The sequence below is a fragment of the Azohydromonas australica DSM 1124 genome, from assembly GCF_000430725.1.
In the GTDB taxonomy this organism is placed as follows: domain Bacteria; phylum Pseudomonadota; class Gammaproteobacteria; order Burkholderiales; family Burkholderiaceae_C; genus Azohydromonas; species Azohydromonas australica.
The window spans coordinates 60,489-117,456 of sequence record NZ_KE387203.1 but is presented as its reverse complement, the minus strand read 5'-3'; the positions used below and the strand labels follow the sequence as shown (position 1 = coordinate 117,456).

The following is a 56,968-nucleotide window of genomic DNA, read 5'->3' as shown; positions in this document are numbered from 1 at the left end:
GCAAGATGCCCACGCCGGTGCTCACGCGGCTGCTGCTCGAAGCGGTGGAGCACCAGGCGCCCAAGCGCGCCGGCCACTTCCGGCCCAAGCTGCGCTATGCGCACCAGGGCGGCATGAATCCGCCGGTGGTGGTGGTGCACGGCAACTCGCTGGAGCACGTCACGGACAGCTACAAGCGCTTCCTGGAAGGGCGCATCCGCGACCATTTCAAGCTGGTGGGCACGCCGTTGCGCATCGAGATGAAGTCGTCGCACAACCCCTTCGTCGATAAGGAGTGAAGGGCCGGAACGTCTGCAGAAACCGTGCCGGGCGGGCCCCTGCGACCCTGTGTTAACGTGCAGACTTTCTGGACTTTCATCACGGAGAACACGTGAGCAACAAAGGGCAACTCCTACAAGACCCGTTCTTGAACCTGCTGCGCAAAGAGCATGTCCCGGTGTCGATCTACCTCGTCAACGGCATCAAGCTGCAGGGCCACATCGAGTCCTTTGACCAGTACGTGGTGCTGCTGCGCAACACCGTGACGCAAATGGTCTACAAGCACGCGATTTCCACCGTCGTGCCCGGGCGTGCAGTGAACTTCCATGCCCAGGAACAGAACGAAGCTTCCTGATCTGTTGCCATCCCGGCGGCGGCCCTCCAAGCTGAGTTCACCATTACTAACACCTTGAGTTCCGACAACTCCGCCGCCACGTCGTCTGCGCTGCAGCCGGCGCGGGCGGTCCTGGTCGGGGTCGATCTCGGCCCCGCCTCTTCTTTCGATCCCACGCTCGACGAACTTGCCCTGCTGGCCGAATCGGCCGGCGACGAGGTCGTTGCGCGCGTGATTGCCCGCCGCAAGGCGCCCGATGCCGCACTGTTCGTGGGCTCGGGCAAGGCCGACGAGATCAAGCTGCTGGTGGACATGCACCAGGCGCAAGGCGTGATCTTCGACCAGGCGCTGAGTCCGGCCCAGCAGCGCAACCTGGAGCGCCACTTGGGCGTGGCGGTGGCCGACCGCACGGCGCTGATCCTGGAAATTTTCGCCCAGCGCGCCCAGAGCCATGAGGGCAAGCTGCAGGTCGAGCTGGCGCGGCTGCAATACCTCTCGACCCGGCTGGTGCGGCGCTGGAGCCACCTGGAGCGTCAGCGCGGGGGCATCGGCACCCGCGGCGGCCCGGGTGAAGCCCAGATCGAACTGGACCGCCGCATGATCGGCGAGCGCATCAAGGCGCTCAAGGTGCGGCTGGACAAGGTCAAGCGCCAGCGCGGCACGCAACGTCGCGCCCGTGCGCGCAGCGGCACCTTCCGCGTCTCGCTGGTGGGCTACACCAACGCCGGCAAGTCCACGCTGTTCAATGCGCTGGTCAAGGCGCGCGCCTACGCCGCCAACCAGCTCTTCGCGACGCTGGACACGACCACGCGCTCGATGTTCCTGGAGCAGGCTGGGCGCGCGGTGTCGCTCTCCGACACCGTGGGCTTCATCCGCGACCTGCCGCACAAGCTGGTGGAAGCCTTCGAGGCCACGTTGCAGGAAGCGGCGGACGCCGATCTGCTGCTGCATGTGGTCGATGCCGCCAGCCCCGTGCTGCAGGAGCAGATGGAAGAGGTGGACCGCGTGCTGGCGGAGATCGGCGCCGCGGACATTCCGCAGCTGCTGGTCTACAACAAGGTCGATGCGCTGCCGGAGTCGCAGCAGCCGCGCCAGGCCGTGGACGCGCTGGAGCGGGTACCCGGCATCCGCACGCCGCGCGTGTTCGTCAGCGCGCTGCAGGGACAAGGGCTCGATGCGCTGCGCGAGCTGATCGCGCAGGCCGCCACGGGCGCCGACACGGCCGCAGGCCATGATATGCACGACGCAGGCGCCGATGACGACGCCTCGCTGCCGTCGCCGTCCGGTTCCGATGACCGTGACGACGAATACCCTCCTCGATCGATGCAAGCATGAGCATCCACCCTGAACTTTCCCTGCCGTCGCCACTGCGTTCCGTGGCCGGCGCCGCGCAGGCCCTGCTGGGGCGTCTGGCGAGGCCGCTTCTGATGAGCAACGGCCGCAACGACGGGCCGCCGGATCTCGACGAGCTCTGGCGCGACTTCAACCGCAAGCTCTCCAACCTGTTCGGTGGCAAGTCGGGCCGGCCGGGACCGGGCAATAACGGCGGCGACGGCGGCGGTGGTCCGTCCTTCCAGCCTGACATGAAAAGCGCGGGCATCGGCGCTGGCCTGATTGCCGGCGTGGTGCTGCTGATCTGGCTGGGCAGCGGCGTGTTCATCGTGCAGGAAGGCCAGCAGGCGGTGGTGACCTCTTTCGGTCGCTATGCGTACACGGCCGATGCGGGCATCCAGTGGCGCTTCCCGTACCCGTTCCAGGCGCACGAGACGGTGCCGGTGACGCAGCTGCGCTCGGTGGAAGTGGGCCGCAACACCGTGGTGCAGGCCACGGGGCTGCGCGACTCCTCGATGCTCACCCAGGACGAGAACATCGTGGACATCCGCTTCACGGTGCAGTACCGGCTCAAGGATGCGCGCGCCTACCTGTTCGAGAACCGCAACCCTGACGAGGCGGTGGTGCAGGCCGCAGAGTCGGCCGTGCGCGAGATCGTGGGCCGCAGCAAGGTGGATTCCGTGCTGTACGAGCAGCGCGACGCGGTGGCCCAGGATCTGGTGAAGTCGATCCAGAGCCAGCTCGACCGGCTCAACGCGGGCATCGTGGTCGCCAACGTCAACATGGGCAGCGTCCAGGTGCCCGAGCAGGTGCAGGCGGCCTTCAATGACGCCGTGAAGGCTGGTGCGGACCGCGACCGCTTCAAGAACGAAGGGCAGGCCTACGCCAGCGACGTCATTCCGAAGGCACAGGGCACTGCCGCACGGCTGCGCCAGGAGTCCGAGGCGTACCGCGCGCGGGTCGTGGCGCAAGCCGAGGGTGATTCGCAGCGCTTCCGCTCGGTGCTGGCCGAGTACCAGAAGGCGCCCGGCGTGACCCGTGACCGGCTCTACACCGACACCATGCAGCAGGTGCTGTCCAACGTGAGCAAGGTGCTGGTGGACAGCCGCAACGGCTCCAACCTGCTGTACCTGCCGCTGGACAAGCTGATGCAGCAGACCGGTGCGCCGACGGCCATGGCACCGCCGCCCGCGGCGTCCAACGTGCCTACGCCGGAGGCCAGCGGCAACAACAGCACGGCCGCTGGCAACGTGGCCGATGTGCGCTCACGCGACAACGCCCGCGGTCGCGAGCGCGAAAGCCGCTAAGCGGCACGAAAGAGACAACAACACAATGAACCGCATCGGACTCATCGTGGCCAGCGCGCTGATCGCGCTGATGCTGGCGGCCTCGACCTTGTTCATCGTGGACCAGCGCCAGGTGGCGGTGGTGTATGCGCTTGGTGAGATCAAGGAGGTCATCACCACGCCGGGCCTCAAGGTCAAGCTGCCGCCGCCGTTCCAGAACGTGGTGTTCCTGGATCGCCGCATCCAGACGCTGGACAGCCCGGAATCGCGGCCCATCTTTACGGCCGAGAAGAAAAGCCTGGTGATCGACTGGCTCGTGAAGTGGCGCATCGCAGAGCCGCGCCAGTTCATCCGCAACAACGGCACCGACATGCGCAACCTGGAGAACCGCCTCTCACCCGTGGTGCAGGCGGCTTTCAACGAAGAGGTGACCAGACGCAGCGTCAGCGGCGTGCTGGCCACTGAGCGCGAGCGCGTGATGAACGACGTGCGCCAGCGTCTCACCGACGAGGCCAAGGCTTTCGGCATCGAGATCGTGGATGTGCGCGTCAAGCGCGTGGACTTCGTTGCCGACATCACCGACGCGGTCTACCGGCGCATGGAATCCGAGCGCAAGCAGGTGGCCAACGAGCTGCGCTCCACTGGCGCGGCCGAGGCCGAGCGCATCCGCGCCGACGCTGACCGGCAGCGCGAGGTGATCGTGGCCGAGGCCTACCGCGACGCGCAGAAGATCAAGGGTGAGGGCGATGCGCAGGCTTCGGCGCTGTACGCGGACGCATTTGGACGCGACCCGCAGTTCGCCCAGTTCTATCGCAGCCTGGAGGCCTACCGCGCGAGCTTCCGCCAGAAGACCGACGTGATGGTGCTGGACCCGTCTTCCGACTTCTTCCGCGCCCTGCGCAGCCCTTCGAGCGGTGGTGCCTCTGCGGCGGCACCCGCCGCACCTCGTCGCTGAGCCGCCGGCCTCAGCGCTGTCGGCGGCCCTGACGGAACGGTGCTGACTGGGCCGAAGTGCCCGGTCAGCGGCTGCCCGCACGGCCGCTGGGTACAATCTCGTTTTTAATCCCCCGCCTGTTTTCCATGTCCTCTGCCTGGCTGCTGCCTGAGCACATCGCTGATGTGCTGCCTTCCGAGGCGCGGCGTATCGAGGAGCTGCGTCGGGGTCTGCTGGACATGGCGCGCAGCTACGGCTTCGAGCTGGTGATGCCGCCGCTGCTGGAGTACCTGGAGTCGCTGCTCTCGGGCACCGGCCATGCGCTGGACCTGCAGACCTTCAAACTCATCGACCAGCTCAGCGGCCGCACGCTGGGCGTGCGCGCCGACACCACGCCGCAAGTGGCGCGCATCGACGCCCACTTGCTCAACCGTGCCGGCGTCACGCGCCTGTGCTACTGCGGCCCGGTGCTGCATACCCGTCCCGCAGGCCCGCGCGCCACGCGCGAGCCCTTGCAGTTTGGCGCCGAGATCTACGGCCACGCCGGCCTGGAGGCCGACCTGGAAGTGGTGGAGCTGGCCCTGGACGGCCTGCGCGCTGCCGGCGTCGAAACCCCTGTGCTGGACCTGGGCGACGCCCGCATCCTGCGCGCCCTGCTGCAGGGCATGGAGCAAGGGCGCCAGGAAGAGCTGGCCGCCGCGCTGGCGCGCAAGGACACGGCAACCCTGGGCGCGTTGACCGCCGGTTTGCCTGAGGCTGCGGCCAAGGCCCTGCAAGCGCTGACGCGGCTGTACGGTGGTGCCGAGGTGCTGCAGGCGGCGCGCGAGCTGCTGCCCGAACTGCCTGCGGTGCGCGCGGCGCTCGATGACTTGGCTTGGCTGATGCACCACGTGCAGCGCACGCATGCGCAGGTACGGCTGGGCTTCGATCTGGGCGACACGGGGGCGCACGCCTACTACAGCGGTCCGCGTTTCGCGATCTACAGCGCTGGCGCCAGCGATGCGCTGGTGCGCGGCGGTCGCTACGACGAGGTCGGTGCGGTGTTCGGCCGCAACCGTCCCGCCGTGGGTTTCAGCCTGGACCTCAAGGCGCTGGCCGAGCGTATTGCGCCGGCACCGGCGCGCCTGGCCGTGCGGGCGCCCTGGGGCGAGGCCCAGGCGCTGCGCGAGGCAGTGCGTCACCTGCGCCAGCAGGGGGAAACCGTGCTGTGTGTGCTGCCCGGACACGAACACGAAGGGCAGGAATTCGAATGCGACCGCGAGCTGGTCGAGGTCGATGGTCAATGGGTGCTGCGCGCTCTTTGAGAGCGGCAAGCACCGTTCAACGCTAGTCAAGATGACACAAGTGAATCCTTCCGCCGTGCGCGGGCGCAACGTGGTCGTGGTCGGCACCCAGTGGGGCGACGAAGGCAAGGGCAAGGTCGTGGACTGGCTCACCGATCACGCCCAAGGCGTGGTGCGCTTCCAGGGCGGCCACAACGCCGGCCACACGCTGGTGATCAAGGGCGTGAAGACGGCGCTGCAGCTCATTCCGTCGGGGATCATGCGTGACGGCGTGGCCTGTTACATCGGCAACGGTGTGGTGGTCGATCCGGCTCACCTGCTGTCGGAGATCGAGCGTCTGGAAAAGGCCGGGCTGGATGTGCGCTCGCGCCTGTTCATCAGCGAGTCGTGCCCGCTGATCCTGCCATTCCACGTCGAGGTGGACCGTGCCCGCGAGGCGCTGCGCGAGAGCAGTGGCAGCGGCAAGATCGGCACCACCGGCAAGGGCATCGGCCCGGCTTACGAAGACAAGGTTGCTCGCCGCGCGCTGCGCGTGCAGGACCTGAAGCACCCGCAGCGTTTCGAGAAGAAGCTGCGCGAGCTGCTGACGCTGCACAACGAGGCGCTGGCCGGTCACCTCAATGGCCAGCCGCTGGAGTTCCAGCCCATCTTCGATCAGGCCATGAAGCTGGCCGAGGTGCTCAAGCCGATGATGGCCGACGTGGGCTACCGCGTGCACGAAGCCAACGCCGCGGGCGCCAACATCTTGTTCGAAGGGGCGCAGGGCACGCTGCTGGACATCGACCACGGCACCTATCCTTACGTGACCTCCAGCAACTGCGTGGCGGGCAACGCGGCGGCTGGTGCCGGCGTGGGTCCGGACCAGCTGCACTACATCCTGGGCATCACCAAGGCCTACACCACGCGCGTGGGCTCGGGCCCGTTCCCGACCGAGCTGCCCATCGACGAGGAGGGCGGCGTGGGCCACCACCTCTCCACCGTGGGCCAGGAGCGCGGCACCGTCACGGGCCGCGCGCGGCGCTGCGGCTGGCTCGATGCCGCCGCGCTCAAGCGCTCGGTGATCATCAACGGCATCTCGGGCCTGTGCATCACCAAGCTCGACGTGCTGGACGGGCTCAAGGAGATCAAGGTCTGCACGGGCTACGAGCTGGCTGGCCGGCGCATCGACATCCTGCCGCTGGACGCCGATGACATCGCCGACTGCGTGCCGGTGTATGACACCTTCCCCGGCTGGAGCGAGTCCACCTTCGGCGTGACGGAGTGGGACAAGCTGCCGGAGAACGCGCGCGCGTATCTCCAGCGCGTGGAGGCGCTCATCGGCGCACCCATCGACATGGTTTCCACCGGCCCGGACCGCGAGCACACCATCGTGCTGCGCCACCCCTACCAGCGCTGAACAGCAAGCAAGGACAACCATGCTCACCGACGACGGCAAGCATCTCTACGTTTCCTGGGACGAGTACCACCTGCTCACCGAGCGTCTGGCGCTCAAGGTGGCCGCATCGGGCTGGGAGTTCGACCAGATCCTGTGCCTGGCCCGTGGCGGCCTGCGCCCGGGCGACGTGCTCTCGCGCGTGTTCGACAAGCCGCTGGCCATCATGTCCACCAGCTCCTACCGTGACGAAGGCGGCACGCTGCAGGGCCGCCTGGACATGGCCAAGTACATCACCATGCCCAAGGGCGAGCTCGCCGGACGGGTGCTGCTGGTGGACGACCTGGCGGACTCTGGTGTCACGCTGCAAGCGGTCGTGGAGCGGCTGCGCGGTATCCCGGCCATCAAGGAGCTGCGCTCGGCCGTGATTTGGACCAAGGGCGTCTCCTGCTACACGCCGGACTACTACGTCGAGCTGCTGCCCACGAGCCCGTGGATCCACCAGCCCTTCGAGGAGTACGACAACCTGCGCCCCGACGGACTGGCGCGCAAGTTCGCGGTCTGAGGTCCGCGACGTTGAAGAGGAAAGGCCTGCAGTTGCAGGCCTTTTTTACTGGTTTCGCGCGAAAGTGGTATTCGGCGCAAAGGCACGCAGCGAGGCATGCCGTTTGCTTATGTTGCGTTGGCAACTGCAAGCTGGATAGCGTTTGCAGAAGTGGTGTGCAAGAGGGTCGTGGAGATCGCCAGTGTTTGAAGCTCAAAAAAGCCCAAACGAAAAAGGCCGGCGCATCGCGCCGGCCTTTATGATTTGGTGGTGCCCAGGAGAGGACTCGAACCTCCACGGAGTTACCCGCTAGTACCTGAAACTAGTGCGTCTACCAATTCCGCCACCTGGGCTTTGTTTCCGTCATCTCGAAAACAGCTGAGATTCTATCATCAAAACAAAACAGAACGCAAATACCGCCATCGGCGCAGCGCTCATGAGCGAAGTCGAAGGCGTGGTGCAGGGCCATCGCGACGGTCACGGCTTCGTGCTGCGCGACGGTGAAGGCGACGTGTACCTCTCGCCGCAGGAAATGCGCTCCGTGTTGCACCGAGACCGGGTGCGCGTGCGCATCGTGCGCTACGACCGCAAGGGTCGGCCCGAAGGGCGGGTGCTGGAGATCCTGGAGCGTCGGCGCACACCCATCATCGGGCGGTTGTTGCACGAAAACGGCGTCTGGCTGGTGGCGCCGGAGGACAAGCGCTACGGCCAGGACATCTTGATTCCCAAGAACGCGACCGGCAGCGCCACGGCCGGGCAGGTGGTGGCCATCGAGCTCACCGAGGAGCCCTCGATGTACTCGCAGCCCGTGGGCCGCGTCACCGAGGTGCTGGGCGAGATCGATGACCCGGGCATGGAGATCGAGATCGCGGTGCGCAAGTACGAGGTGCCGCACCGCTTCTCGCCCGAGACGCTGGCGCAGGCGGCGGGCCTGCCCGACAAGCTGCGCCCGGCCGATCGTCGCCACCGCATCGATCTCAGCGACGTGCCGCTGGTGACCATCGACGGCGAGGACGCGCGCGACTTCGACGACGCCGTGTATTGCGAGCCCCATGCCAGCGGTCGGGGCAAGAGCGCCTTCAAGGGCTGGCGCCTGGTGGTGGCGATCGCCGACGTGAGCCATTACGTCAAGCCTGGCGACGCGCTGGACGAGGACGCCTACGAGCGCGCCACCTCCGTGTACTTTCCGCGCCGCGTCATTCCCATGTTGCCGGAGAAGCTCTCCAACGGGCTGTGTTCGCTCAATCCGCTGCAGGAGCGGCTGTCCATGGTGTGCGACATGCTCGTGCGCGAGGACGGCGAGATCCATGCGTACCAGTTCTTCCCGGCCGTGATCTGCTCGCATGCGCGGCTTACCTACACCGAGGTGGCGGCGATCCTGGGCAACACGCGCGGCCCCGAAGCGGCGCGGCGCGCGGAGCTGGTGCCGCACCTGCTGCACCTGCACGAGGTCTATCGCGTGCTGCTCAAGCACCGCGGCAACCGTGGCGCGGTGGACTTCGAGACCACCGAAACGCAGATCGTGTGCGATGCCAATGGCCGCATCGACAAGATCGTGCCGCGCGTGCGCACCGAGGCGCACCGGCTCATCGAGGAGGCGATGCTCGCGGCCAACGTGTGTGCGGCCGACTTCATCGAACAGCACAAGCACCCGGCCTTGTTCCGGGTGCACGAGGGCCCCACGCCCGAGAAGCGCGTGACGCTGCAGAACTACCTGCGCGCGCTGGGCTTGGGATTGAGCGTCAGCGATGAGCCCACGCCGGGCGAGTTTGCCGCCATCGCCGCGGCCACCAAGGACCGTCCCGACGCCCAGCAGATCCACACCATGCTGCTGCGCTCGATGCAGCAGGCCATCTACACCGCGTCCAACTCCGGCCACTTCGGGTTGGCCTACGAGGCCTACACCCACTTCACCAGTCCCATCCGCCGCTATCCCGACCTGCTGGTGCACCGCGTCATCAAGGCGCTGCTGGCGGGCAAGCGTTACCGGCTGGCCAGCGGCGCGCTGGAAGAGGCACCCAGGACGCGCTCCGCTGGCAAGGCGGCCAAGGCTCATCCCCAGGAAATGGAGCTGTGGGAAGGCGCGGGCGCGCACTGCAGCGCCAACGAGCGCCGCGCCGACGAGGCCTCGCGCGACGTCGAGGCCTGGCTCAAGTGCCGCTACATGCGCGACCGGCTGGGCGAGGAGTTCAGCGGCACGGTGACTGCCGTCACCAGCTTCGGCCTGTTCGTGACGCTGGATGCGCTCTACGTCGAGGGTCTGGTGCACATCACCGAGCTTGGAGGCGAGTACTTCCGCTACGACGAGACGCGCCAGGAGCTGCGGGGCGAGCGTACTGGCGTGCGCTACGTCGTGGGTTCGCGCGTGCGCGTGCAGGTGAGCCGCGTGGACCTGGACGGCCGGCGCATCGATTTCCGGCTGGTGCAGGAAGGTGCCGAGATGCGTGTGCTCGGCCGCCGCGGGGTCCAGGGCAAGGCTGTGGACAGTGAACCGCGCGCGCGCGGGCGCCGTGGTCGCAAGGGCGGCGAGCCGATCCGGGAATCGGCCAGTGCGGGCGTCACAGCCGACATGCCCTCCGCCGACACGCCGCCGGTGGACCGACCGCATGCTGGCGTGCCCGCAGGTGCAGATGAGAGGTCCCTGCGGGACACCGCGGACGCCTCAGCCTCTGCCGACCAGCCCGCCACGGCCGTGGAACAGTTGCAGGCACTGAAGGAAGAGAGCCGCGCGCACAAGGCTGCGGCGCGTACCGCGCGCAAGACCGGTGCACGCAAGAGCGCAGCCCGCAAGACGGCGGCTGCCAAGTCGGCCGCCAAGGCCGCGGCTCGCAAGACCAAGCAGCGCGACTGAGCCCGCGTCCTCAACATCCAGCGGGCCGGCGTGCGACGTGCATGCCGGCCCGCTGCGTCGTTGTGGTGTGCGTGTCTGTACGCGACGCCGTCGTGGGTGGCGTTTGTAATGGGCGCCCCCCGGAAGCGGTCTGTCGCGGGGCGGCAGCCTGAAGGCTTCAGGCCAGGCGGCGCATGGCGTCAATCAGCTCCAGGGCCAGCAGCGGACCGTTCAGCGCATGGGTGTCGGCCGCGGCGCCGTGCAGTTGCACACCGGCAGCCACCAGCCCCTGCAGCGAGGCCATACCCGTGGCGAGCGCGCTCCACTGCCCGGTGAGCCAGCCTGCCAGCACGTCGCCCGTGCCGGGGCTGGCCAGTGCCGCATTGCCGGTGGCATTGACGATCGGCAGTGTCCCGGGGGCGGCCACCACGCTGCCGGATCCCTTGAGCACCACCACGGCGCCCAGGTCCTCGGCCAGCCGCTGTGCGGCGGTGAGCCGGTCGGCCTGGATCTCGGCCGCGCTGCAGCCCAGCAGTCGGGCCGCCTCCAGCGGGTGAGGCGTCAGCACCGTTGCCTGGCCGCGGCCAGTGCGATCGCGCAGCGATCGCGCCAGGGCCATGTCGGCAGCGACGGCATTGAGACCATCGGCATCGAGTACCAGGCGCGCGGCATGTTCCAGCAGGTTGGGCAGCGCCGCGGCCACTGCCTGTCCGCCGCCGCAGCCGCACAGGACGGTCGCACTGCCCAGGCGCTCGGGCGTCGAACGCCACAGCGCCTCGCGCTGCATCAGCTCCGGGCGGGTCGGGTCCAGGGCCAGCGTGCCTTCGAGCAGGCTCAGGTAGACGCGGCCGGCCCCGGCGGACAGGGCGGCACGCGCGGCCAGCAGCGCGGCGCCATGCATGCCCTGTGCGCCGGCGATGACCAGCGCGTCGCCGTAGCTGCCCTTGTGCTGCGCGTGGCCGCGCGCAGGGCGTGCCGTCTCCCGCTGTGCGAGGCCGCCCAGCCAGGCCTGCGGCGCTTCGTCGTCCACCACGTCCAGCGTGTCGAGCCACAGGCGGCCGCAGTGCTCGCGCCCGGCGCCGGTGAACAGCCCGGTCTTGAGATTGAGCATGGTCAGCGTGTCGGTGGCGCGTGCGACGGCATCGCCGACGGTGCGGCCGGTGCCGGCATCCAGGCCGGAGGGCACGTCCACCGCCAGCCGCGTGCCGCGCATGGCGTTGAAGCCCAACACCGCCTGGGCCATGGCGCCTTCGATGGCGCGGGCGCTGCCGATGCCCAGCAGCCCGTCCAGGGAAAGCAGGCAATCCGCCGGCGGCGTGGGGTCGTTCAGCACGATGGTGGCGCCGGCCTCGCGCGCGCTCTGCAGCGACTGCGCGGCGGCCGACACAAGGGCGTGGACGTCGGCGGCAAAGACGCTGGCCGTTACTGTGCGGCCGGCGCGCGCCAGGTGAGAGGCCGCCTCCAGCGCGTCGGCACCGTTGTGGCCTGGGCCGGCCAGCACCCAGCAGTGCCGCGCGTGCGGCGCCAGGGCCAGCGCCAGGCGTGCCGTGGCCAGGCCGGCGCGCGCCACCAGCGTGCCCGGCGGCACGGCGGCCAGCGCGCGCTGCTCCAGGCGCCGCGTGGCGGGCAGGTCGTGCAGAGGTAAATCGTGAGCGGGAAGGGTGATGGGCTGCATGGCGCGGCGCAGGCTAGCCCAAGCGGTGCAGGGGGGCAACGTCGGGGCGCGTTTTGCGCAGGTGCTACAATCTTCGGGTTTTTCCCCAGCCTGGCATGGTGCTTGGCGCGCGGCGAAAAACGTGACTCGCGATGCCGGCGATTCCCAAGGTGTCCCTCCTGCGCTCTTCCCGGGTGCAAACGCAGGGATTCACGCCGGCCTCAAGACCTAACCTTTTGGAGCTTTTCCATGTCCGTCAGCATGCGTGAAATGCTGGAAGCCGGTGTCCACTTCGGTCACCAAACGCGCTTCTGGAACCCCAAGATGGCCCCGTACATCTACGGCCATCGCAACAAGATTCACATCATCAACCTCGAAAAGACGCAGCCGCTGTTCGAGGAAGCGATGAAGTTCGTGCGCCAGCTGGCTTCCAAGCGCGGCTCCATCCTGATGGTGGGCACCAAGCGCCAGGCCCGTGACCTGGTCGCCATGGAAGCCCAGCGTTGCGGCATGCCCTACGTCGACCAGCGCTGGCTCGGCGGCATGCTGACCAACTTCAAGACCGTCAAGGGCTCGCTGAAGAAGCTCAAGGAGATGCAGGCCCAGGTCGAGGCCGGCACTCAGCCCTCGATCAAGAAGGAAGCGCTGATGTTCCAGCGCGAGATCGCCAAGCTGGAAAAGGACATCGGCGGCATCGGCGACCTGACCGCGCTGCCTGACGCCCTGTTCGTGATCGACGTGGGCTACCACAAGATCGCCGTGGCCGAAGCCAAGAAGCTGGGCATTCCGGTGGTGGGCGTGGTGGACACCAACCACTCTCCCGAAGACATCGACTACGTGATCCCGGGCAACGACGACTCCGCCAAGGCCGTGGCGCTGTACGCGCGCGCTGTCGCTGACGCCGTGCTGGAAGGCAAGGCCAACGCCACCAACGACCTGGTGCAGGCCGTGTCCGGCGGCGGCGACGAATTCGTCGAGGTCCAGGCCGAGGCCTGATCCGTCACGCGCCGGAAGCGACCGGCCTGACGAAGGGGGCTGCTTACAGCCCCCTTTTCACAATCAACGGAGATTCATATGCCCGCAATTACCGCAAGCATGGTCGCCTCGCTGCGCGCCAAGACCGACGCGCCGATGATGGAGTGCAAGAAGGCGCTGACGGAGGCCGACGGCGACATGGACCGCGCCGAGGAGATCCTGCGCGTCAAGCTTGGCAACAAGGCCGGCAAGGCCGCCTCGCGCATCACCGCCGAGGGCGTCGTGGCCGCTGCCGTCAACGGCACGACCGGCGCACTGGTCGAAGTCAACTGCGAAACCGACTTCGTCACCAAGAACGACTCGTTCCTGGCCCTGGCCAAGAGCATTGCCGGCCTGATCGCCCAGCACAACCCGGCCGACGTGGAAGCCATCGGCGCGCTGCCGCTGGAGCAGGACGGCTTCGGCCCGACGGTGGAAGACGTGCGCAAGGGCCTGATCGGCAAGATCGGCGAGAACATGTCCATCCGCCGCTTCAAGCGCTATGAGGGTGGCGGCAAGCTGGCCTCGTACCTGCACGGCACGCGCATCGGCGTGATCGTGGAGTTCGAGGGCGACGACGTGGCGGCCAAGGACGTGGCCATGCACGTGGCGGCCATGAAGCCCGCGGCGCTGTCCGGCGCCGAGGTGTCCGCCGAGGTGGTGGAGAAGGAGCGCAAGATCGCCGCCGAGAAGGCTGCCGAGAGCGGCAAGCCGGCCGAGATCGTGGCCAAGATGGTCGAGGGCTCGGTGCAGAAGTTCCTCAAGGAGGTCTCGCTGCTGGACCAGGTCTTCGTCAAGGCCGCCGACGGCAAGCAGACCGTGGCCGCGATGCTCAAGGAAAAGCAGACCACGGTGAAGGGCTTCACGCTGTACGTGGTCGGCGAAGGCATCGAGAAGAAGACCGACGACTTCGCCGCCGAAGTGGCCGCGCAGGTCGCCGCCGCCAAGGGCCAGTAAGCCTGGCACGCCCTGCGTGCGTTGACGCAGGGCACGGGGCCGCCGTGGGCGGCCCTTTAGACTTACCCACTCTCACTTCTTCAGGGAGAACCGCCGCATGCCGGCCTACAAGCGCATCCTGCTGAAACTTTCGGGCGAGGCCCTGATGGGCGACGATGCCTATGGCATCAACCGCGCCACCATCGTGCGCATGGTGCGCGAGATCCAGGAGGTGACGCAGCTGGGCTGCGAAGTAGCCGTGGTCATCGGTGGCGGCAACATCTTCCGTGGCGTGGCCGGCGGCTCCGTGGGCATGGACCGTGCCACGGCCGACTACATGGGCATGCTTGCCACCGTCATGAACTCGCTGGCCCTGGCCGACACGATGCGCCAGGAGGGCATGACCGCCCGCGTGATGTCGGCCATCAACATCGAGCAGGTGGTGGAGCCCTACGTGCGGCCCAAGGCGCTGCAGTACCTGGAAGAAGGCAAGGTCGTGGTGTTCGCCGCGGGCACCGGCAATCCCTTCTTCACCACCGACACCGCCGCCGCGCTGCGCGGCGCCGAGATCGGCGCCGAGGTGATGCTCAAGGCGACCAAGGTCGATGGCGTCTACAGCGCCGACCCGAAGAAGGACCCCGACGCGACGCGCTACGCGCGCATCAGCTTCGACGAGGCCATCGCGCGCAACCTGCAGGTGCTCGACGCCACCGCCTTTGCGCTGTGCCGCGACCAGAAGCTGCCGATCAAGGTGTTCTCGATCTTCAAGCCCGGCGCGCTCAAGCGCGTGGTCATGGGCGAGGACGAGGGCACGCTGGTGCATGTGTAAGAGGAGCTATCGATGAGCATTGCCGACATCCGCAAGACGGCCGAACAGAAGATGGCCAGGACCATCGAGGCCTTCAAGCAGGAACTGCAGAAGGTGCGCACCGGCCGCGCCCACCCCGGGCTGCTGGACCAAGTGCACGTGGAGTACTACGGCTCGATGGTGCCGCTGAGCCAGGTGGCCAACGTCAGCCTGCTCGATGCGCGCACCATCAGCGTGCAGCCGTGGGAAAAGGGCATGGGCCCCAAGATCGAGAAGGCCATCCGCGAGTCCGACCTGGGCCTGAACCCCGCTGCGCAGGGTGACCTGCTGCGCGTGCCGATGCCCGCGCTGACCGAGGAGCGCCGCAAGGAGCTGACCAAGGTCGTGCGCCACGCCGGCGAGGACGCCAAGGTGGCCGTACGCAACCTGCGCCGCGACGCCAACGAGCACGCCAAGAAGCTGCTCAAGGACAAGGCCATCACCGAGGACGAGGAGCGCCGCAGCCTCGACGAGATGCAGAAGCTCACCGACCGCACCGTGGCCGAGATCGACAAGCTGGTCGCGGCCAAGGAAGCCGAGATCCTCGCGGTCTGACCGCGGCACGGCGTGTTTTTCTGATGCAGCACCCGTCCGTGGAGCAAGGCCAGCGCATTCCGCGCCACGTGGCCATCGTGATGGATGGCAACGGCCGCTGGGCCAAGCGGCGTTTCATGCCGCGCATCTTCGGCCACAAGCACGGCGTGGACGCGCTGGTGCGCACGGTGCAGGCCTGCGCCGACCGTGGCATCGAATACCTCACGGTCTTCGCCTTTTCCTCCGAGAACTGGAAGCGGCCCACCGACGAGGTCTCCGGGCTCATGAGCCTGGTGCTGGTGGCGGTGTCCAAGTACCTCACCAAGCTGGAGAAGGAGGGCGTGCGCATCCGCATCATCGGCGACCGCGCCGCCGTCTCCGAGCGCGTGCGCGCGGCCTGGCAGCAGGCCGAGAACGCCACTGCGCACAACACCCGCATCACGCTGTCGGTGGCCTTCAACTACGGCGGCCGCTGGGACATCCTGCAGGCCTGCCAGCGCGCCCTGGCGCTGGGGCTGCGCCCCGAGGAGCTGGACGAGGTGCGGCTGAGCCAGCTCATGGCCATGGGCCATGCGCCCGATCCCGACCTGTTCATCCGCACCGGCGGCGAGGTGCGCATCAGCAACTTCCTGCTGTGGCAGGTGGCGTATTCCGAGCTGGTGTTCAGCGACTGCCTCTGGCCCGAGTTCGGCGAGGCGCAGCTCGATGCCGCGCTGCGCGACTACGCCTCACGCGAGCGCCGCTTCGGCGGCGTGCCCGACGCCCAACCGCAGGCGCTGCGCGCCTGAGGAGCCTTCCATGCTCAAGCAGCGCGTGATCACGGCGCTGGTCCTGCTGGGCCTGCTGATCCCGGCGCTGCTGGCGCCCGACACGCGCTGGTTCGCGCTGCTGACGCTGGCCTTCATCGGCGCGGCCGGCTGGGAGTGGATGCGCCTCAACGGCGCGGCTTCCGGCGTCGCTGTCGCCCTGGGCGTCGTGCTGGCCGCAGCCTGTGCCGGCGCGCTGGCCGCGGGCTGGACGCAGCAGCCGCCCACGCCGGCCTGGGGCCTGGCGGCCGCGGCCTGGGTGCTCGGCGGCATGCTGACGCTGCGCGCCGGCGTGGCGGGCTGGCCCCGGCTGCCGCGCGGGCTGCGCATGGCGCTGGGCCTGCTGCTGCTGTGGCTGGGCTGGCTGGCCCTGGCGCAGGCGCGCGCGCTGGGCCTGAACTTCATTCTTTCCGTCTTCTGCCTGGTGTGGATGGCCGACATCGCGGCCTACTTCGGCGGACGGCGCTTCGGGCGGCGCAAGCTGGCACTGACCATCAGCCCCGGCAAAAGCTGGGAAGGCGCCATCAGCGGCCTGGTGGGCGTGCTGGTGCTGGCGCTGCTGTGGCTGACGCTGGATGGGGACCGCTCCAGCCTCTACGGCCGCCTCATGGCGGCGCACGGACCGGCACTGCTGGTCGTGGGCGTGCTGCTGCTGGTGGGCATGAGCGTGGTGGGCGACCTGTTCGAGTCCCTGGTCAAGCGCGCGGCCGGCGCCAAGGACAGCAGCACGCTGCTGCCGGGCCACGGTGGCGTGCTCGACCGCATCGACGCGCTGCTGCCCGTGTTCCCCATCGCGCTGGCGCTGTCCGCGCTCTGACACCTCGCCCGCGGCCGCACTCCTTCGCGCGCGGGCCTCTTCGAGATCCATCGTCATGACTTGCAGCAAGCAGCGGCTCACGATCCTGGGCGCCACCGGCTCCATCGGCACCAGCACGCTGGACGTGGTGGCGCGCCACCCCGAGCGCTACGAGGTGTTCGCGCTCAGCGCGCACCAGCGCATCGAGGAGCTGGCGGCGCAGTGCCTGCAGTGGCGGCCGCGTTTCGCCGTGGTGGCCGACGAGGTCGGCGCGCAACGCCTGCGCGCGCTGCTGCGCGACGGCGGCTGCGCCACCGAGGTGCTCAGCGGCCCCGAGGCGCTGTGCGAGCTGGCGGCGCATCCGGAGGTGGATACGGTGATGGCCGCCATCGTCGGCGCCGCCGGCCTGGCGCCGTGCCTGGCCGCGGCGCGCGCGGGCAAGCGGCTGCTGCTGGCCAACAAGGAAGCGCTGGTGGTGGGCGGACAGCTGTTCATGGACGCGGTGCACGCCGGCGGCGCCACGCTGCTGCCCATCGACAGCGAGCACTCGGCCATCTTCCAGTGCCTGCCCGACGACCGCGGCGCCTGGGCCGCGCGCATCGACCACATCATCCTCACGGCCTCGGGCGGCCCCTTCCGGCAGCGCGACCCGGCCTCGCTCACGGCCGTGACGCCGCAGGAGGCCTGCGCGCATCCGAACTGGGTCATGGGGCGCAAGATCTCGGTGGACTCGGCCACCATGATGAACAAGGCGCTGGAGGTGATCGAGGCGCGCTGGCTGTTCGATCTGCAGCCCGAGCAGATCCGCGTCGTCATCCATCCGCAGAGCATCATCCACTCGATGGTCGTGTGCCGCGACCGTTCGGTGCTGGCGCAGCTGGGCACGCCCGACATGCGCGTGCCCATCGCGGTGGGGCTGGCGCATCCGCAGCGCATCGAGTCTGGCGCCGAGCTGCTGGACTTCACCCGGCTGTCGGCGCTGACCTTCGAGCCGCCGGATCCCGAGCGCTTCCCGGGGCTGCAGCTGGCCTTCGACGCGCTGTGCGGGCCCGAGGGCAGCACGGCCGTGCTCAACGCCGCCAACGAGGAGGCCGTGGCCGCGTTCCTGGACGGCCGCATCGGCTTCACCGACATCCACCGCGTCAACGCCGCCACGATCGAGCGGGTGCAGCCGCAACTGCCCGTGCAGGCCGCGCTGCAGGACCTGCTGGCGCTGGACGAGCGAGCGCGCGCCCAGGCCCGGCAGTTCGTCGAGGGGCTGACGAGATGAGCACGCTGCTGGCGTTCCTGCTGACGCTGGGCGTGCTGGTGGTGGTGCACGAGTACGGGCACTACCGCGTGGCGCGCGCCTGCGGCGTCAAGGTCCTGCGCTTCTCGGTGGGCTTCGGCAAGGTGCTGTGGCGGCGCCAGAAGGGCGACACCGAATTCGTCGTCTCGCTGCTGCCGCTGGGCGGCTACGTGCGCATGCTCGACGAGCGCGAGACGCCGGTGGCGCCGCACGAGCGCGATCAGGCCTTCAACAACAAGCCGCTGTGGCAGCGCGCGGCCGTGGTCGCGGCCGGCCCGGCGGCCAACCTGCTGCTGGCGGTGCTGCTGTACGCGGCGGCCAGCTGGCTGGGCACGCAGGAGCTGCGGCCCGTGCTGGGCGCGCCGGCGGCGGGCAGCCTGTCCGAGCGCGCCGGCATGCGCGCGGGCGACTGGGTGCGTGCCGTCTCGCGCGACGGCACCGAGTGGCAGGACGTGGAATCCATCGCCGACCTGCGCTGGCACGTCACGCAGGCGGCGCTGGGTGGCGAGCGGCTGCAGCTCATGGTGAGCAGCGCGCAGGGGCAGGGCACGCACAACCTCGTGCTGGACCTGCAGAGCGTGGCGGGCCAGGAGGTCGAGCCCGCGCTGATGCAGCGCATCGGCCTGGGCGCGCCCTACAGCGAGCCGGTGCTGGGCGAGATCAAGCGCGACGGCCCGGCCGAGCGCGCCGGGCTGCGTGCCGGGGACCGGGTGCTGCGCGTGGACAACGTGCCGGTGATGGATGCCGGCAGCCTGCGCGAGCGCATCGCCGCCAGCGTGCGCAACGGCGAGCCGCAGCCCATGCAGTGGCAGGTCGAGCGCCGCGGCCAGACGCTGGAGCTCACGGTGCAGCCGCGGCTGCACGGCGAGGGCCCGCGCGCCATCGGCCGCATCGACGCCTATGTCGGCCGTCCGGCCGAGACGGTGCTGGTGCGCCGCGGCCCCGTGGACGGGCTGGTGCAGGGCGCGCAGCGCACCTGGGAGGTGTCGGCGCTGACGCTGCAGATGATGGGCCGCATGCTCGTGGGCGAGGCCTCGCTCAAGAACCTCTCCGGCCCGCTGACCATTGCCGACTACGCGGGGCAGTCCGTGCACCAGGGCCTGTCGTACTACCTGGGCTTCCTGGCGCTGGTGAGCGTGAGCCTGGGCGTGCTGAACCTGCTGCCGCTGCCGATGCTCGATGGCGGACACCTCATGTATTATCTTTTTGAGGGTTTGACCGGACGCCCGGTCTCGGAGCTCTGGCTCAAGTGGCTGCAGCGCGGTGGCGCGCTGATTCTCCTGCTGCTGATGACCCTCGCCCTGTCCAACGATCTGGCCCGCTTTCTGGGTCAGCACTGACGCGCGCTTTCGATGCTGTTTCCCTGTTCTGTGAGCCCGCTGCGCCCTGTGGCGGCCAGCGTGGCGGTGGTAGCCGCTGCCTGCGCCTTGCCCGCGACGGCGGCCGAGCCCTTCGTGCTGAAGGACATCCGCATTGAAGGTCTGCAGCGCACCGATCCCGGTACCGTGTTCGCGGCGCTGCCCTTTCGCATCGGCGACACCTATACCGACGAGAAGGGCTCCGCGGCACTGCGCGCGCTCTTCGCCACGGGCCTGTTCCGCGACGTGCGGCTGGAGGTCGAGGGCGAGGTGGTGGTGGTGGTGGTCGATGAGCGCTCCATCATCGCCAACGTCAACTTCGTGGGCCTCAAGGAGTTCGACCAGGACACGCTGCTGAAGTCGCTGAAGTCCGCGGGCATCGGCGAGGGGCTGCCCTTCGACCGTGCCACGGTGGACCGCGCCGAGCAGGAGATCAAGCGCCAGTACCTCTCGCGCAGCCTCTACGGTGCCGAGGTCGTCACGACCATCACGCCGCAGGAGCGCAACCGCGTCAACGTCACCTTCACCATCGTCGAAGGCGAGACGGCGCGCATCAAGGACATCCGCATCGTCGGCACCACGGCCTTCTCCGAGCGCACACTGCTGGGCTTGCTGGAGCAGACCACCGGCGGCTGGCTGACCTGGTACACCAAGACCGACCGCTACTCGCGCGCCAAGCTCAACGCCGACCTGGAGACGCTGCGCGCCTACTACACCAACCGCGGCTACCTGGAATTCAACGTCGAGTCCACGCAGGTCACGATCTCGCCGGACAAGCAGGAGATCTCGATCACGATCTCCGTCCGCGAAGGCCAGCCCTACACCGTCACCGGCGTGAAGCTGGAGGGCGACCTGCTGGGCAAGGAAGACGAGTTCCGCTCCCTGGTCAAGGTCAAGCCCGGCGAGCCCTACCGCAGCGAGGACGTGGCCGAGACGGTGCGCCTGTTCACCGAGCGCTTCGGCTTCTACGGCTACGCTTTCGCGCGCGTGGAGTCGCGTCCCGAGATCGACCGTGCCAACGGCCAGGTGTCGCTGGTGCTGGCGGCCGATCCGCAGCGCCGCGTGTACGTGCGCCGCATCAACGTCGCGGGCAACACGCGCACGCGCGACGAGGTGATCCGGCGCGAGTTCCGCCAGTTCGAGTCGTCCTGGTACGACGGCCAGCGCATCAAGCTCTCGCGCGACCGCGTGGACCGCCTGGGCTACTTCAAGGACGTGGCGGTGGACACCGAGGAGGTGCCCGGCGCGCTGGACCAGGTGGACCTGACCGTCAACGTGACGGAGAAGCCCACCGGCAACCTGATGCTGGGCGCGGGCTTCTCCAGCGCCGAGAAGCTCACGCTCTCCGGCTCGATCCGCCAGGAGAACGTGTTCGGCAGCGGCAATTACCTGGGCGTGGAGGTCAACACCAGCCGCTACAACCGGCAGCTGGTGCTCTCCACCGTCGATCCGTACTTCACCATCGACGGCATCTCGCGCGCGGTGGACCTGTACTACCGCACCAGCCGCCCCATCAACAGCCAGGGCGAGGACTACAAGCTCATCACGCCCGGCGCCGCGATCCGCTTCGGGGTGCCTTTCTCCGAGTACGACACGGTGTTCTTCGGCGTCGGCGTCGAGCGCACGACGATCGAGGGCAGCGCGCTGCCCGTCAAGTACCTGGAGTACCGCAAGAGCTTCGGCGACACCGCCCTGTCGCTGCCGCTGACGCTGGGCTGGGCGCGTGACCAGCGCGACAGCGCCCTGGTGCCCACGCGCGGGCGCTACCAGCGCGTCAACGCCGAGCTCTCCGCTGGAGGCGATGCGCGCTACCTGCGCACCAACTTCCAGGTGCAGCAGTACATCGCGCTGGGGCCGCGCTTCACGCTGGGGCTCAATGCCGAACTGGGCTACGGCAAGGGGCTGGGCGGCCGGCCGTACCCGGTGTTCAAGCACTTCTACGGCGGCGGCCTGGGCTCGGTGCGCGGCTTCGACCAGGGCTCGCTGGGCCTGGTGGACCCGACCGGCGCCTACCTCGGCGGCAACCGCAAGCTCAACCTCAACGCCGAGCTCTACGTGCCCATGCCGGGCTCGGGCAACGACAAGACGCTGCGCCTGTTCGGCTTCATGGACGCCGGCAACGTCTGGTACGAGTCTGAAAAGATGCAGCTCGACGACCTGCGCGTGTCCGCCGGCATTGGCCTGAGCTGGATCTCGCCGGTGGGTCCGCTCAAGCTCAGCGTGGGCACGCCGGTGCGCAAGCAGCCGGCAGATAGAATTCAACGTTTCCAATTCCAGATCGGGACTGCGTTTTGATGAACATGGGTGGATGGAAGTCGCTGGTCTTCGCCGCGGCGCTGGCGGCTGCCGGTGCTGGCGCGCAGGCCCAGGAACTGAAGATCGGCTACGTCAACAGCGAGCGCGTGCTGCGCGAAGCCACGCCGGCCAAGGCCGCACAAAGCAAGCTGGAAGCGGAGTTCGGCAAGCGCGAGAAGGATCTCGCCGACATGGCGGCACGCCTGAAGGCCGCCTCGGACAAGCTGGAGAAGGATGCGCCGACGCTGGCCGAGGCCGAGCGCACGCGCCGCCAGCGCGACCTGGTCGAGCAGGACCGCGACTTCCAGCGTCGCCGTCGCGAGTTCCAGGAAGACCTCAACCAGCGCAAGAACGAGGAGCTGGCTTCGGTGGTCGAGCGCGCCAACAAGGTGATCAAGCAGATCTTCGACCAGGAGAAGTACGACCTGATCCTGCAGGAGGTCGTGTTTGCCGGTCCGCGCGTGGACATCACCAAGAAGGTGATCGACGCGCTCAACGCCGGCAAGTGATGCCGTCGCGGCCGCCCTGGCGGGCGTGCCGCATTCGCTGCCTCGCGGCCGCCCACGGGCGGCCGCAGCCTTTGTTCCCATGAGTGAGCCTGCAACGATGAGCGTCACGCTTTCGGACATCGTGGCCGCCCTTGGCGGCGAGCTGGTGGGCGACGCATCGGTGCGCATCGCCGCCATCGCGCCGCTGGAGTCTGCCGGCCCCTCGGACATCAGCTTCCTCGCCAACCCGCGCTACCGCAGCCAGCTCGGCAGCACGCAGGCCGGCTGCGTGATCGTGGCGCCCACGCTGCGTGACGAGGCCGTCGCGCGCGGCGCCGCGCTGGTCACGCCCGATCCGTACCTCTACTTCGCGCGGCTGACGCAGTGGTGGGCCGCCCACGCGCGTCCGCAGCTGCCCGCCGGGGTGCATCCGTCCGCAGTGGTGGAGGAGGGTGCCCAGATCGACCCCACGGCCCGCGTCGAGGCCCTGGCCTTCGTCGGTGCCGGTGCGGTGGTGGAGGCCGGTGCCGTGGTGGGCCCGCAGAGCTGCGTGGGCCGCGGCGCGCGCGTGGGCGCGCATTCGCGCCTGGCCGCACGCGTGGTGCTGGGCGAGCGCTGCACGCTGGGGCAGCGCTGCATCGTGCACAGCGGCGCAGTCATCGGGGCCGACGGCTTCGGCTTTGCGCCGAACCAGGGTCGCTGGGAAAAGATCGAGCAGCTTGGCGCCGTGCGCATTGGCGACGACGTGGACATCGGCGCCAACACCTGCATCGACCGCGGCGCCCTGGGCGATACCGTCATCGAAGAGGGCGTGAAGCTCGACAACCTGATCCAGGTCGCCCACAACGTGCACATCGGTGCGCACACTGCCATCGCGGGCTGTGCAGGCATTGCAGGCAGCACGCGCATCGGGCGGCACTGCACCATCGGCGGTTCGGCCAACATCATTGGCCACATCGAGATCGTGGACCACGTGCATGTCTCGGCCTGCACGTTCGTGAGCCGCTCGATACGCCAGCCCGGCCACTACAGCGGCTCCTTCCCCTTCGACGACAATGCGAGCTGGGAAAAGAACGCAGCCACGCTGCGCCAGCTGCATGCGTTGCGCGAGCGCCTGAGGGCACTCGAAAAAAAGATCACATGATGGACATCCACCAGATTCTCAAGAAGTTGCCCCACCGCTACCCGATCCTGCTCGTGGACCGGGTGCTGGAGGTGCAAGAGGGCGAGCGCATCGTGGCGCTCAAGAACGTCACCATCAACGAGCCCTATTTCGTCGGCCATTTCCCGCACCGGCCGGTGATGCCGGGCGTGCTGATCCTCGAAGCGCTGGCGCAGGCCTCGGCCCTGCTGGCCTTCACCACCGACAAAACCGAGCCCGACGAGAACACGGTGTACTACTTCGTCGGCATCGACGGCGCGCGCTTCAAGCGCCCGGTGGAGCCGGGCGACCAGCTGCACCTGGACGTGAAGCTGGAGCGCATGAAGGCCGGCATCGCCAAGTTCAGCGCACGCGCGCTGGTGGACGGAGAGCTGGCCGCCGAGGCGCAGCTCATGTGCACCATCCGCAAGATCGCCTGACGACGCCCGCATGGCCCTGATCCATTCCACCGCGCTCGTGGACCCGGCGGCCGAGCTGGCCGAGGACGTCAGTGTCGGCGCCTACACGGTCATCGGCCCCGAGGTCGTGGTCGGTGCGGGCACCCGCATCGGGCCGCACTGCGTGATCGAGGGCCGCACCCGCATCGGCCGCGACAACCAGATCTTCCAGTTCAGCTCGCTGGGTGCGGCGCCGCAGGACAAGAAGTACGCCGGCGAGCCCACCGAGCTGCACATCGGCGACCGCAACACCATCCGCGAGTTCTGCACCTTCAACCGCGGCACGGCGCAGGACGCCGGCGTCACGCGCGTGGGCGACGACAACTGGATCATGGCCTACGTGCATATCGCGCACGACGTGCAGCTGGGCCACAAGACGATCCTGGCCAACAACGCGACGCTCGCCGGCCACGTGCACGTGGGCGACTGGGTGATCGTGGGTGGCCTCACCGGCGTGCACCAGTTCGTGCAGATCGGTGCGCACGCGATGGTCGGCTTCGCCACGGCGCTGTCGCAGGACGTGCCGCCGTTCATGATGATCGACGGCAACCCCGCGCAGGCGCGCGGCTTCAACGTCGAAGGGCTGCGCCGGCGCGGCTTCAGCCGGGTCCGCATCGCGCAGGTCAAGCAGATGCACAAGCTGCTCTACCGCGAGGGGCTCACGCTGGAGAACGCCAGGGCGCAGATCGAGGCGCTGCGCGGCGGCACGGACGCCGACGGCGATGCCGACCTGGCGCTGATGCTCGAATTCCTGGAGCGCGCCAAGCGCGGCATCGTGCGCTGACCGCCATGGCACCCATCGCAGGCGATCCTCGCTTCTCGATGGTCGCCGGCGAAGCGTCCGGTGACCTCCTGGCTTCGTTGCTCCTGGGCGGCCTGAAGGCGCGCTGGCCGGGGCTGTCGTCCACTGGCATCGGCGGCCCGAAGCTGGCCGCGCAGGGCTTCACGGCCTGGTGGCCGAGCGAGAAGCTGGCCGTGCACGGCTATGCCGAGGCACTGCGCCACTACCGCGAGATTTCCGGCATCCGCGACGCGCTGGCCGAGCGGCTGCTGCAGGAGAAGCCGGACCTGTTCATCGGCGTTGATGCGCCCGACTTCAACCTCGGCCTGGAAGCGCGGCTGAAGGCGGCGGGCCTGCGCACCGTGCACTTCGTCTGCCCGTCGATCTGGGCCTGGCGCGGCGGCCGGGCCAAGCGCCTGGCACGCAGCACCGACCACGTGCTGTGCCTCTTCCCCTTCGAGCCCGAGCTGCTGCGCGGCCACGGCATCCAGGCCACTTATGTCGGCCACCCGCTGGCCGACGCGATCCCGCTGCAGGTGCCGCGCGCCGCGGCGCGCGCGGCGCTGGGCCTGCGCGACGACGAGTCCGTGCTGGCCGTGCTGCCGGGCAGCCGCCGCGGCGAGATCACGAACCTGCTGCCGACCTTCCTGGGCGCGGTGCGGCTGCTGCACGCGGCGCGGCCGCAGCTGCGCTTCGTGCTGCCGGTGGCGCCGGGCCTGCGCGGCCTGGTCGACGACCAGATCGCCGCGCATGGCGCGGGGCTGCCGCTGGTGCTGCTCGACGGCCGCTCGCACGAGGCGCTGGCCGCCTGCGACGCCACGCTCATCGCCAGCGGCACCGCCACGCTGGAGGCGGCGCTGTTCAAGCGGCCTATGGTCATCGCCTACCGCATGGCGGCGCTGAGCTGGCACATCATGAAGCGCATGCGCTACCAGCCCTGGGTCGGGCTGCCCAATATCCTGTGCCGCGACTTCGTGGTGCCCGAGCTGCTGCAGCACGATGCCACGCCCCGCGCGCTGGCCGACGCGGTGCTGCAGTGGCTCGATGCCCCGCAGCGCGCGGCCGCGCTGGAACAACGATTCATGGACCTACATCACCTGCTGCGGCGCGACACGGCCCGCACCGCCACCGATGCAATCGCACGACTGTTGGATGGAGCCTGAGCAGATGGCTCTGTGCTTCGACGTGCCCGGGCTCATGGCCGGCGTGGACGAGGCCGGGCGCGGCCCGCTGGCCGGCCCGGTGGTGGCGGCGGCCGTGATCCTGGACGACGACGACCCGATCGAGGGCCTGGCCGACTCGAAGGCGCTGACCGCGCGCCGGCGCGAGCTGCTGTTCGACCAGGTGCGCGCCCGCGCGCTGAGCTTCTGCATCGCCGAGGCCAGCGTGGAGGAGATCGACCGGCTCAACATCCTGCACGCCACCATGCTGGCGATGAAGCGCGCCGTGGAGGGCCTGCGCCTGAAGCCGGCCAAGGCGCTGGTGGACGGCAACCGGCTGCCGCCGCTGCGCATTCCGGCCGAGGCCATCGTGCGCGGCGACGCGCTGGTGCCCGCCATCTCGGCCGCTTCCATCCTGGCCAAGGTGCACCGCGACCAGTTGTGCCAGCAACTGCATGCCACGTATCCACACTACGGCTTCGACGTGCACAAGGGCTATCCGACGCCCGCGCACCTGGCGGCGCTGCGCGAGCATGGCGCCAGCGAGGCGCACCGGCGCAGTTTCAGGCCTGTGCGCGAGGCGCTGCTGGCCCGCACCGGAGCGCCGGCATGAGCGAGCCGCTGCACGTCACCTCGCGCGACAACCCGCTGCTGGTGAAGCTGCGCAAGCTGACGCAGGACCCGGCGGCCTACCGCAAGCTGGGCCTGGTGTGGCTGGAGGGCGACCACCTGTGCCGGGCGCTGCTGGCGCGCGGCCAGCAGCCGGCGCAGGCGGTGGTGAGCGAATCCGGCTGGCTGCAGCCGGCGCTGCGCGAGCTTGCCGCCGCGGCGCCCAAGGCGGTGGTCCTGCCGGATGCACTGTTCGCCGGCGTCAGCGCGCTGGAGTCGCCCGCACGCATCGGTTTCACATGGGTGCCGCCGGTACAGAACGAGGTCGCCGCGGGACAGGCGGCCGTGGTGCTGGACCGGGTGCAGGACGCCGGCAATCTCGGCAGCATCCTGCGCAGCGCCTCGGCGCTGGGCTTCGCGCAGGTGATCGCGCTCAAGGGCAGCGCGGCGCTGTGGTCGCCCAAGGTGGTGCGCGCGGGCATGGGCGCGCATTTCAACCTGCGGCTGGTCGAGGGCGTGGAGATCGAGGCGCTGCAGGCGCTGGGGCTGCCGCTGGTGGCCACCAGCTCGCACGCGGCGCTGGCGGTGCACGAGGCGGCGCTGCCCTGGCCCTGCGCCTGGGTGATGGGCCACGAAGGGCAGGGCGTGCGCGAGGAACTGCTGCAGCGCTGCGGGCTCACGGTGCGCATTGCGCAGCCCGGGGGCGAGGAGTCGCTCAACGTCGCCGCCGCGGCGGCGATCTGCCTGCACGAATCGGCGCGGCGGCGGGTGACGGCGCCCTGAAAAACCGGCGCGCAGCCCCACCGCCTTGAAGCCCCGGTGCCAGGCGCCGGGGCGCTCCTGCGCTCAGTAGATCAGCCGGTCCGGGCGGATGTCGCGCAGGATGGTGGTGGCGATCTCCTCGATGGACTTGTGCGTGGAGCTGAGCCAGCCGATGCCTTCGCGGCGCATCATGGCCTCGGCTTGGCGAACTTCCCAGCGGCAGTTTTCCAGCGCGGCGTACTTGCTGTCCGGGCGGCGTTCATTGCGGATTTGGCAGAGCCGTTCCGGGTCGATGCTCAGTCCAAAGCATTTGCGCTTGTGCGGCGCGAGCGAGGAGGGCAGCTGGCCGCGCTCGAAGTCCTCGGGGATGAGCGGGTAGTTGGCGGCCTTGATGCCGTGCTGCATGGCCAGGTAGAGCGAGGTGGGCGTCTTGCCGCTGCGGCTCACGCCCACCAGGATCACGTCGGCGCTTTCCAGGTTGCGCGCGGATTGCCCGTCGTCGTGCGCCAGCGAGAAGTTGATGGCCTCGATGCGGTCGTTGTACTCCTCGCTCTTGGCCACGTCCGAGAAGCGGCCGACGCGGTGGTTGGACTTCACGCCGAACTCCGCTTCCAGCGGTTCGACGAAGGTGTTGAACATGTCCAGCACCAGTCCTTGCGTGGACTCCTTGACGATGCGGCGCACGTCCTCGTTGACCAGCGTGATGAAGACGATGGGGCGCTTGCCCTCGCGCTGCGCGGTGGCCGCGATCTCGTCGGCCACCTGCTGTGCCTTCTCGACGCAGTCGATGAAGGGCCGCCGCACGTGCCGGTGCTTGGCCGGGAACTGGGCCAGGATCGAGTTGCCGAAGGTCTCGGCGGTGATGCCGGTGCCATCGGAGACAAAGAACACGGTGCGGTTGGGCATGACGTACGGCAAGAACGAGTGTTGTGACGATCATAGGTGCCGCCTGCGTAGAATCACGCCCAATTCGCCTTGCGGCCCCGACGGCATGACTGCCCGGGCATCCCAGAACCAAGAACATCAAGAACAAATTCACATCGGGCACGGTCTCGTGTCGGCGGCTGCGCAGGGCTCCAGTTTTTCCACCATCAGGAGCTTTTCCATGTCCAACCCCCAAGCTGCGACCGCCCTGGTCCTGCCTTTCGAGCAGCTGCGCATGACCGACGTCGAGTCGGTCGGCGGCAAGAACGCCTCGCTGGGCGAAATGATCAGCCAGCTCGCCGCCTCCGGCGTGCGCGTGCCCGGCGGCTTCGCCACCACGGCACACGCGTTCCGCGAGTTCCTCAAGTTCAACAACCTCACCGAGAAGATCAACGCGCGCCTGTCGGCGCTGGACGTGGACGACGTGCGTGCCCTCACCGAGGCGGGCGCCGAGATTCGCGGCTGGGTCACGGACGCGCCGTTCCCGCCGGCCTTCGAGGCCGCGGTGCGCGAGGACTTCGCGCGGCTGACCGCGGACCATCCGGGTGCCAGCTTCGCCGTGCGCTCCTCCGCCACGGCGGAGGACCTGCCCGATGCCTCCTTCGCCGGCCAGCAGGAGACCTTCCTGAACGTCAGCGGCATCGAGGACGTGCTGCACAAGATGAAGGAGGTCTTTGCTTCCCTCTACAACGACCGCGCCATCAGCTACCGCGTGCACAAGGGCTTCGCGCACAGCGACGTGGCGCTGTCCGCGGGCGTGCAGCGCATGGTGCGCTCGGACCTGGGCGCTGCCGGCGTGATGTTCACCATCGACACCGAGAGCGGCTTCAAGGACGTGGTGTTCATCACCGCCAGCTACGGTCTGGGCGAGACGGTGGTGCAGGGCGCCGTCAACCCTGACGAGTTCTACGTGCACAAGCCGGCGCTGCAGGCGGGCAAGTTCTCCGTCATCCGCCGCAACCTCGGCTCCAAGCTCATCCGCATGGAGTTCGCCAGCCCCGAGGAAAAGGCCGCCACCGGCCGCCTGGTGCGCACGGTGGACACGCCGCCCGAGCAGCGCAACCGCTACGCGCTGAACGATGCGGACGTGATCGAGCTGGCCAAGTTCGCGCTGATCATCGAGCAGCACTACGGCCGCCCGATGGACATCGAGTGGGGGAAGGACGGCCAGGACGGCCAGCTCTACATCCTGCAGGCCCGTCCCGAGACGGTGAAGAGCCAGGCCGAGGGCAAGGTCGAGCACCGCTACAAGCTCAAGGGCAAGGGCACCGTGCTGGCCGAAGGCCGCGCCATCGGCCAGAAGATCGGCACCGGCCCCGTGCGCCTGGTGCGCAGCATCGCCGAGATGGAGCGCGTGCAGCCCGGCGACGTGCTGGTGGCCGACATGACCGACCCCAACTGGGAGCCGGTGATGAAGCGTGCCTCGGCCATCGTGACCAACCGCGGCGGCCGTACCTGCCACGCGGCCATCATCGCGCGCGAGCTGGGCATCCCGGCCGTGGTGGGTTGCGGCGACGCCACCGAGACGCTGGCCGACGGCGCCCTGGTGACCGTCTCCTGCGCCGAGGGCGACACGGGCTTCATCTACGACGGCCTGCTGGAGACCGAGGTCAGCGAGGTGCAGCGCGGCGAGATGCCGTACTGCCCCATCAAGATCATGATGAACGTGGGCAACCCGCAGCTCGCCTTCGACTTCGCCCAGATGCCCAACGCGGGCGTGGGCCTGGCGCGGCTGGAGTTCATCATCAACAACAACATCGGCGTTCACCCCAAGGCCATCCTCGACTATCCCAACATCGACGATGACCTGAAGAAGGCGGTGGAGTCGGTGGCCCGCGGCCATGCCTCGCCGCGCGCGTTCTACGTGGACAAGCTTGCCGAAGGCGTGGCCACCATCGCGGCGGCCTTCTGGCCCAAGCCCGTGATCGTGCGCCTGTCGGACTTCAAGTCCAACGAGTACCGCAAGCTCATCGGCGGCACGCGCTACGAGCCCGATGAAGAGAACCCGATGCTGGGCTTCCGTGGCGCCTCGCGCTACATCAGCGGCGACTTCAGCGACGCCTTCGGCATGGAGTGCGAGGCGCTCAAGCGCGTGCGCAACGACATGGGCCTGACCAACGTCGAGATCATGGTGCCCTTCGTGCGCACCGTGTCCCAGGCGCAGCGCGTGGGCGAGATGCTCGCCGCGCGTGGTCTCAAGCGCGGCCAGGACGGCCTGAAGCTCATCATGATGTGCGAGGTGCCCAGCAACGCCATCCTGGCCGAGCAGTTCCTGGAGCACTTCGACGGCATGTCCATCGGCTCCAACGACCTGACGCAGCTCACGCTGGGCCTGGACCGCGACTCCGGCCTGGAGCTGCTGGCCAACGACTTCGACGAGCGCGATCCGGCCGTGAAGGCGCTGATCTCGCGTGCCATCGCCGCCTGCCGCGCCACCGGCAAGTACGTGGGCATCTGCGGCCAGGGCCCCAGCGACCACGCCGACTTCGCCGACTGGCTGGCCTCGGAAGGCATCGTGTCGATCTCGCTCAACCCCGACTCCGTGGTCGAGACCTGGCAGCGCCTGGCCAAGCGCTGAGCTGCGAGCGGTGACCGTGCCCGTGCACGGTCGCCAAGCCCTTCAAAAGCCCGAGCGTGCTCGGGCTTTTTCACGGGCCTCAAGCCTTGAGCCCACGAATCAGGAGCGTCGTTCGGCGCAACTTGCTATAATCGCGGGCTTGCCTTGCCGTCCCTCCTGTTTGGCGCAGAGGGGCGGCTTCCGCTTTTTGGAATCCACAAGGAGCATTCATGCGTCATTACGAAATCGTGCTGCTGATCCACCCGGATCAGAGCGAACAGGTTCCGGCCATGCTGGAGCGCTACAAGAACCTGGTCACCAACGCTGGTGGCAAGGTGCACCGCGTCGAGGACTGGGGCCGCCGTCAACTGGCCTACCTGATCCAGAAGCTGGCCAAGGCGCACTACCTGTGCCTGAACATCGAGTGCAGCAAGGAAACGCTGACCGAGCTGGAAACCGGCTTCCGCTTCAACGACGCCGTGCTGCGCCACCTGACCGTGGCCAAGGACAAGGCCGAGACGACCCCGTCGGTGATGATGAAGGCCGTCGAGAAGGAAGAAGCCCGCAAGGCCGCGCAGGAAAGCGCCGCCTGATGAGCGCGGGCGCGTCAGCGCCGCTCGCGCAGGTCGTTGCCGGCGTCAACCGGCTGGTGCTCAGTGCCCAGCTCGTCGAACGCGGCGCCCTGCGCTACACCCCCGCCGGAGTGCCGGCCTTCGACCTGGGACTCAAGCACGAGTCGCAAGTCCTGGAGGACGGCCTGCCGCGCCGGGTCTCGCTGGAGATCCGGGCCGTGGCGATCGGCGAGGTCACGCGGCGCGTCGGTGCGCTGGAGCTGGGAAACAGCGGCGAATTCGCCGGTTTCCTGAGCGCCGGACGCAGCGGACGCGGCCTGCTCTTCCATGTCACGGCGCTCGACTGAAACGGTCGTTCCCGCCGCACTGTTCGCAATCAAGTATCTGGATTCAAGGAGTCAAACATGGCCCCGCCTCGTGGAAAAGGTCGCTTCTCGAAGGACCGCAAGCCCAAGCGCAACCAGCAGTCGCTGCTGTTCCGCCGCAAGCGCTTCTGCCGCTTCACCGTCGCTGGCGTCGAGCAGATCGACTACAAGGACATCGACACGCTGCGCGATTTCGTCGGCGAGAACGGCAAGATCACGCCCGCCCGCCTGACCGGCACGCGCGCGTTCTACCAGCGTCAGCTCACCAACGCCATCAAGCGCGCGCGCTTCCTGGCGATGCTGCCGTACAGCGACCAGCACAAGCTCTGATAGGGAAGCAGCACCATGCAAGTGATCCTGCTCGAAAAGGTCGCCAACCTGGGCAACCTGGGTGACGTCGTCAAGGTCAAGGACGGCTACGCCCGCAACTTCCTGATCCCGACCAAGCAGGCGCGCCGCGCCACCGAGGCCGCGCTCAAGGAATTCGAAACCCGCCGCGTCGAACTGGAAAAGGCCGCTGCTGAAAAGCTGTCCGCCGCCCAGACGCTGGGTGGCCAGCTGGACGGCCTGACCGTCCAGATCGCGCAGAAGGCCGGCGTGGACGGCCGCCTGTTCGGTTCGGTGACCAACGCCGACATCGCCGAGGCTCTCAAGGCCAAGGGCTTCGACATCGTCAAGTCGCAGGTGCGCCTGCCCAACGGCCCGCTCAAGACCGTGGGCGAGTTCCCGGTGGCCGTGGCGGCCCACACCGACGTGGTGGTGGAGCTGACCATCAAGGTCGTTCCCGAAGCGGAATAAGCGCGGGCTTGCTCGCGTAAAGCCGCCGCAGCGTTCGCGTTGCGGCAGCACAAAGGGCCGGCCTTGCCGGCCCTTTTTGTTTGTCCGCCTGACTGCTGTCCTGTCGTCCCGGGAGCGGATAAGTCCCTGTCGCAGCAGCGGTTTTTCGCGGGTTGGCGCGCTTCCAACGGCGCCGACCCTGTCTGTCCAGCGGTCCTGACCGCGCCGTATCATCCTTCGATGCCTGCAGTATTCCCCCCCCGTGACGCCAGTTCCGCGCCGCGTGACGACGAGGTCGCCCGCCTGCGCGTGCCCCCTCACTCCATCGAAGCCGAACAGAGCGTTCTCGGCGGTCTGCTGCTGGACAACGGCGCCTGGGACCGCGCCGGCGACACGCTCGCCGAGGGCGACTTCTACCGCTACGAGCACCGGCTGATCTACGGCGCCATCGGCGGGCTCATCAGCGCCAGCAAGCCGGCCGACGTCATCACCGTCTTCGAGCAGCTGCAAAGCCTGGGCAAGGCCGAGGAGTGCGGCGGGCTGGCCTACCTCAACGCCCTGGCGCAGAGCGTGCCCAGCGCGGCCAACCTGCGCCGCTACGCCGAGATCGTTCGCGAGCGCGCCATCCTGCGCAAGCTGATCGAGGCCAGCGACGAGATCGCCACCAACGCCTTCAACCCGCAGGGTCGCGCCGTGTCGCAGATCCTGGACGAGGCCGAGGGCAAGATCTTCAAGATCGGCGAGGAGGGCTCGCGCCAGAAGCAGGGTTTCCAGGGCATGGACCACCTGGTGATGCAGCTCATCGACCGCGTCACCGAGCTGGCCGAGAACGGCGCCGAGGAGGTCACCGGCGTGCGCACCGGCTTCTACGACATGGACCGCATGACGGCGGGCCTGCAGCCGGGCGACCTGATCGTCCTGGCTGCGCGGCCTTCCATGGGCAAGACGGCCTTCGCGCTGAACATCGCCGAGCACGTGGCGGTGCACGAGGGCCTGCCGGTGGTGGTGTTCTCCATGGAAATGGGCGCGGCGCAGCTGGCGCTGCGCATGGTGGGCTCGCTCGGCCGCATCGACCAGCAGCACCTGCGCACCGGCGCGCTGCGTGACGACGAGTGGAGCCGCCTCACCGAGACCGTGGACCGGCTGAGCAAGGCCAGCGTCTTCATCGACGAGACGCCGGCCCTGAACCCCGCCGAGCTGCGCGCGCGCGCCCGGCGCCAGGCGCGCCAGTGCGGACGCCTGGGGCTCATCGTCATCGACTACCTGCAGCTCATGAGCGGCTCCGCCGGCTCGGAGGAGAACCGCGCCACCGTCATCGGCGAGATCTCGCGTGGCCTCAAGGCGCTGGCCAAGGAGCTGCACTGCCCGGTGATCGCGCTGTCGCAGCTCAACCGCTCGGTGGAAACGCGGCCGGACAAGCGGCCGATGATGAGCGACCTGCGGGAGTCGGGCGCCATCGAGCAGGACGCGGACGTGATCATGTTCATCTACCGCGACGAGTACTACAACAAGGAGTCCAAGGAGCCCGGCGTGGCCGAGGTCATCATCGGCAAGCAGCGTAACGGCCCCGTGGGCACCGTGAAGCTGACCTTCCTGAAGCCGCTGACCAAGTTCGACAACCTCGCTCCTGGCAGCGCCGTCGATTACTGAGGCACCCCCTCAAGGCCATGGCGCAAAGACCATGGCCCGCGAAGCGCCCTGTGCAGGCCGGTACGACTACTGTATAAACATACAGTATGGGTACCGCCACTCCTCCCACCGCCGCGCACCTCGCCCCGCTGCAGTTCATGCCCTTCAAGGGCCGCGGAGCGTCAAGCAACATCGCGTCCCGCTTCCAGGGCGTTGCCCGCGAAGGCTGTGACGACGGCTGGGGCACGCTGGCCCAGGCGGCGCTGCAGGAGCGCGCGGCGCCACGCACGCAGATCATCGAGCAGCCCGCGCGAAGCATCCTGTCGGGCAACGACTCGCCCGACATCCCTTTTGACCTTTCCATCAACCCCTACCGGGGCTGCGAGCACGGCTGCATCTACTGCTTCGCGCGGCCCACGCACAGCTACCTGGACCTCTCGCCCGGGCTGGACTTCGAGACACGCATCGTCGCCAAGACCAACGCCGCTCAGAAGCTGCGCGAGGCCTTCGCCAGTCCTGGCTACGAGCCGGCGCTGCTGAGCCTGGGCTCCGCCACCGACGCCTACCAGCCCGCGGAGCGGCAGCTGCGCATCACGCGCAGCCTCATCGAGGTGCTGTCCGAGTACCGCCACGCCTTCAGCATCGTCACCAAGTCCGCCGGCATCGAACGCGACCTGGACCTCATCGCACCCATGGCGGCGCAGAGGCTGGCGGCGGTGTACGTCTCCATCACCACGCTGGACGTGAAGCTCTCTCGGCTGATGGAACCGCGCGCGGCGGCGCCGGCACGGCGCCTGCGCACCATCGAGACGCTGGCGCGCGCCGGGGTGCCGGTGGGCGTGAGCGTCTCGCCGCTGATCCCGCTGATCAACGAGCCGGAGCTGGAGCGCATCCTCGAAGCCGCCCGCGATGCCGGCGCCAGCCGCGCCTTCAGCGTGGCGCTGCGCCTGCCCTGGGAGGTGAATCCGCTGTTCCAGCAATGGCTGCAGCAGCACTTTCCGCAGCGCGCCGCGCATGTGATGGCCCGCATGCGCGAGCTGCGCGGCGGGTGCGAGAACGACGCGCGCTTCGGCCACCGCATGCGCGGGCAGGGCGTGTGGGGCGAGCTGCTGTCTCAGCGCCTGCACAAGGCCTGTGCCCGGCTGGGGCTCAACCGCCAGCCGCTGGAGCTGGATCTGACGCAGTTCCGCCGCCCTGCAGCGGCGCCGTCGCCGGTGCGCCGGGCCGCGCCAGCGGCGGCTGCAGCGGACGGAATGCCGACGGCGCCGGCACTTCAGGGCGAGCTGTTCTGAGCCGGGGCGTGTCCGGGCTCAGGGCGAGCCCGGCTCGGGCGGCTTGCGGCAGGGGGCGAAGAGGTCTTGCTCGGGCTGGTACGCCGCCGTGCGCACCTGCAGCCAGCCCAGCACGCTGTGCGCGAGGTGGTCGTGTGACAGCGGCTGCTGGCGCCGCGCGCGCAGGCACTCGAGGTTCATGCCCGTGGCCCTCGCGGTCGCGGTGGGCCACCAAGTGATCAGCGGCACATGCTTCTGCGCCTTCGGCGCCACGCTGTACGGCATGCCATGCAGGTACAGGTTGTTCTCGCCCAGCGACTCGCCGTGGTCCGACACGTAGAGCAGTCCTGGCGACCAGGCCGGCGCCTTGTGCTGCAGCCAGCCCACCAACGACGTGAGCAACTCGTCGGTGTAGGCGATGGAGTTGTCGTAGGCGTTCACCAGCGCCTGCGCGTCGCAGTGCTGCAGCGCCGTGCTGGTGCACTCCGGCTGGAACGGCTTGAGATTGGCCGGCGAGCGCAGGTGGTAAGCCGGGCCGTGGCTGCCCATCTGGTGCAGCACCAGCACCACGCCGCGTGCGCGTTGTTCCGCGGGCAACTGCGCCAGGCGCTGGTCCAGCCCGTGCAGCAGCGCCATGTCGAAGCACTCGCCATTGGGTTGGCACAGGCCCGGCGGCATGGGTGGTGCGCCGGGCGCGGGGTCGCTGGCCATCGCATGGTGCACGCGGTCGCACAGGCCCTTGCAACCGGACTGGTTGTCCAGCCACAGCACGGCCAGTCCGGCGTGCTGCAGCACGTCCAGCAGGTTCTCCTGGGGTTGCTTTTGCGCCTCGAAACGATCGCGTCCGAGCAGCGAGAACATGCACGGCAGCGAGGCGGCGGTGCTGGTGCCGCAGGACGTGACGTCGCTGAAGCTCACCACCGGGAGCTTCGACAGCCCGGGGTTGGTCGGGCGGCCATAGCCATTGAGCGCGAAATGGTCGGCCCGGGCCGTCTCGCCCACCACCAGCACCAGCAGCGGCGGCACGTCGGGATGGCGCGCGGCGAGGGTGGCGTCGCGGCCCACCGGGGCCGGCGGCGTGCTGGGCTGCGCCTGGTTCGAGCGCGTCGTGGCCCGCGCCAATGAGTACCAGCCGTTGATGGGGCTGATCATGTAGCGCATGGCCGTGTGGTTGCGCATGAGTGAGGAGAGGTCGGCAAAGGTGGCATAGATCAACCCTGCCGCCAGTGCCAGCCCACCCAGCATCAGCCCCACATTGCTTGCCAGCCCGCGCCAGGCGCCCGGGCGGTGCAGCGGGCGCAGCCACAGCCACGCCATGGGCAGCAGCGCCAGGCTGGCCAGGCTGCCCAGCAGCGGCAAGCCCAGCAGGTCGCGAACTTCGCGGCCATCCGTCTGCAGCGCGTTGACCATCATGGTGGGGTCCAGCACCACGCCATAGCTGCCGATGAAATGCGCCGATGCGGCCGTGCACAGCAGCACGAAGCTCAGCAGCGGCTTGACCAGCCGAGGCCAGGCCAGCGGTGCCAGCAGCGCCGCCGTCACGCCGGCAATGCCCAGCCCCATGGACAGCAGCAACACCGGCAAACGTGAGCCCGTGACTTCGGGCAAGGTCATCAGATGCCGCCACAGCGGCCAGTTGCCGGGGCCCGCGCACCACAGTGCACACAACACCACGAGCGCCTGGGGGCTCCACGCGCTGCGCGGCGTGGCGTTCACGGAAAAGAGCATGCGCGACTTCATCGGGGCGCGATTGTCCCGGAGCGGTTCACACGCAACCCTGGGCAAGGTCAATGTCGCTGGCGCAGTGTGTCTCTTAATACCGCCTTCAGTCCTCGCCATTAGGGTCGCGCCCTTTAGAAACAAGGCTCATGGCCGTTCTTGCGTCGTGTCTCGCGTAGCCCTCTGACCCGAAGTTCCCTCATGTCGTTTGCCTCCCAGGTTGCCGGCGCGTGCCGGCAAATTCCTCGTCGCCTGCAATTGCTGCTTCCGCCGCTGCTGGTTTTCCTCCTCTTCAACGCGCTGGTGCGACTGGGGTTGCTGTTCTTCAACGGCCAGTGGTCCTTGCTGCTGCCCTGGCGGCTGCTCCCCATCCTGGGCATCGGCCTGCTGTTCGACCTGGGCGTTGCCACCTTTTTCCTGCCACTGCTGGGCTGGTTGCTGCTGGCTTGGCCGGCGCGTCGCGCCACGGGGCTGCGCTGGGCGCTGTTGGCGCTGCTGCTGCCGCTGTGCGGCGTGATGGTGTTCGTCGGTACCGCGGAATTCACCTTCTGGAACGAGTTCGCCTCGCGCTTCAACTTCATCGCGGTGGACTACCTCGTCTACACCAACGAGGTTCTGGGAAACATACGAGAGTCGTACAACCTGCCTTTGCTGCTCGGTGGCGTGGTGCTCCTCGCACTGGCGGCCTGGGCGTTGCTCGTGTGCCGACTGAACCGCCTGTCGCGGGCCTGGGATGGCAGCGGCACCTCCTGGCGCCAGCGCCTGGCCGCGGCGCTGGTACTGGCCCTTGCGCCGGCACTGGCCTACGTCGTCCTGGACGAGCGCTACAAGGAATTCAGCGCCGATGCGCAGGCCAACGAGCTGGCAGGCAACGGCTACTTCGACTTCTGGCATGCCTTCTGGCACAACGAGATCGACTACGCGCGCTTCTACAGCATGCTGCCGGCGGGCGATGCGGCGTCCGAGCTGGCGCTGGAGCTGGGCAGCCCGGAGGCGGCGCATCCCTTTGATCGGGAAGTGGTCCACGAAGGGCCGGAGAAGCGCCTCAACGTGGTGCTGGTGTCGGTGGAAAGCCTCTCGGCCAGCTTCCTGGGCAGCTTCGGCAACCAGGAAGGCCTCACGCCCAACCTCGACCGCCTGGCCCGCGAAGGGCTGCTGTTCACGCGGCTCTACGCCACCGGCACGCGCACCGTGCGCGGGCTGGAGGCACTGTCGCTGAGCGTGCCGCCCACGCCCGGCCACTCCATCGTCAAGCGGCCGGACAACGCCAACCTCTTCACCGTGGGCGAGGTGTTCAAGACCAAGGGCTACGAGCCGCTCTACATCTATGGCGGCTACGGCTACTTCGACAACATGAACGCCTTCTTCGGCGGCAACGGCTACACCGTGGTCGACCGCACCGCGCTCAAGGCCGCGGACATCCACTTCGAGAACATCTGGGGCGTGGCCGACGAGGACCTCTTCACCCTCGCGCTGCGCGAGCTCGACCAGCGCGCGGCGGCGAAGCAGCCCTTCTTCGCGCACGTGATGACGACCTCGAACCACCGTCCCTTCACGTACCCGGAGGGGCGCATCGACATCCCGTCCAAGACCGGGCGCGAAGGCGGCGTGAAGTACACCGACTGGGCCATCGGCGACTTCATCGATCGGGCGAAGAAGAAGCCCTGGTTCGATGACACGGTGTTCGTGATCGTGGCGGACCACACCCACAACGGCCGCGGGCGCCAGGAGCTGCCGCCGGAGAACTACCACATCCCCATGGTGATCTATGCGCCCAAGCACGTTGCGCCGGGCCGCGTGGAGAGCATCGCCTCGCAGATCGACGTCGCGCCCACGCTGCTGGGGCTGCTGAACTTCAGCTACCACAGCCGCTTTTTCGGCCAGGACATCCTGCGCGAGGGGCGCACGCACCAGCGCGCGCTGCTGGCCAACTACCAGACCGTGGGCTACTACGAGCAGGGCCGCGTGGTGGAGCTCAAGCCCGGTGGGCGCTCACGCGTGGTCGATGCCGACACCGGCCGCGAGTTGGCCGACGACGCGCTGGGCCACCGCCTGCGCGACGAGGCCATCGCCTACTACCAGGTCGCGTCCGACGCCTACAAGAAGGGCCTGCTGCGCATCGCGGCGGCGCCGCTTCACTGAGCGCCGGGCATTTCCGACGGGCCGGTGCACGGCCCCATCCATGCAAAAAAGCCCCGCGGCCGTGACAGCCGCGGGGCTTTTCGCTTCTGGTGAGCGTCACCCGGCAATCCGGGCCCGCTGTGCTTCATCGAGCCCGGAATGCCCGGGCGGCCTACTTGAACAGGTCCTTGATGCGGTCGGTGAAGCTCTTCGCGTTGGGCGAATGCCGGTCGCCGGACTTGCGGAAGGACTCGTCGAGCTCCTTGAGCAGCTTGCGCTGGTGCTCGGTGAGCTTCACGGGCGTCTCCACCGCGACGTGGCAGTAGAGGTCGCCGGGGTAGCTCGACCGCAGCCCCTTGATGCCCTTGCCGCGCAGGCGGAACGTCTTGCCGTGCTGCGTGCCCTCGGGCAGCTCGATCTCGGCCTTGCCGCCCAGGGTGGGCACTTCCACCGCGCCGCCCAGGGCGGCGTGGGTCATGCTCACCGGGATGGTGCAATGCAGGTCGTCGCCGTCGCGCTCGAAGATCTCGTGCTGCTTGATGCGGATCTCGATGTACAGGTCCCCCGGCGGGCCGCCGTTGGTGCCGGGCTCGCCGTTGCCGGCGGAGCGGATGCGCATGCCCTCGTTGATGCCGGCGGGGATCTTCACCTCCAGCGTCTTCTGCTTGCGCAGCTTGCCCGCGCCGGAGCAGGTGGGGCAGGGCTCGGGAATGATGCGTCCGCTGCCGTGGCAGTGCGGGCAGGTCTGCTGGATGCTGAAGAAGCCCTGGCGCAGGTGCACCGTGCCCGAGCCACCGCAGGACGGGCAGGCCTTGGGGCTGGTGCCGGGCTTGGCGCCGCTTCCGTGGCAGGTCTCGCAGCTCTCCCAGCTCGGGATGCGGATCTGCGTTTCCTTGCCGTTGGCCGCTTCCTCCAGCGTGATCTCCATCGTGTAGCTGAGATCGCCGCCACGGTAGACCTGCTGTCCGCCGGGGCCGCGGCGTCCGCCGGCACCACCGCCCTGGCCGAAGAGGTCGCCGAAGATGTCGCCGAAAGCCTCCGCGAAGCCGCCGAAGCCCTCAGGGCCCGGGCCGCGGCCCGCACCCATGTTCGGGTCCACGCCCGCATGGCCGTACTGGTCGTAGGCGGCCCGCTTCTGCGGCTCGGAGAGCATCTCGTAGGCCTCCTTGGCCTCCTTGAACTTCTCCTCGGCCTTCTTGGCATCGTCACCCTGATTGCGGTCAGGGTGGTATTTCATGGCCAGCTTGCGGTAGGCCTTCTTGATGTCCTCCTCGCTGGCATTTTTCGCCAGTCCGAGGACCTCGTAGTAATCACGCTTTGCCATGGCAATTGCTGCGTCGATGCAAAAAGCCCCCGTGTGCGCTCGGAGCCCACACGGGGGTGTTTTTCTGGAAGTTAGAAGTCAGCGGCGGGGCTCAGAGGCGCGTCACTTCTTGTCCTTGACTTCCTTGAACTCGGCGTCCACGACGTTGTCGTCGGCAGGACGCGAGCCCGAGGCGGCGGAAGCCTGTTGCTGCTGCGGTGCCTCGCCGCCCGGGGCGGCACCACCGGCGGCACCGGCGGCACCGGCCGCGGCCTGGGCATCGGCGTAGACCTTCTCGCCGAGCTTCTGGCTGGCAGCCATCAGGGCCTCGGTCTTGGCCTCGATGGCGTCCTTGTCGTCGCCCTTGAGCGCTTCCTCGGTGTCCTTCAGCGCGGCCTCGATCTTCTCCTTCTCGCCGGCATCGAGCTTGTCGCCATGCTCGCCCAGGCTCTTGCGCACCGAGTGCACCAGGGCGTCGGCCTGGTTGCGGGCCTGCACCAGCTCCAGCTTGCGCTTGTCGTCGGCCGCGTTCATCTCGGCGTCCTTCACCATCTTCTCGATCTCGGCCTCGGACAGGCCCGAGTTCGCCTTGATGGTGATCTTGTTCTCCTTGCCCGTGCCCTTGTCCTTGGCCGAGACGTGCAGGATGCCGTTGGCGTCGATGTCGAAGGTCACCTCGATCTGCGGCACGCCGCGCGGCGCCGGCGGGATGCCTTCGAGGTTGAACTCGCCCAGGCTCTTGTTGCCCGTGGCCATCTCGCGCTCGCCCTGGTAGACCTTGATCGTCACGGCCGGCTGGTGGTCGTCGGCGGTGGAGAAGGTCTGCGCGAACTTGGTCGGGATGGTCGTGTTCTTCTTGATCATCTTCGTCATCACGCCGCCCAGGGTCTCGATGCCCAGGCTCAGCGGGGTAACGTCCAGCAGCAGCACGTCCTTGCGCTCGCCGCCCAGCACCTGGCCCTGGATGGCGGCGCCGACGGCCACGGCCTCGTCAGGGTTGACGTCCTTGCGCGGGTCCTTGCCGAAGAACTCCTTGACCTTCTCCTGCACCTTGGGCATGCGGCTCATGCCGCCGACCAGGATCACGTCGTCGATGTCGCTGACCTTGACGCCCGCGTCCTTGATGGCGACGCGGCAGGGCTCGATGGTGCGCTCGATCAGCTCCTCGACCAGCGCTTCGAGCTTGGCCCGCGTGAGCTTGATGTTCAGGTGCTTCGGACCCGAGGCATCGGCCGTGATGTAGGGCAGGTTGATGTCGGTCTGCGTGCTGTTGGACAGCTCGATCTTGGCCTTCTCGGCGGCTTCCTTCAGGCGCTGCAGCGCCAGCACGTCCTTGGTCAGATCGACGCCTTGCTCCTTGCGGAACTCGGTGACGATGTAGTCGATGATGCGCTGGTCGAAGTCCTCGCCGCCCAGGAAGGTGTCGCCGTTGGTGGAGAGCACCTCGAACTGCTTCTCGCCGTCCACGTCGGCGATCTCGATGATCGAGATGTCGAAGGTGCCGCCGCCGAGGTCGAACACGGCGATCTTGCGGTCACCCTTGCCGTGCTTGTCCAGGCCGAAGGCCAGGGCGGCGGCGGTGGGCTCGTTGATGATGCGCTTGACGTCCAGGCCCGCGATGCGGCCGGCGTCCTTGGTGGCCTGGCGCTGGCTGTCGTTGAAGTAGGCGGGCACCGTGATCACGGCTTCCGTCACTTCCTCGCCGAGGTAGTCCTCGGCCGTCTTCTTCATCTTGCGCAGCACTTCGGCGCTGACCTGGGGCGGCGCGAGCTTCTTGCCGCGCTCTTCCACCCAGGCGTCGCCGTTGTCGGCGGCCACGATCTTGAAGGGCATCAGGTCGATGTCCTTCTGCACTTCCTTCTCGGTGAACTTGCGGCCGATCAGGCGCTTGACGGCGTAGAAGGTGTGCTTGGGGTTGGTGACGGCCTGGCGCTTGGCGGAAGCGCCGACCAGGATCTCGCCGTCTTCCTGGTACGCAACGATGGAGGGCGTGGTGCGCGCGCCTTCGCTGTTCTCGATGACGCGGGTGGTGTTGCCTTCCATCACGGCCACGCACGAGTTCGTGGTGCCGAGGTCGATGCCGATAATCTTGCCCATGTTTTGCTCCTGGTATCTCAGGGATGTCTGGTTGTTCTGGGAAGTGCGGCCGGGCGGGGTACTTTCAAGACCGCGCAACCGCCTTGGTCTTTACTTGGGAGCGGCCACCGTGACCAGCGCCGGACGCAGCACGCGCTCGGCGATCAGGTAGCCCTTCTGCAGCACGCTGACGACCGTGTTGGCTTCCTGGTCGGCCGGCACCATGCTGATGGCCTGGTGCTGGTGCGGGTCGAAGCGCGTGCCCGCGGGCGGGGCCACTTCCACCACCTTGTTGCGCTCCAGTGCCTGGCTGAGCTGGCGCAGCGTGGCCTGCACGCCTTCGAGCACCTGAGCGGTGTTGGCGCCGGGGGTGGCGATGGCCGCTTCCAGGCTGTCCTTGACGGGCAGCAGGCTCTCGGCAAAGGCCTCGACGGCGAACTTGCGCGCCTTGGACACTTCTTCCTCGCCACGGCGGCGCACGTTCTCGACCTCGGCCTTGGCGCGCAGATAGGCGTCGGACACCTCGGCGTGGCGCGCTTCCAGCTCGCTCAGGCGCTGCTCCAGCGAGGCCGGTGCGGCGTCGGCCGTGCCGTTGGCGGCCGGCGTGGCATTGGCGGCGTAGGCGGCAGTGGCCTCGGCGGCTGCGGCGGCACTGGGCGTATCGGCGGCCGGCGGCACGGCGGCCGCCTCGGGGGACGTGGTGTTGTCGGTGTGGTTCATGGGTGTGGTGAACTCCATCGCCTCGCCAACTGGGGTTGATCCCCAGGGCTTCAAGAGGGTCAATCCAAAAAAAGTTCGGCCGGCCTGGAGGAGGCCAGCCACCGCATGCGTCGCGGGCCACCGTGGGCGGAGTGACATGGCCTCAGTCGCCGAGCTTGGCGCTCCAGCGGTCCCATTCGACACGGGTGTGCTGCTCGCGTTCGAGATCACGCCGGTCGCGCTTGGTAGGCCGCCCGCCGGCAATGGTCTGGGCGGGCTCGATGCCCTGGTGCCGCTGCTCGGCCGCGACGCGGCGTGCTTCCAGGCTCTCGGGGGTTTCGATGTACAGCGCTTGCGCCAGCGGCGCCGGGCCGCGCACTTCGCTCAGGGCCCGCACCTCGATCTCGCGCAGCACGCCCTGCTGGCGCCACGAGACGCGGTCGCCGGCCTTGAGCTCGCGCGAGGCCTTGGCCACCTGGCCGTTGACGCTGATGCGGTTCTTGCCGATTTCCTCGGCGGCCAGCCCGCGGGTCTTGAAGAAGCGGGCCGCCCACAGCCACTTGTCCAGCCGTACGCGTTCTTGGAGGGGCAGTTCGATCATGGGGCGGGATTGTCGGCCAGCGCCAGGCGCACCACGGCGTCCAGGCCTTCGACGCGGTCAGCCGCGCCGCGGTCCAGCAGCTCGATGTGGCCGCCCAGCGACATGACGATTTCGTGGCAAATCGCAAGCCCGAGCCCGGTGCCGCCGGCGCTGGTGGAGGCGGAAAAAGCTTCGAACAGATGCGCGCGCTGTGCCGGTGCGATGCCGGGACCGTCGTCGCGGATGGTGAGCACCGCCTGCCCGTCCGCGTGCTCCAGCCGCACCAGCAGCAGCGTGCGCGTGTGGCGGATGGCGTTGTGCAGCAGGTTGCGCGTGAGCTCGCGCAGCGCCCACTCGTGCGCGCGCACTGGCACCGGCGCGGCGGCCTCGCCCAGGTCCAGCTCGAAGTCCAGCCCGCGCTGCGCGATCAGCGCCGACAGCTCCAGCGCCAGCGCATGCACGATGGCGGCCCAGTTGCTGACCGGCGCGTCGCGCTGCTGGCGCAGCTGTTCCACCTTGGCCAGCGCCAGCATCTGGTTGGCCAGCTGCGTGGCGCGCTCCACCGTGGCGGCGATCTCCTGCAGCGCCTCCCGCGGCGGCACGTCGCCGCGCAGCGCGGACTGCACCTGCACCTTGAGCACCGCCAGCGGCGTGCGCAGCTGGTGCGAGGCGTCGCGCACGAAGCGCTTCTGCTGTGCCGCCGCGTGCTCCAGGCGCGCCATCACGGCGTTGGTGGCGGCGATGAGCGGCTGCAGCTCGCGCGGTGCATCGGGCGCGTGGATGGGCGCGAGCGTGGCCTCGTCGCGCGCCTCCACCTCCTCGCTGAGCCGGCGCACCGGCGCGGTGGCGCGCTGCACCACCCACAGCACCACCAGCACGATCACCGCCACCAGCAGCGCCTGGTGCCACAGCGCCTCCAGCAGGAGCTGGCGCGCCAGCGTGCGGCGCAGCTCCAGCGTCTCGGCCACCTGGATCGTGGCCATGCCCTGGCCGATCTCGGAAGCCACGGGCTGCAGCAGCACCGCCATGCGCACCGGCACGCCCTGGTACTGGCCGTCGTAGAAGTCCACCAGCGCGGCGTAGGGCGGCCGGTCGGGAATGCGGCCCTGCCAGCGCGGCAGGTCCGAGAAGCCCGAGAGCAGCTCGCCGTCGAAGCCCGTGACGCGGTAGTAGAGGCGGCTGCGGTTGTCGACCTCGAAGGCCTCCAGCGCCGCGTAGGGCACGGTGGCGTGCAGCCGCACCCGCTCGCCCTCGCGGACGAGGTAGAGCATCTCGCCGATGGACTTGGCCGAGGCCAGCAGCGTGCGGTCGTACGCCTGGTCGGCCGCCTGCAGCGCCTGGCGGTACAGGCTCCAGCCGTTGAAGCTCACCAGCGCCAGCACCGGCACCAGGATGCCCAGCAGCAGCCGCGCGCGCAGCGACAGCCGCGCCGCGTGCACGTCCGGGCCCGTGTCCGCGCCGCCGCGGCTCACGCCGGCGCCTGCAGCAAATAGCCCAGCCCGCGCAGCGTCACCAGCTGCACGCCGGTGGGCGCGAGCTTCTTGCGCAGCCGGTACGCCACCACCTCGACGGCCTCGATCTGCACCGAGTCGTCGCCCGCGAACACGATCTCGAACAACCGCTCCTTGGCCACTGCGTGCCCGGGCCGGCCCAGCAGCGCGCGCAGCAGCGCGGCCTCGCGCGGGGCCAGCTCCAGCGGCTTGTCGAGGTGGTAGACGGCGCCGCTGGAGGCGTCCACGCGCAGCCCGCACCAGCTCGTGGTATCGGCCGGACCGTTGCCGCCGCGCCGGCGCACGAGGGCACGCAGCCGCGCCTCCAACTCGTCCAGGTCGAAGGGCTTCGGCAAGTAGTCGTCCGCGCCCGTGTTCAGGCCCAGGATGCGGTCGCCCACCGTGCCGCGGGCGGTGAGGATGATCACCGGCGCATCCAGTCCCTCGGCGCGCGCCTGCGCCAGCACCTGCAGCCCGTCCAGCCCGGGCAGGCTCAGGTCCAGCACCACCGCGTCGGGCACGGCCGCGCGCCAGCGGTCCAGCGCCCGCGCGCCGTCGCCGCAGGTGCTGACCTGGAACCCCCGGCGCTCCAGCGCCCGCTGCATGGCGGCCTGCATGGCCGCGTCGTCTTCCACCAGCAGCAACTTCATGCGCTACAGCTCCGTAAATACCCTGACCTGTTTGACAGCCGATCGACAGCGCCGGCTCGAAAAATGCCCCCGACCCCGAGCCAAGACCACGAGGAGACATCCATGCGTCGAGACACCTTCCTGCGTTCGCTGGCCGCACTGGCCGCCGTCGGTGCGCTGCCGCTGTCGGCCCGCGCCGCCACCAACCTCAAGATGATGATCCCCGCCAACCCCGGTGGCGGCTGGGACACCACCGGCCGCGCCCTGGGCAAGGCCTTGATGGAGGCGGGCGTGGCCTCCTCGGTCAACTATGACAACAAGGGTGGCGCCGCCGGCGCCATCGGCCTGGCGCAGTTCGTCAACGCCAGCAAGAACGATCCGAACGCGCTGATGGTGATGGGCGCCGTCATGCTGGGCGGCATCATCACCGGCAAGCCGCCGGTCAACGTGACGCAGGCCACGCCGCTGGCGCGGCTGCTCAGCGAGTCGCAGGTGTTCGTGCTGCCCGCGAATTCTCCCTTCAAGTCCATGAAGGACGTCGTGGAGCAGATGAAGAAGGACCCGGGCAGCGTCAAGTGGGGCGGCGGCTCGCGCGGCTCCACCGAGCACATCGCCGTGGCGATGCTGGCGCGCGAGGCCGGCGTCGATCCGACCAAGATCAACTACGTCGCCTTCCGTGGGGGCGGCGAGGCGGTGGCCGCCATCCTGGGCGGCAACGTCACGGTGGGCGCCAGCGCGCTGACCGAGTTCGGCGAGTACATCAAGGGCGGCAAGATGAAGCCCATCGCCACCACCTCCGAGGCGCGCCTCAAGGGCCTGGACGCCCCGACGCTCAAGGAGCAGGGCTGGAACGTCGTGATCAGCAACTGGCGCGGCGTGTACGGCGCGCCCGGCATCACGGCCGAGCAGCGCAAGGCGCTGATCGACATGGTCACCAAGGCCACCCAGGCGCCGGCCTGGACCCAGGCGGTGCAGCAGAACGGCTGGACGCCGGCGCTGCTCACGGGCGACGCCTTCGGCAAGTTCGTGGACGACGAGTTCGCGAGCCTGCGCGCGATCATGGCCAAGTCCGGGATGGTGTGATGAGCAGCTCCCGATCGGCGCAGATGCTGGTCGGCGCGGCGGCCCTGGGGGCCGCGGCGCTGCTGGCCTGGGGCGCATCCAACATTCCCTCGGAAGCCGGCTACGCCGGCGTGGGGCCCAACTTCCTGCCCTGGCTGGTGACGCTGGCACTGCTGGCGTGCGGCGGCTGGCTGATCTACGAGGCCGCCACGGGCGGCTTCCGCGAGCTTGAAGCGCCCGAGGAGGGCGAGCGCGGCTTCTGGCCGGGCTTCGTGTGGGTGTCGGCCGGGCTGCTGTTGAACGCTGCGCTGATCGAACGGCTGGGCTTCACCCTGAGCTGCGCGCTGTGCTTCATGCTGGCCGTGCGCGGCTTCAAGGCTGCCGAGGGGCGGCGCGACCGCTCGCTGCGGTCCTTCGTCACGGACCTGCTCGTCGGCCTGGCCATCGCCGCGCCGGTGTACTGGATGTTCACGAAAGGCCTGGCGATCAACCTGCCGGGCCTCACCGGCACGGGGTGGCTGTAATGGAAATCTTGAATGCCCTGCTGCAGGGCTTTGCCACGGCCGGCACGCCGGTGAACCTGCTGTGGGCCCTGGTGGGCTGCACCATCGGCACGGCCGTGGGCGTGCTTCCGGGCATCGGCCCGGCCACGGCGGTGGCGATGCTGCTGCCCATCACGCTCCAGGTGGACCCGACGGCGTCGATGATCTTCTTCGCCGGCATCTACTACGGCGCGATGTACGGCGGCTCCACCACGTCCATCCTGCTCAACACGCCGGGCGAGGCGGGCTCCATGGTCACGGCCATGGAAGGCAACAAGATGGCGCGCAACGGCCGCGCCGGTGCGGCGCTGGCCACGGCGGCCATCGGCTCCTTCGTGGCCGGCACCATCGCCACGGTGCTGGTGACCTTCTGCGCCCCGCTGGTGGCCAAGTACGCCGTGCTGCTGGGCCCGCCCGAGTACTTCATGCTGATGGTGCTGGCCTTCTGCACCGTGACCGCGGTGCTGGGCAAGAGCACGGTGCGCGGGCTGACCGCGCTGTTCATCGGCCTGGCCATGGGGCTGGTGGGCATTGACCAGATCACGGGCCAGGCGCGCTACACCGCGGGCATGCCCGAGATGATGGACGGGCTGGAGGTGGTGCTCATCGCCGTGGGCCTGTTCGCCGTGGCCGAGTGCCTGTACGCGGTGCTGTTCGAAGGCAAGACCGACGAGACGCAGAACAAGCTCACCCGGGTGCACATGACCAAGGCCGAGTGGCGCCGCTCGTGGCCCGCCTGGCTGCGCGCGACCTTCATCGGCTTCCCCTTCGGCACCATCCCGGCCGGCGGCAGCGAGATCCCGACCTTCCTGAGCTACGCCGCGGAGAAGAAGCTCTCCAAACACAAGGAGGAGTTCGGCACCACGGGCGCCATCGAGGGCGTCGCGGGGCCCGAGGCGGCCAACAACGCCGCCATCACCGCCACGCTGATCCCGCTGCTGACGCTGGGCATCCCCACCTCCAACACCGCGGCGATCCTGCTGGGCGCGTTCCAGAACTACGGCATCCAGCCCGGGCCGCAGCTCTTCGACAGCAATGCTGCGCTGGTGTGGGCGCTGATCGCCTCGCTGTACATCGGCAACGTGATGCTGCTGATCCTGAACCTGCCGCTGGTGGGCTTCTGGGTGAAGCTGCTCAAGGTGCCCAAGCCCCAGCTGTACGCGGGCATCCTGATCTTCGCCACCGTGGGCGTGTACGGCATGCGCCAGTCGGCGTTCGACCTGGTGCTGCTCTACGCCATCGGCATCCTGGGCGTGGTGATGCGGCGCTTCGACTTCCCGACCGCGCCGGTGGTGGTGGGCATGATCCTGGGCCCGCTGGCCGAGGCGCAGCTGCGCAACGCGCTGTCCATCGGCGAAGGCCACTGGAGCGTGCTGGTGCAGCGCCCGGGCTCGGCCACGCTGCTGGCCCTGGTGGTGGCGGTGCTGGTGCTGCCGCGCTTCCTGGCCTGGCGCCGCCGCATGAAGAGCGGCCCCAAGACGCCCGCGCCGATCCCGCACGGCTGAGGCCGGCGACGCCCGCCGCTACATCAGGCGGCGCCCCGGCCGGCCCCCCACGGGCCGGCCCCTTCATCCGACTCATGCCGCACGCGCAGCCCGCCCCGGGACCGCGTGGCGGCGGAGCCCGTGCCGCCGGTGGCAAGGCCGGCGGCGTGGGACGACACGCCCGGAGCGAGCCGTGCCGCTCTCCGGGACTGCCCATCACCAAGAGGAGATACCCCCATGAAGAAACTCGCCATCGTGCTGGCCGCGCTGCCTGCCGCCGCCGCCGTGCACGCCCAATCCAACGTTCAGCTCTACGGCCTGGTCGATGCCGGCGTGGAGTGGACGAACCACGCCAACGCCGCGGGCGACTCCGTCACGCGCCTGAACTCCGGCGGCATGAACACCTCGCGCTTCGGCCTGCGCGGCTCGGAAGACCTGGGCAGCGGCCTCAAGGCGATCTTCCAGCTCGAAGGCGGCCTCTTCCTGGACAACGGCGCCGTCGACGGCCCGGCGGGCTCCCTGTTCCGCCGCCAGGCCAACGTCGGCCTGGAAGGCGGCTTCGGCCGCCTGGTGGCCGGCCGCTCCTACACCACGGCCTACGACTTCATGCTGCCCTTCGACCCGATGGGCTACGCACCGGCCTACTCCTGGGCCACCGCGGGCAGCGCCACCGCAGGCGCCTACGGCATGGCCACCGCGTTCGACAACCTCCTGAAGTACCAGGGCACCTTCGGCGGCGTGAAGGTCGGCGCCTCCTACGGCTTCGGCGAGCAGCCCGGCAGCACCACCAGCAACTCGCGCTACGCCGTGGGTGCGGGCTATGCCGCCGGCCCGTTCAGCGCCGCGGTGACCTTCGAGCGCGTCAACGACAACCCCGCCACGCCGGCCCGCGAGGAAACCAACACCTACCACGTCGGCGCGGCCTGGCAGGTTTCCAAGGACGTGGCCCTGAAGCTGGGCGCGCGCCACTTCGAGCAGTCCGCTACCGGTGCCGCCGACCTGCGCGCCAACACCTACTGGACGGGCGTGAACTGGCAGGCCACGCCGGCCGTGGGCCTGACCGCCGCGCTGTACTTCCAGGACCAGCGCAACCTGGCCACCGACGGCGACCCGAAGATGCTGGTGCTGCGTGCCAAGTACGCGCTGTCCAAGCGCACCGACCTCTACGCCGTGACGGCCCATGCCCGCGCCAAGAACGACCGGCCGGTGAACCTGATGCGCGACAACAGCCCGCAAGGCGTGACGGGCTTCTCCGACTCGCAGACCGGCGTGATGGTCGGCGTGCAGCACCGCTTCTGATCCGATTTGCTGCGCTGCCACGGTCCGGTTCCAGGTCGGGCCGTGTGCCTTCAGCCGCCGCGGGGCGCTTGCCGCGGCGGCTTTTTTGCTTTCAGGCCGTCGCGCCCAGCGCCAGCGCACGCTCGCGCTGCAGCGTGCGCTCGGCCGCGGGCGCGTCCTCCAGCGGCCAGCCCTGCAGGTGGCGCTGCGCCAGGGCGGCCAGGGCGTCGAGCCAGGCCGGGGCGTCGTTGAGGCAGGGGATGTAGTGGTAGGCCTTGCCGCCGGCACCCAGGAAGGCGGTGCGCACCTCCATGTTGATCTCCTCCAGCGTCTCCAGGCAGTCGGCCGGGAAGCCGGGGCACATCACGTCCACGCGCTGCTGCCCGGCGCGCGCCAGCGCCACCAGCGTGGGCTCGGTGTAGGGCTGCAGCCACTCGGCCTTGCCGAAGCGGCTCTGGAAGGTCACCAGCCACTCGTCCTTGCCCAGCCCCAGGCGCTCGGCCAGCAGCCGCGCCGTCTTGTGGCACTCGCAGTGGTAGGGGTCGCCCAGCTCCAGCGTGCGCTTCGGGACGCCGTGGAAGCTCATCACCAGCTTGGTGCCCCGGCCGTGCTGCTGCCAGTGCGCGCGCACCTGCGCCGCCAGCGCGCCGATGTAGCCCGCGTCGTCCGGGTAGTGGTTGACGAAGCGGACCTCGGGCTGGCGCCGCTGCGCGGCCAGCCAGCGGCCCACGGCGTCGTTGGCGGTGGCGGTGGTGGAGGAGGCGTACTGCGGGTACAGCGGCAGCACCAGCACGCGCGTGGCGCCGGCGGCGGCCAGCTCGTCGAGCACCTGCGGGATGGCGGGGCTGCCGTAGCGCATGGCGTGGCGCACCAGCACCGAGGCGGGCAGGCGCTGCTGCAGGCCCTCGGCCTGGCGCCGCGTCCACACCGCCAGCGGCGAGCCCTCGGCCGTCCAGATGCTGGCGTACTTGGCCGCGGACTTGGCGGGGCGCACGCGCAGGATCACGCCGTGCAGGATCGGCAGCCAGGCTGCGCGCGGGATTTCGACCACGCGCGGGTCGCCCAGGAACTCGGCCAAGTAGCGGCGCAGGGCCGGGGCAGTGGGGGCGTCGGGCGTGCCCAGGTTGACCAGCAGCACCGCGGTGCGCTCGGCCGTGCCGTGGCGGTGGGAGGCAGGAGATGTCATGCCCAAATTGTCCCCGATGCCCCGGCGCGGCACGGGCGGCCGGGAAGGGCGGATGGCGCAAGACGGGACGGGTTGGCCGCGAAGCGCGGCGCGCGGGCTCAGCGGGCGCCGGCGGCGTGGAGGATGTCCTCGCCCAGGCGCAGCACCTCGAAGTGCAGCACCGGGGCGCTGGCGTCGCCGCCCGGCGGCACGCCCAGGCCGATCTCGCCGCTGCCGTGCAGCGTGCAGCTGCCGCGGCGCAGGCTCAGCACGGCGCGGTCGTGGGCGAAGCGCACGTAGCTGCCGTTGAAGCTGAGGTCGGTGAACTGGAAGGCGCCGCCGTGCCAGTCGATGCGCGCGTGCGAGCGCGAGACGCGGGAGTCGTCGATGCAGCAGCCGGCCTGCGGGCTGCGGCCCAGCACCAGCGGCAGCTGGGCGGTGGCGAAGATGCGCTCCTGGCCGCGCCACTTCAGGCGCAGCGCCTCGGGCTCGCCGGGCAGGGGCAGGGCGTCGCCGAACTGCGTGGCCGCGCCGTCCGTCACCGCCTGGCGGCTCTGCAGCAGGTGCACCTGCACCGGCTCGGCACGGCCGCGCAGCTGCAGCCGGTCCAGCGCGCGGAAGCGCACCTGCTGCGAGGGCTGCAGCCCGGCGAGCACGTCCACCGTCACCAGCGTCTCGTTGTCGCCCGCGTGGTCCAGCAGCCGCGCCGCGACGTTGACGGCGTCGCCGAAGCAGTCGCTCTCGATCTCCACCACCTCGCCGCGCGCCATCGCCACCTGCAGCTTGAGCGCGCCGGCGGCCACGCTCGCGGCGGTGGCCGCGCCGCTGCCGCGCGGCGGGCGCTGCAGCGCCAGGTGCATGGCGTCGGCCGCGGCGACGGCGCGGGTGGCGTCCTCGAACACCGCCATCAAGCCGTCGCCCAGCGTCTTGACCACGTGCCCGCCGCCGCGCTCCACGCACTCGCCGATCAGGCCCACGGCGCCCGTGACGAGCGTGCTGGCGGCCGCATTGCCCAGGCGCTCGAACAGCCCGGTGGAACCGCGCAGATCGGCAAACAGGACGGTGCGTTCAAGGATTCGAGGCATGGGCCCTGGCAGTTTAGCTGCCCCCTTGCGTGACTCAGTGCACAAAAACGACAGCCCCGGAAGCGCCGGGGCCGTCAACAGCCGCCGCGGATTGCCGAAGACGGGGCCGCCTTCGGGCGCCTTTCACAGGCCTGACAAAAGGGCCAAAAAAAAGCCACCCTCGGGTGGCCTTCTTCTCGTCACCGGTCGATCAGAGGTTGTCGAGGTAGGTGCGCAGCTTGTCCGAACGCGTCGGGTGCTTGAGCTTGCGGATGGCCTTGGCCTCGATCTGGCGGATGCGCTCGCGGGTGACGTCGAACTGCTTGCCGACTTCCTCCAGCGTGTGGTCCGACTGCATCTCGATGCCGAAGCGCATGCGCAGCACCTTCGCTTCGCGCGGGGTGAGGCTGTCGAGGATGTCCTTGACCACGTCGCGCAGGCCGGCCTGCATGGCCGCCTCGATCGGCGCGGTGTTGTTGGTGTCCTCGATGAAGTCGCCCAGGTGGGAGTCGTCGTCGTCGCCGATCGGCGTCTCCATGGAGATCGGCTCCTTGGCGATCTTCATGATCTTGCGGATCTTGTCCTCGGGGATCTCCATCTTCTCGGCCAGCGTCGGCGCGTCCGGCTCGAAGCCGAACTCCTGCAGGTGCTGGCGCGAGATGCGGTTCATCTTGTTGATGGTCTCGATCATGTGCACCGGGATGCGGATGGTGCGCGCCTGGTCGGCGATCGAGCGCGTGATGGCCTGGCGGATCCACCACGTGGCGTAGGTCGAGAACTTGTAGCCGCGGCGGTATTCGAACTTGTCCACCGCCTTCATCAGGCCGATGTTGCCTTCCTGGATCAGGTCCAGGAACTGCAGGCCGCGGTTGGTGTACTTCTTGGCGATGGAGATCACCAGGCGCAGGTTGGCCTCGATCATCTCCTTCTTGGCGTCGCGAGAGCTCTTCTCGCCCTCGTTCATCTTCTTGTTGATCGCCTTGAGGTCTTCCAGCGGCACCACGGCGCGGTTCTGCACGTCCACGAGCTTCTGCTGCAGCTCCTGCACCGCGGGCAGGTTGCGGCCCAGCACGGCGCTGTAGCCCTTGCCCGCGGCCACCTCGTCCTCGGCCCACTTCAGGTCCAGGGCGCGCGGCGGGAAGGTCTTGATGAAGTGCTCCTGCGGCATGCCGCACTTGTCCACCACGATGCGGCGCAGCTCGCGCTCGTAGCGGCGCACGTCGTCGACCTGCGAGCGCAGCATGTCGCACAGCTTCTCGATGGTCTTGACGGTGAAGCGGATCGTCATCAGCTCGGCGCTGATGGCCGCCTGCGCCTTGACGTAGGCGGGCGTCTTGTAGCCCTTGGCGCCTTCCTTCTCGCAGACCTTGCGCAGCGCCTCGAAGTCGCCGCGGATCTTGCCGAACTTCTCCAGCGCCGCGCGCTTGAGCTCTTCGAGCTTCTTGGTCAGTGCCTTGGAGCCGCCCTGGCCGTCGTCGTCGTCCTCTTCGTCAAACTCGTCGAAGTCTTCCTCGGCGACGTAGTCGTCAGCCTCGTCCTCGGCCACGAAGCCGTCCACCACCTCGGAGATCGTCATCTCGCCGGCGCCGATCTTGTCGGCCATGGTGAGGATCTCGGCGATCGTCGTGGGCGACTCCGAGATGGCCAGCATCATGTCCTGCAGGCCCTTCTCGATGCGCTTGGCGATCTCGATCTCGCCCTCGCGCGTGAGCAGCTCCACCGTGCCCATCTCGCGCATGTACATGCGCACCGGGTCGGTGGTGCGGCCGAACTCGGAGTCCACCGTGGACAGCGCCGCCTCGGCAGCCTCCTCGGCCTCCTCCTCGGTGGCGGTGGTGGTGGCACCGCCGGCGATCAGCAGCGTGGCGGCATCGGGCGCCTGCTCGTACACGGCGATGCCCATGTCGTTGAGCATCGAGACGATGGCTTCCAGGATCTCCGCCTCCACCAGCTTCTCGGGCAGGTGGTCGTTGATCTCCTGGTGCGTTAGGAAGCCGCGCGTCTTGCCCATCTTGATGAGCGTCTTGAGCTCCTGGCGGCGCTTGGCGACTTCCTCTTCGGTCAGCGCGGTCTCGTCCAGCCCGAACTCGCGCATCAGCGCGCGCTCCTTGGCGCGGCTGACCTTCATGCGCAGCGGCTTGGCCTTGGGCTTGTCGGCGGCAACGGGATCGTCGGCAACGGCTTCGACGGCGGTGTCGGCCTCGGCAACCTCGCCCTCGACCTCACCTTCGAGCTCGGCCTCGATGTCGCTGAAATCTTCCTCGGCCTCTTCCTTCTCGGCGCCCTTGGGCTTGCGACCGCGCTTGGCCTTGTCCTCGGCAGCAGGCGCGGCAGCCTTGGCCGCCGCCTTCTTCTTGGCAGCAGGCTTGGTGGCCTTGGCGGCAGGCTTCTTGTCCTCTTCCAGGTCGTCTTGGACAGGCGCGGTCTTCTTGGCGGTCATGCAATTCCTCGGATGGTGAAAGCGTCAAACGTCCGGCCTTCACAGGGCGAGCACATGGCGTGCGCGTACCGCCAATGGGCATGCGCCGACGCATGGCCGGTTTCGCGGTCTGTGAAAGGCTCGGGCGGGCAAGCTCGCGTGGACTTCGGGAATAGCGCAGCCCTGGGCGGAGATATGGCCTGTTCTATGACCCCGTGTCGCGGGTGGCCGGATCCGGTATCCAATGACGCTGCTGTCACTCTTGCCGCTGATAACGAACCCTCAATTATCCCCCATATGGGGGCGAAGGTCAAAAGTCAAGGCTTTGTCAAGCCCGAAAAAGTGTCAGCCCGCTGCCCGAACGCGGGACTGCGCAAGGGTTCACGCAGCGTCCCGCGCGCCCCTCAGCCCGCCGCCATCACGCGCTTGCGCAGCTCCTGGCTCAGCGCCGTGAGCTCGCGGATGCGGCCCATGTGCTGCTCGCGTTCGGCCGCATCGGCCGGCAGGTTCTCCGCCAGCGCTTCGAGCTCGGCCTGCACGTCCTTCAGGTGGAGCGCATCCACCAGGCGTTCAAGGTCCGCCGGCGTTTCCTCGCCGGGCTCCTCGCCCGGCAGCGCGTTGCGCACTTCCTCGATCAGCGGATCCTGCTCCAGCGCCAGGCGCAGCGCCGCCCAGGGCTGGGGCCCGTGCTCGTGCAGCTCGCGCTCCAGCCAGGCCACCAGCGCGCCATGCGGCGCGGGCAGGGCGTGCAGCAGGTCGTGCGCCTGCGGCGAGAGCTGGTCCCACCAGTCGGCATGCGCCAGCAGCAGCTGCAGCACCCGGTCCTCGCGCTGCCGGGGCGCGACCCGGCCGCCGCTGCGGCGCGCCGGCCCGCGCGGGCGGTTGAACCCCGGCGCGGGCAGGTCCACGCCCGGCGGCGCCGCAGCCGGGGCCTCGCGCCGCGGCGCGGGGCGGGCGGCCGGATGCGCCTGCCACAGCGCCGTCAGCTCCTCCAGCGGCAGCGCGCCACGGCGCGCCAGCTCGGCCAGCAGCTGCAGCCGCAGTGCGCCTTCGGGCAGCGCGCTCCACAGCGGCTTGGCCTGCGCCAGCATGCGCGCGCGCCCTTCGACGCTGCCGAGGTCGCACTCCTGCGCCGCCAGCTCCAGCAGCTGCTGCGACAGCGGCACCGCCTGCGCCACGGCCTGCTCGAAGGCCTCGCGGCCGTGCTCACGCACGAAGGAGTCCGGGTCGTGCTCCGGCGGCAGGAACAGGAAGCGAAAGGAGCGCGTGTCGGTGGCGTGCGGCAGCGCCGCCTCCAGCGCGCGCGCCGCGGCGCGGCGCCCGGCGGCGTCGCCGTCGAAGGCGAACACCACCTGCTCCGTGAAGCGCAGCAGCTTGGCCACGTGCTCCGGCGTGCAGGCCGTGCCCAGCGTGGCCACCGCGTGCGGCAGCCCCAGCTGTGCCAGCGCCACCACGTCCATGTAGCCCTCGGTCACCAGCGCGTAGCCGCTGTCGCGCAGCGCGCCGCGGGCCTCGAACAGGCCGTAGAGCTCGCGGCCCTTGACGAAGAGCGGCGTCTCCGGCGAGTTCAGGTACTTGGGCTCGCCCTTGTCGAGCACGCGCGCGCCGAAGGCGATGACCTCGCCCTTGACGCTGCGGATGGGGAACATGACGCGGTCGCGGAAGCGGTCGTAGCGCTTCTGCTCCGGGCCTTCCTCGCCCTGCACGATCACCAGCCCGGCCTCCACCAGCAGCGGGTCGTCGTAGCGTGGGAAGACGCTGGCCAGGCCGCGCCAGCCGTCGGGCGCGTAGCCCAGCGCGAAGCGCGCGGCGACCTCGCCCGAGAGCCCGCGGCCCTTGAGGTAGTCGATGGCGCGCGGGCTGGCCTTGAGCTGCTTGCGGTAGTGCGCCGCGGCGCGCGCGAGCACGTCGGCCAGCGTGGCCTGGTGCTCGCGCTGCTGCGCGGCGAGCTCCTTGCGGCGCGGGTCGGTCTCGTCCTCCGGCACCGTCAGGCCCACCTGCTGCGCCAGGTCCTTGACGGCCTCGACGAAGCCGAGCCCATGCTGCTCGGTGAGAAAGCGGATGGCGTCGCCGTTCGCCCCGCAGCCGAAGCAGTGATAGAACTGCTTGCTCGGGCTGACGGTGAAGCTGGGGCTCTTCTCG

At 69.1% G+C, this 56,968-nt stretch carries 50 protein-coding genes and 1 tRNA gene (2 of these 51 only partly in view); 37 read left to right on the top strand and 14 right to left on the bottom strand.

From position 1 onward, the window contains the following. The 8 genes from der to H537_RS0119600 all read left to right on the top strand — a co-directional run. On the top strand, positions 1–278 hold the final stretch of the coding sequence (gene der / locus H537_RS0119635; protein ID WP_028999188.1) for a ribosome biogenesis GTPase Der. It extends 1,066 nt beyond the left edge of the window; the window shows 278 of its 1,344 coding nt (coding positions 1,067–1,344); the start codon falls outside the window, past its left edge; the stop codon is at positions 276–278. 92 nt (positions 279–370) lie between these two features. After that, positions 371–613, top strand: coding sequence for an RNA chaperone Hfq (gene hfq, locus H537_RS0119630; protein WP_028999187.1), 243 nt, complete (start codon positions 371–373; stop codon positions 611–613). Between the two features lie 54 nt (positions 614–667). Further along, entirely contained in the window at positions 668–1,927 is a 1,260-nt protein-coding gene (hflX, locus tag H537_RS44310) for a GTPase HflX (RefSeq protein WP_051243005.1), read from the top strand. A gap of 92 nt (positions 1,928–2,019) precedes the next feature. Continuing rightward, a complete protein-coding gene (hflK, locus tag H537_RS0119620) occupies positions 2,020–3,231 on the top strand; it encodes an FtsH protease activity modulator HflK (protein ID WP_051243070.1) in 1,212 nt (403 codons plus the stop codon). A gap of 25 nt (positions 3,232–3,256) precedes the next feature. Then, positions 3,257–4,165 (top strand): protease modulator HflC, encoded by a 909-nt coding sequence (hflC, locus tag H537_RS0119615; RefSeq protein ID WP_028999185.1) that lies wholly within the window; start codon positions 3,257–3,259, stop codon positions 4,163–4,165. Positions 4,166–4,290: 125 nt separating this feature from the next. After that, positions 4,291–5,448, top strand: a complete 1,158-nt coding sequence (locus tag H537_RS0119610) for an ATP phosphoribosyltransferase regulatory subunit (protein WP_028999184.1) — start codon at positions 4,291–4,293, stop codon at positions 5,446–5,448. Positions 5,449–5,488: 40 nt separating this feature from the next. Beyond that, positions 5,489–6,823: an adenylosuccinate synthase gene (locus H537_RS0119605; protein ID WP_238446739.1), complete on the top strand. Its 1,335-nt coding sequence runs from the start codon at positions 5,489–5,491 to the stop codon at positions 6,821–6,823. Positions 6,824–6,842: 19 nt separating this feature from the next. Beyond that, entirely contained in the window at positions 6,843–7,364 is a 522-nt protein-coding gene (locus H537_RS0119600; protein WP_028999182.1) for a phosphoribosyltransferase, read from the top strand. A gap of 247 nt (positions 7,365–7,611) precedes the next feature. On the opposite strand, the gene H537_RS0119595 is transcribed toward H537_RS0119600, so the two are convergent. Continuing rightward, positions 7,612–7,696 (bottom strand) — tRNA-Leu (locus H537_RS0119595). A gap of 83 nt (positions 7,697–7,779) precedes the next feature. On the opposite strand from H537_RS0119595, the gene rnr reads away from it, so the two are divergent. Continuing rightward, the gene (rnr, locus tag H537_RS0119590) at positions 7,780–10,194 is read left to right on the top strand and encodes a ribonuclease R (protein WP_051243004.1); all 2,415 of its coding nucleotides are present in this window, start codon (positions 7,780–7,782) and stop codon (positions 10,192–10,194) included. Between the two features lie 157 nt (positions 10,195–10,351). Here the strand turns inward: rnr and H537_RS44305 are convergent, their stop codons facing one another. Then, positions 10,352–11,848, bottom strand: a complete 1,497-nt coding sequence (locus H537_RS44305) for an NAD(P)H-hydrate dehydratase (protein ID WP_043459312.1) — start codon at positions 11,846–11,848, stop codon at positions 10,352–10,354. Positions 11,849–12,076: 228 nt separating this feature from the next. On the opposite strand from H537_RS44305, the gene rpsB reads away from it, so the two are divergent. The 16 genes from rpsB to H537_RS0119505 all read left to right on the top strand — a co-directional run bounded on the left by rpsB (position 12,077) and on the right by H537_RS0119505 (position 27,121). Then, a complete protein-coding gene (gene rpsB / locus H537_RS0119580) occupies positions 12,077–12,823 on the top strand; it encodes a 30S ribosomal protein S2 (protein ID WP_028999180.1) in 747 nt (248 codons plus the stop codon). Between the two features lie 78 nt (positions 12,824–12,901). After that, positions 12,902–13,798: a translation elongation factor Ts gene (tsf, locus tag H537_RS0119575; RefSeq protein ID WP_028999179.1), complete on the top strand. Its 897-nt coding sequence runs from the start codon at positions 12,902–12,904 to the stop codon at positions 13,796–13,798. Between the two features lie 97 nt (positions 13,799–13,895). Further along, positions 13,896–14,606 (top strand): UMP kinase, encoded by a 711-nt coding sequence (pyrH, locus tag H537_RS0119570; RefSeq protein ID WP_028999178.1) that lies wholly within the window; start codon positions 13,896–13,898, stop codon positions 14,604–14,606. A 12-nt stretch (positions 14,607–14,618) separates the two neighbouring features. Next, complete coding sequence (frr, locus tag H537_RS0119565; protein ID WP_028999177.1) at positions 14,619–15,179, top strand: ribosome recycling factor; 561 nt, start codon at positions 14,619–14,621, stop codon at positions 15,177–15,179. Between the two features lie 23 nt (positions 15,180–15,202). Further along, the gene (gene uppS / locus H537_RS0119560) at positions 15,203–15,946 is read left to right on the top strand and encodes a polyprenyl diphosphate synthase (RefSeq protein WP_028999176.1); all 744 of its coding nucleotides are present in this window, start codon (positions 15,203–15,205) and stop codon (positions 15,944–15,946) included. 10 nt (positions 15,947–15,956) lie between these two features. Further along, a complete protein-coding gene (locus H537_RS0119555; RefSeq protein ID WP_028999175.1) occupies positions 15,957–16,781 on the top strand; it encodes a phosphatidate cytidylyltransferase in 825 nt (274 codons plus the stop codon). 55 nt (positions 16,782–16,836) lie between these two features. After that, positions 16,837–18,030 (top strand): 1-deoxy-D-xylulose-5-phosphate reductoisomerase, encoded by a 1,194-nt coding sequence (gene ispC, locus H537_RS0119550; protein ID WP_028999174.1) that lies wholly within the window; start codon positions 16,837–16,839, stop codon positions 18,028–18,030. Further along, positions 18,027–19,388 carry an RIP metalloprotease RseP gene (gene rseP, locus H537_RS0119545; RefSeq protein ID WP_028999173.1) on the top strand — a complete coding sequence of 454 codons (1,362 nt, stop codon included), beginning with the start codon at positions 18,027–18,029 and terminating at the stop codon, positions 19,386–19,388. The genes ispC and rseP overlap by 4 nt, the downstream gene beginning before the upstream one ends. A 12-nt stretch (positions 19,389–19,400) precedes the next feature. Next, positions 19,401–21,701 (top strand): outer membrane protein assembly factor BamA, encoded by a 2,301-nt coding sequence (gene bamA, locus H537_RS0119540; RefSeq protein WP_043459310.1) that lies wholly within the window; start codon positions 19,401–19,403, stop codon positions 21,699–21,701. 5 nt (positions 21,702–21,706) lie between these two features. Further along, entirely contained in the window at positions 21,707–22,210 is a 504-nt protein-coding gene (locus H537_RS0119535) for an OmpH/Skp family outer membrane protein (RefSeq protein WP_064736013.1), read from the top strand. Positions 22,211–22,307: 97 nt separating this feature from the next. After that, positions 22,308–23,333 (top strand): UDP-3-O-(3-hydroxymyristoyl)glucosamine N-acyltransferase, encoded by a 1,026-nt coding sequence (gene lpxD / locus H537_RS0119530; RefSeq protein WP_028999170.1) that lies wholly within the window; start codon positions 22,308–22,310, stop codon positions 23,331–23,333. Beyond that, positions 23,330–23,770 (top strand): 3-hydroxyacyl-ACP dehydratase FabZ, encoded by a 441-nt coding sequence (gene fabZ, locus H537_RS0119525; protein WP_028999169.1) that lies wholly within the window; start codon positions 23,330–23,332, stop codon positions 23,768–23,770. Before lpxD ends, fabZ begins: the two co-directional genes overlap by 4 nt. Positions 23,771–23,780: 10 nt before the next feature. Further along, a complete protein-coding gene (gene lpxA, locus H537_RS0119520; protein WP_028999168.1) occupies positions 23,781–24,572 on the top strand; it encodes an acyl-ACP--UDP-N-acetylglucosamine O-acyltransferase in 792 nt (263 codons plus the stop codon). A gap of 5 nt (positions 24,573–24,577) precedes the next feature. Beyond that, a complete protein-coding gene (gene lpxB, locus H537_RS0119515) occupies positions 24,578–25,732 on the top strand; it encodes a lipid-A-disaccharide synthase (protein WP_043459307.1) in 1,155 nt (384 codons plus the stop codon). Continuing rightward, positions 25,701–26,342, top strand: coding sequence for a ribonuclease HII (gene rnhB / locus H537_RS0119510; protein WP_028999166.1), 642 nt, complete (start codon positions 25,701–25,703; stop codon positions 26,340–26,342). The genes lpxB and rnhB overlap by 32 nt, the downstream gene beginning before the upstream one ends. Continuing rightward, positions 26,339–27,121 carry a TrmH family RNA methyltransferase gene (locus tag H537_RS0119505; protein WP_028999165.1) on the top strand — a complete coding sequence of 261 codons (783 nt, stop codon included), beginning with the start codon at positions 26,339–26,341 and terminating at the stop codon, positions 27,119–27,121. The genes rnhB and H537_RS0119505 overlap by 4 nt, the downstream gene beginning before the upstream one ends. A gap of 63 nt (positions 27,122–27,184) precedes the next feature. On the opposite strand, the gene ppsR is transcribed toward H537_RS0119505, so the two are convergent. After that, the gene (gene ppsR, locus H537_RS0119500; protein WP_028999164.1) at positions 27,185–28,006 is read right to left on the bottom strand and encodes a posphoenolpyruvate synthetase regulatory kinase/phosphorylase PpsR; all 822 of its coding nucleotides are present in this window, start codon (positions 28,004–28,006) and stop codon (positions 27,185–27,187) included. Positions 28,007–28,205: 199 nt separating this feature from the next. Here ppsR and ppsA point away from each other — a divergent pair, with 199 nt between their 5' ends. From ppsA to H537_RS44300, 7 genes are all read left to right on the top strand, one after another. Then, on the top strand, positions 28,206–30,602 hold the full coding sequence (gene ppsA / locus H537_RS0119495) for a phosphoenolpyruvate synthase (RefSeq protein WP_028999163.1): 2,397 nt from the start codon (positions 28,206–28,208) through the stop codon (positions 30,600–30,602). Positions 30,603–30,811: 209 nt separating this feature from the next. Beyond that, positions 30,812–31,174: a 30S ribosomal protein S6 gene (gene rpsF, locus H537_RS0119490; RefSeq protein WP_028999162.1), complete on the top strand. Its 363-nt coding sequence runs from the start codon at positions 30,812–30,814 to the stop codon at positions 31,172–31,174. Beyond that, on the top strand, positions 31,174–31,500 hold the full coding sequence (priB, locus tag H537_RS0119485; RefSeq protein ID WP_051243002.1) for a primosomal replication protein N: 327 nt from the start codon (positions 31,174–31,176) through the stop codon (positions 31,498–31,500). The genes rpsF and priB overlap by 1 nt, the downstream gene beginning before the upstream one ends. A 57-nt stretch (positions 31,501–31,557) precedes the next feature. Continuing rightward, positions 31,558–31,848 carry a 30S ribosomal protein S18 gene (rpsR, locus tag H537_RS0119480; RefSeq protein WP_028999160.1) on the top strand — a complete coding sequence of 97 codons (291 nt, stop codon included), beginning with the start codon at positions 31,558–31,560 and terminating at the stop codon, positions 31,846–31,848. Positions 31,849–31,863: 15 nt separating this feature from the next. Then, on the top strand, positions 31,864–32,316 hold the full coding sequence (rplI, locus tag H537_RS0119475) for a 50S ribosomal protein L9 (RefSeq protein ID WP_028999159.1): 453 nt from the start codon (positions 31,864–31,866) through the stop codon (positions 32,314–32,316). A 219-nt stretch (positions 32,317–32,535) separates the two neighbouring features. Next, entirely contained in the window at positions 32,536–33,945 is a 1,410-nt protein-coding gene (dnaB, locus tag H537_RS0119470) for a replicative DNA helicase (RefSeq protein ID WP_028999158.1), read from the top strand. A gap of 86 nt (positions 33,946–34,031) precedes the next feature. Beyond that, positions 34,032–35,216 carry a PA0069 family radical SAM protein gene (locus H537_RS44300; RefSeq protein ID WP_238446738.1) on the top strand — a complete coding sequence of 395 codons (1,185 nt, stop codon included), beginning with the start codon at positions 34,032–34,034 and terminating at the stop codon, positions 35,214–35,216. Between the two features lie 18 nt (positions 35,217–35,234). On the opposite strand, the gene H537_RS0119460 is transcribed toward H537_RS44300, so the two are convergent. After that, on the bottom strand, positions 35,235–36,923 hold the full coding sequence (locus tag H537_RS0119460; protein ID WP_169517055.1) for a phosphoethanolamine transferase: 1,689 nt from the start codon (positions 36,921–36,923) through the stop codon (positions 35,235–35,237). Between the two features lie 192 nt (positions 36,924–37,115). On the opposite strand from H537_RS0119460, the gene H537_RS0119455 reads away from it, so the two are divergent. Then, positions 37,116–39,056 (top strand): LTA synthase family protein, encoded by a 1,941-nt coding sequence (locus H537_RS0119455; RefSeq protein ID WP_051243001.1) that lies wholly within the window; start codon positions 37,116–37,118, stop codon positions 39,054–39,056. 151 nt (positions 39,057–39,207) lie between these two features. Here the strand turns inward: H537_RS0119455 and dnaJ are convergent, their stop codons facing one another. The 6 genes from dnaJ to H537_RS0119425 all read right to left on the bottom strand — a co-directional run bounded on the left by dnaJ (position 39,208) and on the right by H537_RS0119425 (position 45,833). Then, entirely contained in the window at positions 39,208–40,359 is a 1,152-nt protein-coding gene (dnaJ, locus tag H537_RS0119450; RefSeq protein WP_028999155.1) for a molecular chaperone DnaJ, read from the bottom strand. Positions 40,360–40,461: 102 nt separating this feature from the next. Further along, positions 40,462–42,435 carry a molecular chaperone DnaK gene (dnaK, locus tag H537_RS0119445; RefSeq protein WP_028999154.1) on the bottom strand — a complete coding sequence of 658 codons (1,974 nt, stop codon included), beginning with the start codon at positions 42,433–42,435 and terminating at the stop codon, positions 40,462–40,464. 90 nt (positions 42,436–42,525) lie between these two features. After that, positions 42,526–43,134 (bottom strand): nucleotide exchange factor GrpE, encoded by a 609-nt coding sequence (gene grpE, locus H537_RS0119440; protein WP_051243067.1) that lies wholly within the window; start codon positions 43,132–43,134, stop codon positions 42,526–42,528. 142 nt (positions 43,135–43,276) lie between these two features. Next, on the bottom strand, positions 43,277–43,714 hold the full coding sequence (locus H537_RS0119435; RefSeq protein WP_028999152.1) for an RNA-binding S4 domain-containing protein: 438 nt from the start codon (positions 43,712–43,714) through the stop codon (positions 43,277–43,279). Next, positions 43,711–45,165, bottom strand: coding sequence for a sensor histidine kinase (locus tag H537_RS0119430; protein ID WP_238446737.1), 1,455 nt, complete (start codon positions 45,163–45,165; stop codon positions 43,711–43,713). Before H537_RS0119430 ends, H537_RS0119435 begins: the two co-directional genes overlap by 4 nt. Beyond that, positions 45,162–45,833: a response regulator transcription factor gene (locus tag H537_RS0119425; protein WP_028999150.1), complete on the bottom strand. Its 672-nt coding sequence runs from the start codon at positions 45,831–45,833 to the stop codon at positions 45,162–45,164. Before H537_RS0119425 ends, H537_RS0119430 begins: the two co-directional genes overlap by 4 nt. Before the next feature lie 102 nt (positions 45,834–45,935). Here H537_RS0119425 and H537_RS0119420 point away from each other — a divergent pair, with 102 nt between their 5' ends. The 4 genes from H537_RS0119420 (at position 45,936) to H537_RS0119405 (ending at position 50,199) form a co-directional block, all read left to right on the top strand. Next, positions 45,936–46,895 (top strand): tripartite tricarboxylate transporter substrate binding protein, encoded by a 960-nt coding sequence (locus H537_RS0119420; RefSeq protein ID WP_028999149.1) that lies wholly within the window; start codon positions 45,936–45,938, stop codon positions 46,893–46,895. Then, on the top strand, positions 46,895–47,398 hold the full coding sequence (locus H537_RS0119415) for a tripartite tricarboxylate transporter TctB family protein (RefSeq protein WP_028999148.1): 504 nt from the start codon (positions 46,895–46,897) through the stop codon (positions 47,396–47,398). Before H537_RS0119420 ends, H537_RS0119415 begins: the two co-directional genes overlap by 1 nt. Further along, a complete protein-coding gene (locus H537_RS44295) occupies positions 47,398–48,921 on the top strand; it encodes a tripartite tricarboxylate transporter permease (RefSeq protein WP_051243000.1) in 1,524 nt (507 codons plus the stop codon). The genes H537_RS0119415 and H537_RS44295 overlap by 1 nt, the downstream gene beginning before the upstream one ends. 216 nt (positions 48,922–49,137) lie before the next feature. Beyond that, the gene (locus tag H537_RS0119405) at positions 49,138–50,199 is read left to right on the top strand and encodes a porin (protein WP_028999147.1); all 1,062 of its coding nucleotides are present in this window, start codon (positions 49,138–49,140) and stop codon (positions 50,197–50,199) included. 91 nt (positions 50,200–50,290) lie between these two features. Here the strand turns inward: H537_RS0119405 and hemH are convergent, their stop codons facing one another. From hemH to dnaG, 4 genes are all read right to left on the bottom strand, one after another. Further along, a complete protein-coding gene (gene hemH / locus H537_RS0119400) occupies positions 50,291–51,364 on the bottom strand; it encodes a ferrochelatase (protein WP_028999146.1) in 1,074 nt (357 codons plus the stop codon). Between the two features lie 98 nt (positions 51,365–51,462). Next, positions 51,463–52,428, bottom strand: coding sequence for an adenylate/guanylate cyclase domain-containing protein (locus H537_RS0119395; protein WP_028999145.1), 966 nt, complete (start codon positions 52,426–52,428; stop codon positions 51,463–51,465). Between the two features lie 190 nt (positions 52,429–52,618). After that, a complete protein-coding gene (gene rpoD, locus H537_RS0119390) occupies positions 52,619–54,847 on the bottom strand; it encodes an RNA polymerase sigma factor RpoD (protein WP_028999144.1) in 2,229 nt (742 codons plus the stop codon). A 383-nt stretch (positions 54,848–55,230) separates the two neighbouring features. Further along, positions 55,231–56,968, bottom strand: partial view of a DNA primase gene (gene dnaG, locus H537_RS0119385; RefSeq protein WP_028999143.1) — the 3' portion only. It continues 122 nt past the right edge of the window; the window shows 1,738 of its 1,860 coding nt (coding positions 123–1,860); its start codon lies off the right edge, out of view; its stop codon occupies positions 55,231–55,233.

Coding starts and splice junctions, on each gene's coding strand:
- H537_RS0119505 (WP_028999165.1), top strand. CDS start 26,339: ATGAGCGAGCCGCTGCACGTCACCTCGCGCGACAACCCGCTGCTGGTG.
- uppS (WP_028999176.1), top strand. CDS start 15,203: ATGCAGCACCCGTCCGTGGAGCAAGGCCAGCGCATTCCGCGCCACGTG.
- dnaB (WP_028999158.1), top strand. CDS start 32,536: ATGCCTGCAGTATTCCCCCCCCGTGACGCCAGTTCCGCGCCGCGTGAC.
- H537_RS0119420 (WP_028999149.1), top strand. CDS start 45,936: ATGCGTCGAGACACCTTCCTGCGTTCGCTGGCCGCACTGGCCGCCGTC.
- lpxD (WP_028999170.1), top strand. CDS start 22,308: ATGAGCGTCACGCTTTCGGACATCGTGGCCGCCCTTGGCGGCGAGCTG.
- H537_RS0119600 (WP_028999182.1), top strand. CDS start 6,843: ATGCTCACCGACGACGGCAAGCATCTCTACGTTTCCTGGGACGAGTAC.
- rpoD (WP_028999144.1), bottom strand. CDS start 54,847: ATGACCGCCAAGAAGACCGCGCCTGTCCAAGACGACCTGGAAGAGGAC.
- H537_RS44305 (WP_043459312.1), bottom strand. CDS start 11,848: ATGCAGCCCATCACCCTTCCCGCTCACGATTTACCTCTGCACGACCTG.
- pyrH (WP_028999178.1), top strand. CDS start 13,896: ATGCCGGCCTACAAGCGCATCCTGCTGAAACTTTCGGGCGAGGCCCTG.
- hemH (WP_028999146.1), bottom strand. CDS start 51,364: ATGACATCTCCTGCCTCCCACCGCCACGGCACGGCCGAGCGCACCGCG.
- rseP (WP_028999173.1), top strand. CDS start 18,027: ATGAGCACGCTGCTGGCGTTCCTGCTGACGCTGGGCGTGCTGGTGGTG.
- H537_RS0119395 (WP_028999145.1), bottom strand. CDS start 52,428: ATGCCTCGAATCCTTGAACGCACCGTCCTGTTTGCCGATCTGCGCGGT.
- H537_RS0119555 (WP_028999175.1), top strand. CDS start 15,957: ATGCTCAAGCAGCGCGTGATCACGGCGCTGGTCCTGCTGGGCCTGCTG.
- H537_RS0119405 (WP_028999147.1), top strand. CDS start 49,138: ATGAAGAAACTCGCCATCGTGCTGGCCGCGCTGCCTGCCGCCGCCGCC.
- H537_RS0119425 (WP_028999150.1), bottom strand. CDS start 45,833: ATGAAGTTGCTGCTGGTGGAAGACGACGCGGCCATGCAGGCCGCCATG.
- dnaJ (WP_028999155.1), bottom strand. CDS start 40,359: ATGGCAAAGCGTGATTACTACGAGGTCCTCGGACTGGCGAAAAATGCC.
- H537_RS0119435 (WP_028999152.1), bottom strand. CDS start 43,714: ATGATCGAACTGCCCCTCCAAGAACGCGTACGGCTGGACAAGTGGCTG.
- dnaK (WP_028999154.1), bottom strand. CDS start 42,435: ATGGGCAAGATTATCGGCATCGACCTCGGCACCACGAACTCGTGCGTG.
- rpsF (WP_028999162.1), top strand. CDS start 30,812: ATGCGTCATTACGAAATCGTGCTGCTGATCCACCCGGATCAGAGCGAA.
- grpE (WP_051243067.1), bottom strand. CDS start 43,134: ATGAACCACACCGACAACACCACGTCCCCCGAGGCGGCCGCCGTGCCG.
- lpxA (WP_028999168.1), top strand. CDS start 23,781: ATGGCCCTGATCCATTCCACCGCGCTCGTGGACCCGGCGGCCGAGCTG.
- bamA (WP_043459310.1), top strand. CDS start 19,401: ATGCTGTTTCCCTGTTCTGTGAGCCCGCTGCGCCCTGTGGCGGCCAGC.
- H537_RS0119610 (WP_028999184.1), top strand. CDS start 4,291: ATGTCCTCTGCCTGGCTGCTGCCTGAGCACATCGCTGATGTGCTGCCT.
- tsf (WP_028999179.1), top strand. CDS start 12,902: ATGCCCGCAATTACCGCAAGCATGGTCGCCTCGCTGCGCGCCAAGACC.
- rnhB (WP_028999166.1), top strand. CDS start 25,701: ATGCAATCGCACGACTGTTGGATGGAGCCTGAGCAGATGGCTCTGTGC.
- lpxB (WP_043459307.1), top strand. CDS start 24,578: ATGGCACCCATCGCAGGCGATCCTCGCTTCTCGATGGTCGCCGGCGAA.
- H537_RS0119535 (WP_064736013.1), top strand. CDS start 21,707: ATGGGTGGATGGAAGTCGCTGGTCTTCGCCGCGGCGCTGGCGGCTGCC.
- hflC (WP_028999185.1), top strand. CDS start 3,257: ATGAACCGCATCGGACTCATCGTGGCCAGCGCGCTGATCGCGCTGATG.
- H537_RS0119460 (WP_169517055.1), bottom strand. CDS start 36,923: ATGCTCTTTTCCGTGAACGCCACGCCGCGCAGCGCGTGGAGCCCCCAG.
- rnr (WP_051243004.1), top strand. CDS start 7,780: ATGAGCGAAGTCGAAGGCGTGGTGCAGGGCCATCGCGACGGTCACGGC.
- rpsR (WP_028999160.1), top strand. CDS start 31,558: ATGGCCCCGCCTCGTGGAAAAGGTCGCTTCTCGAAGGACCGCAAGCCC.
- priB (WP_051243002.1), top strand. CDS start 31,174: ATGAGCGCGGGCGCGTCAGCGCCGCTCGCGCAGGTCGTTGCCGGCGTC.
- frr (WP_028999177.1), top strand. CDS start 14,619: ATGAGCATTGCCGACATCCGCAAGACGGCCGAACAGAAGATGGCCAGG.
- ppsA (WP_028999163.1), top strand. CDS start 28,206: ATGTCCAACCCCCAAGCTGCGACCGCCCTGGTCCTGCCTTTCGAGCAG.
- rplI (WP_028999159.1), top strand. CDS start 31,864: ATGCAAGTGATCCTGCTCGAAAAGGTCGCCAACCTGGGCAACCTGGGT.
- H537_RS0119455 (WP_051243001.1), top strand. CDS start 37,116: ATGTCGTTTGCCTCCCAGGTTGCCGGCGCGTGCCGGCAAATTCCTCGT.
- rpsB (WP_028999180.1), top strand. CDS start 12,077: ATGTCCGTCAGCATGCGTGAAATGCTGGAAGCCGGTGTCCACTTCGGT.
- hflK (WP_051243070.1), top strand. CDS start 2,020: ATGAGCAACGGCCGCAACGACGGGCCGCCGGATCTCGACGAGCTCTGG.
- ppsR (WP_028999164.1), bottom strand. CDS start 28,006: ATGCCCAACCGCACCGTGTTCTTTGTCTCCGATGGCACCGGCATCACC.
- H537_RS44295 (WP_051243000.1), top strand. CDS start 47,398: ATGGAAATCTTGAATGCCCTGCTGCAGGGCTTTGCCACGGCCGGCACG.
- ispC (WP_028999174.1), top strand. CDS start 16,837: ATGACTTGCAGCAAGCAGCGGCTCACGATCCTGGGCGCCACCGGCTCC.
- fabZ (WP_028999169.1), top strand. CDS start 23,330: ATGATGGACATCCACCAGATTCTCAAGAAGTTGCCCCACCGCTACCCG.
- H537_RS44300 (WP_238446738.1), top strand. CDS start 34,032: ATGGGTACCGCCACTCCTCCCACCGCCGCGCACCTCGCCCCGCTGCAG.
- H537_RS0119415 (WP_028999148.1), top strand. CDS start 46,895: ATGAGCAGCTCCCGATCGGCGCAGATGCTGGTCGGCGCGGCGGCCCTG.